This is a genomic window from Capillibacterium thermochitinicola (assembly GCF_013664685.1).
Classification (GTDB): domain Bacteria; phylum Bacillota; class UBA4882; order UBA10575; family UBA10575; genus Capillibacterium; species Capillibacterium thermochitinicola.
Genome location: NZ_JAAKDE010000025.1, coordinates 1 through 55,153 on the forward strand (window position 1 = coordinate 1; position 55,153 = coordinate 55,153).

A 55,153-nucleotide genomic window follows, 5' to 3' on the forward strand; every position below is an offset into this window, starting at 1 on the left:
CGCCAGGGAGACATGTGGATCATAACGGCCGCAATATTGTGAAAATGTATGGTTGCGACCGGCATACACATGCACTTCCTAATAATTGAATGTCTGTTTATATTACCCATAAGGACTCATTTCTAATAAATGAAATATTGTGAATAAGTGAGATTTTAAGAGAAAAATGAAGATCATAGAGGGAGGATGTCTTTAGGATGAAGAAAATTCGTTTAGTTTTGGGATTACTCGTCTTGTGTCTGATGGTCTCCATGGCGACCTTCTCGGCACCGACCACGCTCCGTGTGATTATGGGGTTGGCCGAAGAAGAATGGGCGGTTATGCGGGAGCATATCTTCCCTGCCTTTGAGAAGGAGTACAATGTAAAGATCGAAGCTTACCAGGCGGAAGCCCAGGATACCGAGAAGATTCTGGAAGCGCGGGTCCGGGCGAACAAGATGGATATCGATCTGATTACCCAGGATAATATGCGCCTGGCTACCCTGGTGGACCGGGGTTTGGTGGAAGATCTGAGTGAGTACCGGACACTGATTCCGACGACCGTTTATCCTTCCTTGATTGAAGTCGGTGAGTTCAACGGCAAACTGTACTTCTTACCTTATCGTCCCAATGTTGAGATCGCTTTCTACAACTCGGCCAAATTTAATCAGTATGGTTTGAAACCGCCGACCACCTGGGATGAACTGTTTGAAGTGGCCAAATTCTTCTATGAGAAAGAGGGCGTCGGCCGGGTGGCCATTAAGGCGGATCTTTCGCCCTGTACCGCGGTCCATCTCTTTGACTTCTGCCGCGCCGCCGGCGGTGACCCGGTTGTCCTGAATGACAAAGGTTGCTTCGAAGCTTATTCGTTCCTCCAGAAACTCTGGCCGTATCTCTCGCCCGATTCCAAGACGGCCAACTGGAACTTCATGAACACCCATATCGCCACCGAGTCGGTTTATCTCGGCCAGAACTGGCCCTTCGGGATGAATGTGATCGTCCGCGACGGCGGCAAGAAGGAAGTATTGGCTTATAACGGCTGGCGGGGCCCGGTGAAAGAGTCCCACGTGCTCGGCGGTGAAGTGATCGGGATTCCGAAGGGTGCACCGAATAAAGCGTTGGCCATTGAGTTCGCGAAATACTTGATGTCCCGTGAGGTACAGGAGAAACTCACCACCTACAACGGTTGGCCCGCCGTCCGGAGCGATGCTTACGGGCAAGTAGCGGCCTGGCAGAAGCCCTACTTCGACGCCATCAACCAGGTGTTGGCCCATGCCGAACCGCGGCCCAATCTGGTGTACTATGGTGCGGTGGAAAAGGCGATGAACGAAGCCTTCCGTGAGTGTGTCATCGAAGGTGCGCCCGTGAAACCGACTTTGGAAAAATGGGCGAAATACATCCAGGACAACAAGCGGTAAACCACCTCGCTCCCTGGACCCGGGTTTCGACCCGGGTCCCTTTGCCAAGGTAGTCGAACCCGATGGAGACGGTTCTAATCTCCTTCGGCAAACACCAACCTGTCCTTTGCCCGGTGCTTATAGCACCGGGCAAAGGGCTAGCTTCTGTATGCTTCCAGGGTTTATCACCACCTGGCTTTGCAATTCCCACCCTTCGTTGTGGGGGCAGCCAGCGGCGGTGACGACCTTGGTTTTTTTGGTTTTGCGCTACAGGTGGTCAACTGAGAAACTTTGTGCCATAATAAATGCAATAATAAATTGCGGGGGAAAGGAGAAGCAACGTGAAAAAGAAGGGAAACAACCAACAACCGATCTATCCCCCTCATGATTGGGAGATCGTTGAGGAGAAGTTTTGCCCTGCCTATAATCAACGGAACGAAACCGTATTTACACTGGGCAATGGTTATCTTGGGCTGCGCGGCAATTTTGAGGAAGGGTATCATGGCCCGGACGGAACCAGTGTCGAAGGGACTTATATTAACGGTTTTTATGAGACGGTAGATATTAAATACCCGGAAATTGCCTACGGTTACCCGGAAAAAGGCCAGACGATGCTGAATGTGACCAACGGAAAAGTGATCAAACTCTACCTGGAAGATGAAGAATTTCATATGTTCTCCGGTCAGTTGTTGGCCTACCAACGAAGGCTTGATTTAAGAAACGGGGTCCTCCACCGGAGTTTGGTCTGGCGGTCACCGGCGGGACGGGAAGTGAAACTGGAGATCACCCGTTTAGTCTCGTTTACCAACAAACATCTGGCGGCGATTGCTTATGAAGTGACGCCCCTGAATTTCGACGGGAAGATCCGCCTCTATTCAGCCCTTGATGGCGATGTCCAGAATCAGCAGGCCGGAACGGATCCGCGGGTGGGTTCTCATTTGGCCGGACGTGCTCTTGAGGTGTTGGCACAAAACGTTAATGACAAGGGTGGCGCCCTTTTGCAGCAGACCAAAAAGTCCGGTTTTTATTTGGCCTGCGCCATGCGGAACCAGGTGGAAGGCCCTCTTGCTCAGGTAAAAACGGAAAAGACGCCGTTGAGGGTCGGGGTTGCCTATGAATTTGCGGGCGAAGCGGGGCGGACGATCTGGTTGTATAAATATCTGGCTTATGTCACGGCGAAAGACGAGGCCCATGATCTTCTCCAACAGGCCGAAAACCTGGTCCGGCAGGCGGAAGAAGCCGGCTTTACCCGTTTACGCCTGGACCAGCAGGAGTATATGGCCGCCTTTTGGGCGCAAGCGGATATTGAAGTCAAAGGCGATCCGCTGGTGCAGCAGGGCCTCAGGTTTAACGCTTTTCATCTGTTGCAGGCGGTCGGGAAAGACGGGATTACCAATATCGGGGCGAAAGGACTGACGGGGGAGGGTTACGAAGGGCATTACTTCTGGGATACGGAGATTTACATTCTGCCGTTCTTTACCAACTGTAATCCGGCGATTGGCAGGGCGCTCCTGACTTACCGTTATCATACATTAGACCGGGCTCGCCGGCGGGCCTTGGAGATTGGCCTGACGCGGGGGGCCCTGTATCCTTGGCGGACGATCGGCGGAGACGAGTGTTCGACCTTCTTCCCGGCCGGTACGGCCCAGTACCACATCAATGCGGATATTGCTTATGCCATCAAAAAGTATGTGGAGCTGACGGGGGACCGCGACTTTTTGTTCACCTACGGCGCGGAGATCCTTTTTGAGACCGCCCGGCTGTGGATGGAGATCGGTGCTTTTAACCCCCGGAAGGAAAACCGGTTCTGTATTAACGTGGTCACCGGTCCGGATGAATATACGGCTCTGGTTGACAACAACTGTTACACCAACTTAATGGCGCGGGAGCACTTGAAGTATGCGGTGCAGACGGCCAAATGGATGGAAGCGGAAGCGCCCGCGCAGTACCAAAACCTCTGCGCGAAGATCGGTCTGGATGCCGAAGAGATTATGCTTTGGCAGAAAGCAGCGGAGCACATGTACATCCCCTACGATCAACGCCTGGGGATTTACGCCCAAGACGATACCTTTTTGGATAAACCGGTCTGGGATTTGGAAGCAACGCCACCGGAGAAGTTTCCTTTGCTCCTCCACTATCATCCGTTACTAATTTACCGGGCCCAGGTCTGTAAACAAGCCGATGTTGTTTTGGCGCTTTTCCTTTTGAGCACGCAGTTTACGACCGAGGAGAAAAGGCGGAATTACGATTATTACGAACGGATCACCACCCACGATTCTTCGCTCTCGCCGGCGATCTTCAGTATCGTGGCGTCGGAGATTGGTTACCACGACAAGGCGTATGATTACTTTACAGCGACCGTCCGTTTGGATCTGGACGATTACCACGGTAATACCAAGGATGGCTTGCATATGGCTTGCATGGCCGGGTCGTGGCTGGCGGTGGTCTACGGTTTTGCGGGAATGAGGGTTGCCGACGGGGTCTTGTGTTTTGCCCCCTATTTACCCGAGCAGTGGGAGGAATATCGCTTTAATGTAACCCACCAGGGAAGGATCATCCGGGTTGTCGTCAACAAAGAAGGGACCAGTTATCATTTGTTGAAAGGAGATCCTCTGGTCATTTTGGATCACCAAGAAAAAAGGGTTTTGACTACAAAGTGCGAATAAGAATTGACCGGAGGTGGACCATTCGTGACGAAAGCTGCAGTAATTTTTGATCTGGACGGGGTTATCGTTTCTACTGATGACTGTCATTACAAGGCATGGAAAAGGCTGGCGGATGAGGAAGGGATCTATTTTGACAAGGAGATCAACCACCGCTTGCGTGGGGTCAGCCGGATGGAATCTTTGGCCATTGTTTTGGAGAGGGCAAACCGCCCGTACACAATGGAAGAGCAACAAGCGTTGGCTGACCGGAAGAACGCTTATTACCGGGAGTTAATCCAGGAGTTGACGCCGGAGCATATTTTGCCGGGGGTCAGGCCGCTCCTGGAACGCCTTAAGCAGCACGGGATTAAGATTGCGATCGGTTCTTCCAGTAAAAATTCCCCGTTGATTCTGGAACGGCTTGGCCTTGCCGACGAATTTGATGCCGTTGTCGACGGGAATGCGATTAAGAACAGTAAACCGCACCCGGAAGTTTTTCTGCGCGCCGCCGAAAAACTGGGCGTTCCAGCGGCCCAATGTGTGGTGGTGGAGGATGCCGATGCCGGTGTGGAAGCGGCGCTGGCGGCCGGGATGCGTGTCATTGGGGTGGGAACGGCGGCCAGTAACGAGCGGGCAACCTGGACCGTCGCTTCCCTGGCCGATCTTTCCTGGGAAGATCTGGCCAAGTTTTTGGCTGCCGTTTAGTTGGTCCGGTGACGATCGGCACAGTAGAAAAGGTAGAGGCAGTGGTAGGTCAGGCAACCACTGCCTTTTCCTTTACCGGTGAAAACAGGCCGGCGCCAGGTCAAAGGAGGCCGGTTTGACATCACGTCAGCGCGTTACTTATAATTTATATTAACAAATTATAAACACTACAGACCCCATGTGCGGAGATTTGGGGGGAGGACGATGAGGGCGGTTGCCTTTTTTAAGCGGGAAATATTCAAAAGTTTACAGATGAGGCTGGTCTTTATTATCACTGTTTTTATGTTATTACCAGTCCTGTATTTCCTTAATTATAACTTTTCCACCGCCGAGCACTTATTACAGGAAAAAACCTCCAATTTGATTCTAGACAGTTTACAGCAGGTTGGCAACCAAATCGAGAATACCTGTCTTGATATCATTAAAATCTCGAATGTGCTCGCGAACGACCGGATCATCCTGGCCGAGTTAAGCACCGGTCTGCTTGCGGAGGGTGATCACCAACAGAAAAGAAACTACTATGAGCTTTCAAGTGCAGACAAAATAAGAATGATCAAAATTGAAGCCCAGTTGGATCAGATTAAAACGGGAATCTTTTATAACTACGATGCGGACGTCTTACTAATCGACGCCACGGGGGTCGTTTACAGCGCGATGGGGCGCGAAGAAGAGTTCAGATATAAAACCCAAATCATGGAAAACTACCATGAACAAGCATGGTACCGGAGTCTGATCCAAGAGAACCAGAATATTGTCTGGCTGGCCCCGTTTCGCTACAGTCTGTTCGGGATTGATGATGACAGCCGCTACATCTCGGCGGTCCGTGTCCTTCCGGGTGGATACCACCAGCGGAATCTGGGGTGCATCATGGTCAATGTTCACGAATCACAGTTTGCGCCAATCCTGGAAAACCACTTGAACGGCATCGTTGCCTTACTCAACGAGAAAAGGGAGATTATCTTCAGTACGGCGGATCGTGGTGTCATTGCCAAAGTGAATCTCCCGGCGCTTCTTCAGCATTCCGCCGGGAAAGAGAAGGGTTATCTCTTAACCGACGTGGACAATACGCGCTTTGTTGTGAACCACTATTCTCTGAACCGGTTTGGTTGGACGCTGGTTTCCATTATTCCCTACAGCGAAATGATAAAAGAGATTAGCAGCCTGAAGCAGCGGATCTTTTCGCTGAATCTCTTCTCCTCCTTCTTTTTATTTACCGTTGCGGTGGTTTTTATCCTCTACCTCACCAACCCGCTCAAAACCTTAGTGGAACGGATTAAAAGAATGAAGATTGGCGAGCATTATATAAAATGGCCCGAAGGGGACTTCCCCGATGATGTGAGTGGAATTGTCCGCAGTTTTGACTGTTTGTTTGAAAAGATCGAGGAGTTGGTGGAGGTTGTGATTGAAGAAAAAAGAAAGGAACAGGAGCTCAAATACGAGGCTTTACGAGCGCAGATTACTCCCCATTTTTTATTTAATACGCTTAATACCATCAAGTGGTCGGCCGTCATGAGTGGCGCTGATAATGTCGCGAGGATGATTGCGGCTTTGGGAAAACTGCTGGAGGTGAGTATGAGCAAGGGTGAGGAAGAGGTGCCCCTGAGGGAAGAGTTACAGCTCATTGAGTCCTACGTATTTATTCAAAATGTCCGGTATAACGATAAGTATGTCTTGAAGATAGAGGCGGAGGAAGGGATCGATCAACTGAAGGTTCCCAAATTGATCCTCCAACCGCTGGTGGAGAACGCGATCATTCACGGCCTGAAAAATATTGAAGGGAAAGGCGTGATCACGATCCAAGCCCGCAAAATGGATGGTTATTTAAAAGTATCCGTTGTTGATAACGGGGCGGGGATCCCCGAAGAGAAGATTTGGCAGATCCTCCATGACGCCCTTGGGGAAGGACGTAAGCAAAAGTTTTCCGGGATTGGTTTAAGCAATGTTCATGAACGGCTAAAGCTGCGGTATGGAGAGAGATTTGGGATTAATCTCTCCTCACAAGTCGGTTCCGGGACAACGGTCGACCTGATGCTGCCGATCATTACTTAGAGAAACGGTTGAAGTTAATCCTGACTGCAGTCGGTTTTGGGAGGGGGATTCTTTTATGCTTAAGGTCTTAATCGTCGATGATGAGATCCTGATCCGGGTGGGGGTTAAATCTTGTTTGAATTGGGAAGAACACGGTTTTGAAGTGGTCGGCCTCGCGGAGGACGGGGTTAAGGCCTTAAATTTAGTGGAAAAATTAGCCCCTGATATTATTTTGACCGATATCAAAATGCCGAACATGGACGGGTTAGAGTTAATTGAGGCCTTGCGGAAAGATTATCCCCACATTAAAGTGATTGTTTTAAGTTGCTACAATGAAATGGAATATGTGAAACGGGCGATGAAATTGGGGGCGGAGGATTATTTACTGAAGCTTTCGGTCCAACCCGAAACTTTGCTGGAGATTTTGAACCGGGTTAAAGCGACCATTGAACAGGAGAGGGAAGAGGAGCTCAAAACGAAGCAGGCGGAGAAGGCCATGCGCACCAACAAACAAATTCTCAAAGATAGTCTGTATAAAAAGTTTTTAAAGGGAGCGCTTCCCACTGAAGACTTTCTCCTGGGGTTGGCTGAATTCGATGTTAAGCTGGTCTTCGACCATTACTGGGTGGTTTGTTGCCGGATTAATGACAATCAGTCGAAACGCTCCTTTGCCAAGCAGCCGCTTCGCGACCATTCTTTCCGCAATATCGTCTTGGAGATGCTGGGCGACTTTTGCCAGTGTGACCTGGCCGAAGTGGAGAGCGGTTTATTCCTTTTGCTTCTTGCCAATAACCCCAATTTAGATGTGGTGGACGTTTGTGCCAAAGTAAACGGTTCGGTCCAGAAGTACTTAAACGCCGTTGTTTCCTTTGGCATCTCCCGGGGGGCGACTGGTGCCGGCGAGTTAAAAGAGCAGTATTGGCAGGCCCGGACAGCCCTGGACTATATGTTTTACGATGGAAGGGGCAGTATAACGCAGTATAAGGAAAAACTGGCGTTCAGTACGGAGCCGGTTTTCATCGAGCGGGATCTGGAAAATTTACTGCTCGGTGCGGTCGAAAGCCTTGAGCCGGATCAGGCTTGGCTTCATTTGGAAGGTTTACTGACGGAGTTTGCCCGTCATAAGAGATACTCGCCGGAGGCGGTAAAATACGCCATCATCGAGGTTATTTATGGTTTTAACTCGCTCGGCAAAAAATACGAGCTGCAGGAGCGCTTTTCTGACTTTGATGTGAAAGATAATATACCCACGATTTTAAGCATGGAAACGCTTGAGGATTTGAAAGCTTGGCTCAAAAAATATATTCAAAACCTGGTGGATGCCTTGTCCGACCTCAAACTGGAAAGGGAACGGCCGGAGATTGCAAAAATTAAAAGCTATATCCAGCAGAACATTGACAAAAACATCACGTTGGAGGATGCGGCGGAGCTTTGCAATTTAAGTAAAGCTTATTTTTCGACGGTTTTCAAGAAAGAAGTGGGCGAGAGTTTTACTGATTACACCAACCGTCTGAAGATGGAAAAGGCCAGGGAGTTAATCTGTCATCATGGTTTGCGGTGTTATGAAGCCGCCGAAAAGGTCGGCATCTTTGATCAATCTTACTTTACTAAGCTTTTTAAGAAGTATTTCGGGGAAAGCCCCAGTACAATCAGGCGTTAACCTCCCGATCGAAAAAAAATACCAACCATTCAAAAGGTTTTACCAACCAGAGGCGGGGCCACGAAAACCAGGAGGATCGGTTACCAATACGTTCTAAAGAGATTCCAAATTTAACGAAACAGCCTCCATTAATATCTTGTTAATAATCGCCTATACTTAAGGTGAGATTTTTAAAAGGAGGTAGGTTAATGAGAAAAGGGCGAAAAGTGTTGTTCTTGTTGTTGAGCGTGGCCCTGCTCAACGGTGTCCTGTTCGGTACGGTGTATGCGGCAAAACCGGTTAAACTGGTTTTCTGGGGGGCGTTGCCGCCCGAGGCCGGTCCGCAGCAAGTGATTGAGAATTACAAAAAAGTCGCACCCCACGTCACCATTGAATATGTACGTTATCTTAATGATGATCAAGGCAACATTAAACTGGATACGGCATTGTTGGCGGGTGAAGAGATTGACATCTTTACCAGTTACGGGGTGAACCGGAGAGAACAAAGGGTAAAAGCCGGCATGGCGGCGGATCTGACGGATTTATGTAAGAAGTATGGAGTGGATCTGATCCGCGATTTCGGACCCGGCGCGGCCGCCAATATTGTTGACGGCAAGGTTTATTCCATTCCGACGATGACCATTATCAACTTTATTGCGCTCAATAAAGATATGTTCGATGAAGCCGGGATTCCGATCCCCGAAGATTGGACTCTCGACGAATTCAGAGCGATTGCCAAAAAACTGACCAAAGGGGAAGGACCAAATAAGGTATATGGCATTATCGGGGATTACAATGTGAATATCATGTCTTTCCTCCCGACGAAACTTAATGGCACGCCGTATCTCAAGGAGGATATGAGCGGCACAACCTGGAAGAGCATCCCGGATTTCCGGCGCGGGTTCCAACTGCTCTATGACATGATGTATGTGGATAAAAGTATGATGTCCTGGGAGGATGTTTTGACCCAGAAGCTGACCAATACAGAGGCTTTGGCCGCGGCCTTTTTCAGCGGGCGCAGCGCGATGATGGTCACGGGGACCTATATGTTAAGAAACATAAAAGATACGGAGAAGTACCCAAGGAATTTTACCGTCGCCTTTGCCCCGAAGCCGAAGGTCGACAAGGACCAAAAGATCTATTATAAGGACCAGATGCCCCATGACGATATGATGATCCCGCCCCGGTCGACCAAGAAAGAAGAAGCCTTCAAATTTATTATCTGGTATGCCACCCAAGGGTACGATCCCATGATTGAAAACGGAAGGCCGCCGCTCTATACGAAATACGATCCGCAGAAAGCCGCTGCCCTTTTGCTGAAAGGGGCCGAGGGGATCATTGATGTCGATTCGTTCGCCAAAAGTGTGCTGGCCCCGGCCGACCACATCAAAGAAGACAAGGTTGTGCGCCAGATGGCCGAATTGGAGCGGATTTTACGCGAAGAACAAGAAGCTTACTATCTCAACGTCATTGATTTGGATACCCTCCTTGACAATTTGCAGCGCAGAATGGATCAGGTATTGCAGTCCGGTCGTTGAAGAAGACGTGGAAAGGACCTGGTCATCCGAAGGGAAGGAATCTTCCCTTCGGATGAAATTAATTTTTGGAGGGTAAAGAAAAATGAATTACAACATGATGATTTTACAGCCGGAAGCCGAGAGGGTCCGCAGGAGAAAGGCGCTTCTGAACAACCTGAAAGGATACGCATTTATCGCTCCGAATTTTCTGCTGATGCTGGTTTTTCACGCCTTTCCGGTTTTGTTCTCCCTCCTGCTTGCCTTTACGGATTGGGACCTGTTGTCAGGTTTTTCTAATCTTCAATTTAACGGGTTGGCCAACTTCGTCAATATGCCGAAAGACCCATGGTTTGTGCGTTCGTTGTTCAACAATTTCTATTATACTTTAGTGGTTGTTCCCGGGACCATCGTGCTGTCCCTCCTTTTGGCGGTGCTCATTCATGATTTTGCCTACTGTAAGGGGCTTTTTCGTTTAGTGAACTTCATTCCCTTTATCTCCAATATCGTTGCCGTTTCCCTCGTCTGGTCCCTGCTTTACAGTAAGTATGGACCAATCGTCGGCTTTTTAAAGTCGATCGGGGTGAGTGACCCGCCTGCTTTTTTGGCGAACCGCTACTGGGCTATGCCGGCCATCATCTTTATGTCCATCTGGATGCAACTTGGTTATTACGCGCTGATCTTTGGGGCCGGCTTGCAAAACATTCCCGGTGAAATCTATGAAGCTTCCATGATCGATGGGGCCAATTGGTGGCAGCGGTTTTTCTATATTATCCTCCCCATGCTGGCGCCAACCACCTTCTTTGTGCTGATCAGTTTGGTGATCGCTTCGTTTAAAGTGTTCAGTCAAATTCAAGTCATGACCGACGGCGGACCGTTCGGTTCAACTTCCGTTTTGGTCTATTATATCTACACCTCCGCTTTTAAATACTACAAATTTGGTTACGCTTCGGCCATGGCGATCGTCCTGTTCGTTATCATCTTCCTCTTTACTTTGGTACAATGGAGGGGGCAGAAGAAATGGCAGCTCTTTTAAAAGGCAAAAACAGAACAGTCGTGGTTCGATTGCTGGTTACGGCGGCGCTAATTGTCTTTTCCATCTCCATGCTTCTGCCTTTACTCTGGATGCTTTCCGCTTCTTTTAAAAAACCGGGCGACATCTGGAAGTTCCCGGTGGAATGGATACCGCCTTATTGGTATCCGGATAATTACCGGTATATTTTCCGGAAAGAAACTTCCGTTTTCCTGATGTATTTTAACTCAATCAAGGTGACGGTGATTAATGTTTTCGGGTCACTGTTGACCAGTTCATTGGCGGCCTACGCCTACGCGCGGATGAAATTCAAGGGTAAAGAAGTGCTCTTCCTCACGGTTCTGGCCACCTTGATGATCCCCAATCAAGTATTATACGTGCCGCGCTTTGTCATGTTTCGCTGGTTAGATCAGTTTATTCCGATGATGAACAGCCATAATGCCCTGATCTTGCCCGGCCTTTATGCGCCGCTGGGGATGTTTCTGCTGCGCCAGTTTTACATGCAGGTTCCGAATGAATTATCGGAATCGGCCATCATTGACGGGGCGGGCGATTTGACCATCTGGTGGCGGATCATCATGCCCATTTCCAAACCGGCGCTGGCCACCTTTGCCGTGATTGTTTTTTCCCACCACTGGAATGATTACGAAACGCCGCTCATTTTTATCCGGAGCCGTCATTTGTTTACGATCCCCTTGGGCCTGGCCAACTTTGCCGATGAAAACGGGCAGTTGTATCACTACATAATGGCTTTATCCACGATTGCCATTATCCCCTTAATCATCGTATTTCTGGCCGGGCAGAAACAGTTTATCAGGGGCATGATTGCCGGCGCTCTAAAGGGCTGAGTTTCCTCACTGCGCGCTTCACGCGCGTTGGTGGGCGCGTTTGTGGGCGCGCTCATTTGCACGTTTGCCGGCGTGTTGGTATACGCCGGTGTGCGCCGTTAACGGCCCGATTTCGATTATAGGGTGAGGGGGAGAAAGCAATGGCGAACAATTACGACATTATCGTCAGCGGCGGGGGCCCGGGGGGAATCGCGGCGGCGGTGAGTGCCGCCCGGCAAGGGAAGAAGGTTCTTTTGGTCGAACGGTACGGCTTTTTGGGGGGCGGCGCCACGGCGATGCTGGTCAATCCGTTCATGACCTATTTCGCCGGCCAGCGCCAGATTGTCAAGGGAATCTTTCAAGAGGTTGTGGAACGCTTAACGCGGCTGGGGGCCTTCGGCAACAGCCGGATGCCGGTGACGCCCTGGGCTTTTGATGCCGAAATGTTCAAGCTTGTCGCCGATCAATTGTGCCTGGAAAACCGGGTGGAAGTGCTTTTTCACGCTTCGGTGGTTGGGGCGAAGAAAAGAGGAAAAGAGATTAAAGCGCTTGTGGTCGCCACCAAAGAAGGATTGAAAAAGTTAACGGCTACGCTGTACATCGATGCGACCGGTGACGGGGATGTGGCTTATTTTGCCGGGGCGAAAGTGGAAAAAGGCCGTAGGCAGGACGGGTTGTGCCAGCCGATGACCCTAAATTTCCAAGTCGCCAATGTTGACCTGGATAAAATGCCTTCCCGGGAGGAAATGACGGCCAAATACCGGGCGGCGAAAGCAAATGGGCTTATTAACTGCCCACGGGAGGACGTCCTCTTCTTCTACACAACCAATCCCGGTGTGGTCCACTTTAACCAAACAAGAGTTTTACAGTGCGACGGGACCCGTGCGGCCGATTTAAGCATGGCCGAATTGGAGGGGCGCCGCCAGTGTTGGGAGTTTTTCCAGTGGTTAAAGGCGCATGTACCCGGATTTGAATTTGCCTATCTTCAAAAGATGGCCCCCCAGATTGGCGTCAGAGAAACACGCCGGGTGATCGGCGAGTATGTGCTCACGGAAGAAGATTTGATGTCGGCAAGGAAGTTTCCGGACGTGGTTGCCTGCGGAAGCTATCCGGTGGATATCCATAACCCGCAGGGCGAAGGGACGATCATGCGGTATTTGCCGGAAGGTGAGTGGTATGACATCCCTTACCGGGCGCTTCTTCCTTTGGGAATTGACAATCTGTTAATCGCCGGACGTTCCATCTCGTCCACCCATGAAGCCCATTCTTCCTTACGGGTCATGCCCATCGTTTTTGCCATTGGGCAGGCTGCCGGCACCGCGGCAGCCCTGAGCGTGGCGGCTGGGCGGCCGCCGCGCCAGCTCGATTACCGTTTGTTACAGAAGGAGCTCTTAACGCAAGGGGCTTTTTTGGGGGCGGAATAAACGCCCGGCCGGTGCGTTTTGCCGGCCCGTCCGGGGGAAAAGGAGGCAAAGCTTCGTAGGGTTAAGGGCGTTTGGTTGGGACGGCGGCGGCCGGGCCGGACGCGGCAGCAAGTACCGGACAAAAGGCAGTGGTTGGTTAGGCAACCACTGCCTTTTTCTTTAGGGTCGAAGTAATCAAGCATGATCTGGCTCGCTTTGAAACCAAAATCCGGTTTTCGTTCTGCTTATCTTTTCCCGCCACTTGCCATGAGGCTAAAGTTTGGTTCCCGCTTTGCTAATCCTGTTTTGCCGTCAATCGGCGGGAACCAAAGGAAGCGCAAGACCGTCCACTTCCAACTCCTCTTCGGTCAGGGTGAAAGTCCGGAGGGCCGGGCCGACCGGGCGCAGACCGGCGGGCAGACTTGCCGGGTCCAGGGCGAGGGTGTGGGTGCCCAAGGGGACGCCTTCGAAGTAGAACCGGCCATGCTCGTCGGTGAAGACTTTTTGCGCGCCGTCGTCCAGCACGACGCCCACCCAGGAGACGGGCTTTTCGTCTTCGTCCGGGCGGCCGTTGCCATTCCCGTCGATAAAGACTTTACCGCTGACCGAGCCGTTGGCGGTCACCGCAAAATCGATAAAGAAGTTTTCCTGTTCCCGCAGGCGGATTAACTGCGGGCCGGTGACCGGCGTGTAATTGGCGGGTAAAGAGGGGAGATGAAACTCCACCCGGTAAATTCCCGGCGCCAAGTTGGCGAAGAGATATTCCCCTTTTTCATTGCTGGTGGTGGCGGTGCCGTCGACCCGGATGCGGATTCCGGAGAGGGGTTTGTCGCCTTCGTCAAAGCGGCCGTTGGCGTTGGTGTCCAGATAAACCACCCCGCTGATGCTGGCCACGTTGTCTTCCTCCGTATAACGGAACGGTTTCCATGTGCCGTCCGCAAACCCCAGGGCGCGGCTGAGGGAGAGCCGGATCATATCTTCCGGGACTTCATCCCACAAAGCGTCATAGAGCCGTTGCAGTTCCAGTTTGAGCAGGTAATACGAGGGAAGGGTTCTTTGCAGACCTAAGCCGTAGAACCATTGGGGGTGCCGACGGGTGCTGACCGGCGAGCGGTACCCCAGATTTCCGTTGATCTGCCATTTGCCGTCGAAGGTGTAATAATTTAAGCCCAGGTTTACGGTGGTGTAACGGTAGTCTTCCGCCGCGGCGTAGAAGGGCAATTCCTTGGTCCGCTTCACCTCCGCAAACAGGGTCAGTTCGCGGGAGAGAAACTGGTAAAGGGAAAGCCCGGTGGTCAGCTCGCTGACCTGGAAAGCAGCGTCCGACGGGACCTCTTTTTTCCCCTCCAGGAGGAGATTGCCCATGAGGAGTGTATTGTCGGTCACGTTCCATTTGGTGTTGGCCTCACCGCTTAAATCCAGCCCGGTATAACTCTGGTCTGCCCAAGTGTTGGTCGTATCCAGCGCGACCCCAAAAAGGAGGTTGGGGGTGACCGCGAGGGTCAGATCGCTTAGGAAATGAAGTTTCTGTAAACGGAAGGGACCTTCCCGGTCCAGGAAGAAATCGGCGTTGACCAACTCCACTTTTGTATTGGTACCGACGGTTCTTTCCCGCAAGACGTGTTTAATGGTGAAACTGGTTTCTTCTGCTTCGAACAGACCTCGGTCGCTATCTTCGGTTTTCCACTCTTTCCCGATTCCGCCGGCGATACTGTTCTGGCCATAGCTGCCAAAGCGCTTGGTCAGTATCAGTCTGGCCCCGTCCAACGACCAGGGATGGGCGTTTGGCGTTGCTTCCAACAGATAACCTTCGGTGTTGAGGATTAAATCTTCTCTCAGCTCAAGCTCGGAAAGGATCTTACCTCCTTGCCCCGGTTGGGTGTCGACCCCAAGGGAAACGGCGGTTGGGACGTAGAGGATCACCCCTTCGAAATAACCGTTTTCCAGGCAGTAGAATAAGGAGGATTCAAAGCCCGAGCGGACCTCCGATTCGATTTCGCCGCCGACCATCCAGTCCAGGGTACAGATGAGGTTGTTGTTGATCCGGAAAGCGACGCCCGTATCCGAACCGATATAACTCAATTCGGGAAAGTTGACAAAGGGAGCGGAAACAGTAGTTTCCTGTTCAAAAGTGAGGTTATCGGTGACGGCTTTCCGTTGGCGGTAGCTGACCAGGACACCTTCCCACTCCGTAACCTCGGCCGGTTTGTAGAGGCCGACGGTGACCAGGAGATCATTGCCGTCTTTTTTCATGATCCGGGGTGACGCAGCAATCTTTTGGGTTGCTTCAATGGTTTCGCCGTTTTCTTTCTGGATCACGCTCCGGATTTTGTTAACCCGGTTAATCCGGAGCGGGACGTCACGGAAAAGGTAGTTCCCGTCGGCAGTGAGCTGTTGGGTTTGCCATAAACGGTCATTCACATAAAGCAATACCTGGTCGCCGGCAGCGGCGGGACCGGAGACGTCAGTATAAGCCACTAATTCACTGCGGATCTGTTCGTCGGGGATCATGTATAAAATTCCCCAAAGGTCCTGTTCCGCAATGGTGTTTTCTAAGTCAAGGGTGGTATTCCCGATGATGATCAATTCGCCATCCTGCTGGTATTTGCCGCGGAGCAGCGTCAGTTCGGGCTTAAAGGCATGGTTATAAAAATCGTAATCGCCGCTTGCGGCCGCGGAAAGCGTCCACTCTCCGGCGTAACCGTCGGTGCGGATCTTAAAGAAGCCCGTCAGAGCTTCGTGCTGGCCTGCTTCCGTGCGGTGTTCGACCCCCAATTGGTAACGGATGGAGCTGAGCGCAAAGGTCGGGCCTTCTTTGGGTGGTACCTCTCGGCCAGGCTCCGGAACTTGCTGTTCAGGCCGGATTGGGGCCGGGCTTTGCTTCAGCATGTCTGCGCCCACGTTAATGCTTAAGGCCTGGTAACTGAAGTCCCAGTTAATCTCGGCTTCGAGGAAGGAGGCCAAAAAGGGAATCCCGACATAGATGTCACCGTTGAAGAAGACCGGAGGCGGACAGTTTAAAAGGGATTGGCCGTCGATCCGGTAGATCTTTTCGTCCAGATAAATCTCGGCCCATTTGTCGCTGGCTTTGCTGGCCAGCACCACCTTCTCTTCCTTCCGGAAGTACGAAACTTCCAGGTTTAAATAGGCCGTCAGGCGGTTGACGGGGACCAAGAGCTCATCTTCCTGTTCGAGAAGTTCAAAGTAGGGATCCTGGATGATGGTGGTCTCTTCCGTTTTGATTAACAAGAGGACAACACTTGTCTCCAGAGTGCTCGGATCCTGGGCGAAAGCTGCTACCCCGGAAAAAAAAGGGAGCAGACAGCAGAGCACCATGGTTCGAAGCAAGTTAAGGCCGGCTCGATAATTGCTTCTTTTCCGCATTTTAGAAATTCCCCCTATTCTGCCAGTTCAAGGTGAAGACAACTTAGGGTATGGTAAAGGGAACCACGGAGGAGAGGGTTTCGGTTGTCCCCGCAAAACTCAGCTTTAACGATAATTGATAATTACCGGCGGCTAGCTCGGCTTCAATGGGCAGCGTCAGTAGGCACTGGCTGTCCGGGAGGATCAGTTGTTCTCCACTGGTCCAGGCGGCGTAGGGCGTACCGTCTTCGCCGGTTATTTCGTAGGCGACTTGATAGCGGATATGCCCTTGCCCATCATTGACCAGACCAAGCAGCGTCGTCGGCTGACCTTGCGGTGTCGGTTCGACTTTTACTCCCAACAAACGGCAGGAATAAACGGTTTCGGTGAAAGAGAGATAAACCGTGGTTCCAACCTGAAAAACCATGGCGGAACCAACCGTTTCGGGCGAAGGACGGCTTTCTTCGAAAAAGATGATCCCCCTTCTTTCCAACCAGCTGCCGCTTTTCGGTGCGGTTAAGGTGAAACGGACATACTGGCTCTCGCCGGGGGCCAGTTTAAACCGGCGGGGATTAAATTTTATCAAGCCGTCGAGGGTATCGGGCCGTTCACCGGCGCTGAAGGTGACGAGGCGGCCTTCGGGGTCGAGGGTCCAGTCGTAAACGACGGCGGTAAACTCCACCTCTGTATCCTGGGTATTGGTGACCTTGATGGCGTCGGTGATCCGGGCGCCCGGTTGTAAAGTAAAGATAAACTTACTGGGCTCAACCCGGACTACGCCCTGCGCGGTTGGTGCGCCGAGCAAAGTAAAGAAAAAAACAGCGGTCAGGAAGTGAAAAACCCGGCGTGGTGCTGGTTTGATCATTGTCTGTTTCCTCCCTGCAGGTATTAATAAAGAGAGCTGGTGGGGCGCGTCCACCAGCCCGCAAAGGTCCGAATGGTGGGTGTGTTTAGAGGGTATACGCGCGGAAGATGATCTTCCCGTCGTAACGACCCTGCGCGGTATTGCGCGTATACGGGACTCTAAACTGGTGGTAAACCGTTAGTTTCTCGCAAGCGTCTTTCTCGGCGACCTCAAAGATCTTGCCATCCTCGTCGAAGACGAAAGTGCCGCCAAAGTTGGACATACTATAACCACTGCGCATATGGAGCGGTAAAGAACCCCGTTCGGAAGTTAAGGGCCCGGCTTCCACTTCGTATTTGTAGTTATCGTTGGCGTATACTTCAACCTTAAAGATGTCACAGCCTTGGATAAAGATCTCATCATTGTCAAAATCAAATTCGGTATGGGGGTTATGGCCAAGCATGTACCAATGCTTGTCGACAAAGCCGCCGATTTCATTGTCGAAGACCAAGAGGTATCCGGAGGAGGAGGCTTTGGTGCTAATCCCCGGTCCGTAGCTTCTTAACCCGGTCTGGCCTTTGTTACCGGTCACTTTCATCTCAAGATAACAGGGGATGAAAGCCCGGGCGTCCAGGGTCATCTCCACCGATTGCCCGTTCACATTGTTGTCGTCAAAAACGTAATCGGTCCGGTTAAACCAGTCAATGTTTACATATTCATCGCCTGTTTTGTTCCAAGTTACTTTACCGTCGTCAAAGGCGTTTCCGAACAGATAGGTGAGCGCATCGGTAAAGTCGATGGCGTTGTTATATTGCCACCAAGGATATTCAGGCTCGAGACCACCCGGATAGCCACTGGCGATCGTGGCGGCAAAAAGGGAAAGAAGAGTTAGGGTAACAGCGATCGCAGTTATTTTTCTCATCTTCTCCAACCTCACTAGTTGCTTTTTATTACAAACCGGTATAACGCGCCTCTACCGGAGTGTAACCTAACCTGTTAAGGGGCGAGCGTTTTGGCGGTCAGAAACAACCGGAAGTTATAGTCTCCGGTCGGGTAATGGGGCCAATTGGCGACTGAGGCGGTGATGTACAGTTCGGTCCAGTAATTGGCGGCGGTTGCACCATCACCGGCCACCGTGGGGTTACCAAAAGCCACGGGGCGATAATCGCCGCCGGGGAACATTCTTTCTTTGAAATCCATTGTGTTAATGGTTTTACCGATTCCCACCAGGAGCGGGAACGGAAGTGTATCTAAGGGTGTTTCGTTTCCGATGCGCAGTGCGAGGCACCAGGGCGCATTGGAAGCCAGTAAAAGTTTGACCGGATGGCGGGTTGTAATGAGTTCTTCCGTCCAAAATGAGGATGTGTCGACGGTGAGCAGCGGTTGGGTGTTGGCCGGTTCGAGGCGGATCCAGGGTAAAATCCCGACTTTGACCAGCAGGGGAATGGACGGTGCCCCTTCGGCGCCCGGGCAAACTGCATAAACCAGGCCTTCGTATTCACCGGGGGGATCGGACGGCAGCAGTTGGATCGTCGCCTGAAAGGCGGCCGCCGCGTTGTCGCGCTTGGTGGTGGAATCAGCGGTGAAAGTGAGGCGTTCCGCCGGGATCCGGTTTCCGGTCCTGACGGCAAAAAGCCCGGTGGTTTCAAACCGGACTGCTTGCGTGGCGGCCACCGGTAAGGTAAAGGTTAAGGAACGCGTTATTTTACTGACGGGTGCGATTGACCCAAAATCCATAATGAACGGCTTGTTCGTGGGCGCGGCCTTGGTCGGAGTGGTCAGGAAAACAGCGAGGAGAAGAAGGATAAACCAGACGACCGGAGTACGCTTTTTCATCGGAATCCTCCGTTTTGCCGTAGTTTTTGCCGACAAGTAATTTTATTGTATGCCCCGGACAGAAAGTTGATGCGTGAAAAGTAATAATTTCCAGATTTCTTTTTCTGCCCAGCTTGTTGCCTGTTGCCGGACAAGTTGCGCCCGGCCTGTTACCGGACAAGGTTGGAAAAGCGGAGTGCGGCCGGAAGGAAGCTTGAAAGATATTAATGGGAGCAAAGCGGGCGTCAAGGAGGGAAACAAAAGCGGTGGAAGAACGCAGGACGGGGAAGAAAAAGGCCGGCCTCGCGGAAGAGGCCGGTCAAAGGAAAAAGGAGGAAAAAGGAAGGAGGTGGTGTCAACCGGGAAGAGGCTTTGGTCAGTATTTACCAGAGCCCGTGCTCTTCGGCACATCGGTTCAGCGCGGCGATCACTTCGTCTTCGTCTTTGCCGTCTACGGTGATGGTAATCCGGTCGCCTTGTTCGGCGCCCAGACTAAGGAGGTCCAGGAGGCTTTTTAGGTTGCCTTCTTTTCCGTTTTTGGCGATCGTTACTTCGCTTTCGAACTTGGAAACAGTATTGACCAAAACGGCGGCCGGTCGGGCGTGCAACCCGGTTTTCGTTTTGATGGTTGCCGTTATGACCCGCATGAGGAATCACTCCTTTCTTCTTTGTCCTCCAAAGCAGCCCTGATCTGTTCCGCGGTGGACAGGGCAAGCACTTTTTTGGCTAGTGCTTTGGCGGTGGAGTTTTTTAAGGCCCGGATCTGTTTTTTCACTGCCAACAGAGCGGACGGACTCATACTGAAGGATTCAAGGCCGAGGCCGATTAAAAGCGAGGTAAACCGGGGGTCGCCCGCCATTTCACCACACATGCTGACTTCGATCCGGCCTTTCCGGGCTTGGTCGATCACCAGTTTAATTAGGCGTAAAACTGCGGGGTGGAAGGGGGAATAGAGATGGGAGATCTGTTTATTCATCCGGTCAACGGCCAGGGTATACTGGATCAGATCGTTGGTGCCGATGCTGACGAAATCCACTTCTTTGGCGAAGAGGTCGGTGATGATGGCCGCCGAAGGAACTTCCACCATGATCCCGATGGGAACACGGCCGCTTACGGAATGCCCCTCCGCGATGAGTTCCGCTCTTACTTCTTCGGCGCATTTGACGGCCGCCCGGAACTCTTCGAGACTGGAGATCATCGGGAACATGATTTTGAGCTGGCCATGGACTGAAGCCCGGTAAAGGGCCCGTAATTGGGTGGTGAACAACGCCTTGTTCTTCAGGCAGAAGCGGATTCCCCGGCAACCCAGGAAGGGGTTCATCTCCGGTTCCAGGTTGAGGGCAGGCATGTTTTTATCGCCGCCGATGTCGATTGTCCGAATGACGACCGGTTTGCCTTCCATTTTGGCCAATACTTCTTTATAAGCCTGGAATTGTTCTTCCTCGGTGGGCAGCGTTTCCCGGTTTAGAAATAAATACTCCGTCCGGTAGAGACCGATACCGTCGGCCCCGTACTCCAGGGCTTTGGGCAGTTCCCAAGGCCCGCCGATGTTGGCTAAAAGTTTGATGGTTTGGCCGTTTTTAGTGCGCGCGGCAAGCCCCTTCAGGCTGAACAGCTCTTTCTTCTGACGGAGGAATGCTTCCTGTCTTTGCCGGTACCCTTCAACGGTGTCGGGATCCGGGTTGACCAAAACCAAACCTTGTTCCCCGTCGATGATAATGAGATCACCGCTTTGCACGGAAGGAGTGATCTTTTTCACCCCGACCACGGCGGGCAGTTCCAGGGAGCGGGCGATGATGGCCGTATGGGAAGTGGGCCCCCCTACTTCCGTGACGAACCCTTGGACTTTATCCAGGGGCAGGAGGGCGGTATCGGAAGGGGTAAGTTCGTCGGTGACGATGATACAATCCTCTTTGATTTGGGGTATTTGCGGTCCGTTCACCGCGAGAAACTGTAAAATGTGATTGGCCACGTCTCTAAGGTCGGTTGCTCTTTCGCGAAAATATGCATTGTTGGACTTGGCCAGGATATCGAGGTAAAAATTCACCGTGGTCTCCAGGGCGAATTCGGCATTTACTTTTTCTTGGGTGATCTGGTTTTCAACCCGGGAGATTAACTCCGGGTCTTCCAGGAACAGACGGTGGGCTTTAAAGATTTGCGCGCTTTCCGTTTGCTCTTGCGCCCGGGCCGCTTCGATGAAACCGTCGATCCGCGTTTTCGTTGCGGCTAAAGCCTGGTGAAAACGCTCCTTCTCCGCGGCGACATCTTGGATGGTCCTTTTTTCCAATTGAAACTGTTTTTTCGGGAGCACCAGTGCCGGACAAATCGCGATACCAGAAGAAGCAGGAATACCTTTGTACATTGCTTAATCACCTTCTTTATCAAGTGTAGAGTAAATAAAATAATAAAAGGCATTAACCCAGATTAGGTTAATGCCTGGCGATCCCAGTAACACACCCGTTCAGAACTCTTTTGTCTTTATTTTACCTGAGAACGGGGAGATTTGCAACAATAATTTAAAGAAAGCGAAGCGGTTGGCAGTTTTTTTTATCGACCATGGGCTTTGCTTTTTCCATTGTTATGTTATAATGTTGTTAAATAGAACCCGGTTAAATTAGGGTTTTGTCGTTGGCTAGGGCAGGAGGTGCGGTTATGCCGGCCGAATACGCGGTGATTAAACCTTTCAACAATAATGTGGTTTTGGCTAAGCACCAAGGCACCGAAAAGATTCTGATCAAGAAAGGCATCGGTTTCAGCGCCAAACCCGGCGACCGGATTCCGGCCGATACCGATTTTGAACGGGTTTTTGTGATCGAGAATCCCGAGACCAGTCAACGGTTCAAACAGATCGTGGCCGAGAACGACGCGCGGCTGGTGGGGGTCTGTGAGGAGATCTTGCACATGATCTCGTCGGCCACCGGGGAACCCCTTGACGAAGAGTTGCACGTGCGTTTGACCGACCATATTGCCTTCACCGTTTTTCGCCTGCAGAATAACGACCAGATCGAAAATCCGTTTATGATCGAGATTGAGACCCTCTACCCTCAGGAATTGGCGTTGGCCAAGGAAGCAATCAAAATGTTGGAGAAGGCCCTCAATCTCCAAATTCCCGAGGACGAAGCCGGGTTTATTGCCCTGCATATTCATTCTTTAAAAACCAGGGATAAACTCTCCAATTCAGTCAAATACGCTTATATCTGTAATTCGGCTTTGGAGATTATCGAGGATGAGTTGGGGATTGCGGTCGACCGTAAATCCCTTGACTACGCGCGGTTTGCTTCGCATATTCGCTATGCGGTCGAAAGAATTATCAAGGGTAATCCGATTAAAAACGAACTCCTGCCCGCCATCAAGAAGACCTATAAGGACTCCTATCGTTTGGCCAAGTTGGTCGGGAAGATGATGGAAGAAGAGCTCTATGCGGAGGTACCCCAGGAAGAACTGGGCTACCTGACACTCCATATCGAAAGATTAAAAAATGCTCTTGACAACTAACATTTTATTAACTATACTGTAAATGAATATCAATAAATGTTACCACCTGAAACAGCGTGCAACCTGTGGGCATGAGCTGGAGGGTATTCCCTTCGGCTCTTTTTCTTTTGTCAAAAAAAAAATAAAAATTAGGAGGTTAAAAAATGAACGGAAACTTTTTGGGTAAACTGCAACGTCTGGGGAAGGCCTTGATGACCCCGGTGGCAGTGATGCCGGCGGCGGCGCTGTTGCTGCGCTTGGGTTCCGGTGATGTCCTTGATCTGCCCTGGATGGCCAATGCCGGGGCCGCTGTCTTTAACAACCTGCCGCTGTTGTTTGCCATCGGAATTGCCATTGGCTTGGCCGACGAGAACAACGGGGTGGCCGGGCTGGCCGCGGCCGTTGGCTACTGGGTGCTGACTTTGGTGGCCACCACCTTTGATGCGGGCATCAACATGGGTGTCCTCGCCGGTATCATTGCTGGTCTTATCGCTGCGATGATGTACAACAAGTACAAAGCAGTTCGTCTTCCTGATTTCCTCGGGTTCTTTGGCGGGAGAAGGTTTGTGCCGATTATCACTTCATTTGTCGCTTTAATCCTGGGCGTAATTGCCGGTTTTGTCTGGCCGTTGATTCAGAATTACATCAGCACTTTCGGGAATGTGATTGCGACCTCGGGTGCGGTTGGCGGCTTTTTCTTCGGTTTCCTCAACCGCTTGCTGATCCCCTTCGGTTTGCACCACGTGATCAACTCCTTCGCCTGGTTCCAGTTTGGGGAGTATGTTAACGCCGCCGGGCAAACCATCACCGGCGACCTGTCCCGTTTCTTCGCCGGGGACCCCACGGCCGGTGTCTTTATGACCGGTTTCTTCCCGATTATGATGTTTGGTCTCCCCGCTGCTTGTCTGGCGATGATCGCCACGGCCAAACCGGAAAACCGGAAATCTGTCGCCGGTATGCTTCTTGGTGTGGCCTTCACCTCTTTCTTAACCGGGATCACCGAGCCGATCGAGTTCCTCTTCATGTTCTTGGCACCGGTCCTGTACGTCCTGCATGCGCTGTTGAGCGGTATTAGCTTGGCGCTGACCAACGCTTTGGGTATGCGCTGCGGCTTTGGTTTCTCGGCCGGTTTCATCGACTATTTCCTCAACTTCGGGATCTCCGCGAACCCGATTGGCCTTTTGGTGGTCGGTGTCGTCTTTGGTGTGATCTACTACCTTGTCTTCGTCTACTTCATTAAGAAACTGGATATTCCGACTCCAGGCCGGATTACGGAAGAGTCGGCGGTACTGTCCGGGTTAAGCAATACCGAACTGCGCGACCGGGCGGCGGAAGTCCTGGCGGCGCTGGGCGGGAAGGAAAACATCAAAGTGATTGATGCTTGCGTCACCAGAATCCGGATTACCGCGATCGACGGCGAAAAAGTGGATGAAGCCCGCTTGCGGGAACTGGGTGCCACCGCGGTCTTAAAACTGCCGGGGAACAACTTCCAGATTGTCGTAGGGACCGTGGCCGACCCGTTGGTGACCCACATGAAAGCAGTAATGACCGCCAAGAATATCAGCGGTTAAGGAACCCCGAACCCCAAAACTGCAGGAGCCGGACGGCTCCTGCAGTCCTTATAAAAAGACTGTGGTTTAGGAGGAGAAGATGGTAAAAAGACTGCTTGACTGCGATACCTCGGATTTGGCGAAGATGACGAAGGATGAGATCCTCACCGCCATTGCCGCCAGTGAAGGGCGGGTGCTGGTCAGTGAGGTGATTGGCGTCATTCCGCCGCTGCTCTTTGACATCAGCAATGCCGAACTGGTGGCGGCCTGTGGTGCGGATCTTATCCTCCTTAACATGCTTGATCTGGACCAGCCGGACTACTTTGGCCTGCCTCCCCACGAACCGGCTGAAGTCATTAACGTAATTAAAAGGTTGACGGGAAGGTTAATCGGGGTTAATCTGGAAGCAGTCGGTGAAAATACCACTTTACCCCCGGGGCGGCGGGCTTCGGCGGTAAACGCCCGGAAGGCCCGGGCGATGGGGGCGGACTTCATTGTCTTGACGGGGAATCCGGGGACGGCCGCTTCCAACCGGGTGATCAGCAAAGTCCTGGCCGAGATTGCCGGGGAAGTGGGGGATGAACTGATCATTGCCGCCGGGAAAATGCATGCGGCCGGCCTCCGCCACGAAAGTGGCGAACAATTGGTCACCGCCCAGGATGTGGAGGAGTTTATCACCGCCGGTTGTGATATTGTTTTACTGCCCGCGCCGGGGACCGTGCCCGGAATTACCATGGAGTATATCAAAGGCCTGGTGCAGCTGGCCCATTCCCGCGGGGTGCTCACGATGACTACGGTCGGCACTTCCCAGGAAGGGGCTGACGAGCAGACCGTGCGGCAGATAGCCCTGCTGGCCAAGATGACCGGGACCGACTTGCACCACATTGGGGATGCAGGCTACCCCGGAATTGCGGTTCCGGAAAACATAATCGCTTACAGCATAGCGATTCGGGGGCGTCGGCATACCTACCGGCGGATGGCGCGCTCCATCAACCGGTGAGTTAATAGAGGAAAAATGAAAATCCATTGAGGAGTCGGGGTTCGATGAAAGCGATCAAAAACATCAGATTAATTACGACGGAAGGAATCAAAGAAGGCCAAGCGGTGGTCTACGACCAAACTATCCGGGAGGTTCTTCCGGAAAAAGAGCTTCCCGCCGGCTGTACGGTCATGGACGGGGGCGGGGCCTACCTGTCGGCCGGGTTTATTGATCTTCATATCCACGGGTGTGCCGGATACGACACCATGGATGAGGACGACCGGGCTTTAAAGGTCATTGCCGACCGTTTGGTCGCCACCGGGGTGACCGCTTTTCTCCCCACCACGATGACGATGGACCGCGCCCGGATCGAACGGGCCTTGGACCGGATCGCCGCGGCGATGTCCGGCGCGCCGGGCCAAGGGGCGCAAGTATTAGGCTGTAATCTGGAAGGACCTTTTCTCAGCCCGGAAAATAAGGGAGCCCATGATGAACGCTACATGATTGGGCCCGATTTTGCGTGGATCCGGCCCTACCTCGGTGTGATCCGGGTGTTGACCGTTGCCCCGGAACTGGAGGGGGCCTTGGACTTTATCCGGCAACTGGTCGCCGCCGGGGTCGTTGTCTCCATTGGTCATACGAAAGCCACCTATGAAGAAGCGGCCAAGGGGATCGCGGCCGGTGCCTCCCTGATTACTCACCTGTTTAACGCCATGACTCCCCTGCACCATCGCCAACCGGGTGTGGTCGGGGCGGCTCTATCCCATCCGGTGGCCTGTGAAGTGATTGCCGATAACATTCACAGCGTTCCGGAGATCCATAAACTGCTGGTGAAGATTAAACCTGTGACCGAACTGGTCTTGGTGACCGATGCGATGCGGGCCTGCCTCTTGGCGGACGGCACGTATGATTTAGGCGGGATGACCGTCCATGTCAAAGAAGGCCAAGCCCGTCTCGAAAGCGGTACTTTGGCGGGGAGTACGTTGGTGATGAATGTTGCGTTGCGTAATTTCTACCGTAACACCGGGCTTCCCCTGGCGGAGATTGTCAAGATGGCAACTTTAAACCCGGCGCGGATTCTGCGGCTGGCGGACCGGAAAGGGAGTATCGCTCCAGGGAAGGATGCCGACCTGGTCTTGTGGGATGAAGATTTTAATGTTTTAATGACGATTGTGGCGGGCGAAACGGTCTTCACGGGCCGGATCTGAGGTTAAGCGTATTTCTTGTTGCGCGGCAAGGGACGAAAAGGCTTGTTTACGGTAAGAATGCAGTAAATTTGCTGGCGTGTCATGGCAGAAATAATCCCGGAGTTTTTCAGGCAAAGAAGGAGGACGGAAGATGCTAAACTTCTTCAAAAAAGATAAAATTATAGAAATTAAAGCACCGGTCAGGGGAGAGGCCGTTGACCTCAGTGTTGTCCCGGATCCGGTCTTTGCGGATAAGATGGTTGGTGACGGTTTGGCCTTTAAACCGGAGGAGGGAGTGCTTTACGCCCCGGTCGACGGTGAAGTGGTGCAGGTTTTCCCAACCAAGCACGCTCTTGGGCTACGGACGAAAGAAGGGTTGGAGGTTTTAATCCATATCGGGATCGATACGGTGGAGATGCGGGGTGAGGGCTTTACCAGCTTTGTCGAGCCCAAGCAGTGGGTTAAAGCCGGCGACAAGCTGTTGGAGTTTGATCTGGAATTGATCGCCGCCAAAGGGAAATCCACGCTCAGCCCGCTCGTGATCGCCAATATGCCGGTGGTCAAAGAGCTTAAAAGTTGCTTGGGGCCGGTCACCCCGCGGACAACGGTGATAAAAGTGAAGCTCTAGCGTTCAACGGGCACCAGTTTGCGTTTGGTCAGGCCTTCAAATTGACACGGGAAATAGCGGTCGCTAGATAATCATATCTTATACTGAATATAACCGCCTGTACGCCGGGCGGTTTTTTGCGTTTGCTGGTCGGTGATTGATTCTGGCCGGAGATTAAATATAATAGAGGTAGTTCGCGGCGTAGAGCAACAACGAACGGGAAGGAGAGGTGATCAAAATGAAATCATACCGAAAGGAACTGGTCTTCAACACAAAAGAGCGGTTCGCGTTGATTAACATCACCGGCCAGGTGGAGGAAGCCCTGCGGGAGAGCGGGATTAGGGAAGGGCTCTGTCTGGTCAATGCGATGCACATTACGGCCAGTGTCTTTATTAACGACCACGAAAGTGGTCTGTGGCAAGATTACCGGGATTGGTTGGAGAAATTGGCGCCCCACGAACCGATCAGCCGGTACCGCCATAACCTTACCGGAGAAGATAACGGCGATGCCCATCTAAAAAGACAGATTATGGGCCGGGAAGTGGTGGTGGCCGTGACCGACGGGAAACTGGATTTTGGCCCGTGGGAACAGATCTTTTACGGCGAGTTTGACGGCGGGCGGCGGAAACGGGTGCTCATTAAGATTATTGGTGAATAAAAAACGAAGGGAGCTGGCGATCAGGCCGGCTCCTTTTTTGATCGGTCCTCCTTTCCGTTGTTGCCACGGTCTAAAAAACAAGCGGAGCGGGTTACGGCATAATGGGCACCCTGCCTGTATAGCAGGTGTTTTTTGCAAGAAACGCGACATTCGAACAAAATCAAGCAAATAATCTGCAAATTTATGAAGGATTTTGCGCGAATGTGTCGTATTGTTAAAAATAAGTTTTAGGGATAACGGGAGGAGTTGTTGTTGTTTCCGGAAGAAAGACGGCAGAAATTAATCTCCGCCTTAGAAGAACACTACAGTATGTCCGTGAGCGGGCTGGCGGAACGATTGGGGGTCAGTGAAGCCACGATCCGCCGGGATCTCAACGAGCTTCAGAAGCTGGGTGTGATCAGACGTACCCACGGGGGTGCTTTGCTTGCTTCCCCGCGCAAGTTTGAACCAACGTACACCGATAAAAAAGACCGTTTTTTGGTGCAGAAACAGAAGATTGGACGGGTGGCCGCCGGACTGGTGGAGGATGGCGAAACGGTGATCCTGGACGCGGGGACCACCACCTTACAGATGGTCAGGCATTTGAAGGAGAAGAAGAATATCACGGTAATCACCAACGCGCTGTCCATCATTGAAGAAATGGAGGCCAATGAGGAACTGGATTTGGTGGTCATCGGTGGCCGTCTCCGGTTTAGTACCCGGGCGTTGGTGGGGCCTATGGCGGAGGAAAATCTACGGAATTTCCATGCGGACAAGGTATTTATCGCTGCCAACGGCTGTACGATTAAGGAAGGGCTGACCACGCCGAACTTGACGGAAGCCTATACGAAGCGGGCGATGGTTAAGGCCGGTTCGAAAGTGATTGCGGTTCTGGACCACAGTAAATTCGGGGAGGTCAGTTTAACAACGATTGCCCCTCTCACCGAGATCGATGTGATCGTTACCGATGACGGCATCGACAAAAAACTCCAGAAAGAAATGGAACAGATGGGAATTGAGGTTATCATCGCAGAATAAAGCCGGAATAGATGTGGAGGAGGGTCGAAATTGAAGAAACGGCAGGTGACCACGATCACCCCCAACCCCGCCATTGACAAGACTTACTGGTTGGAAGGATTGCAACCCGGGCGCCAAAACCGGGTCAGCCGGGTCCGGGTTGATCCGGGTGGAAAAGGTTTAAATATTGCCCGCCTCTTAAAGGGTTACGACCTGGAGGTGGCGGCCATCGGGTTTTTTGGCGGCATTATTGGCCGGGAATTAATTCACATGTTACGCACAGAGGGAGTGGAGATCACTCCGGTCTTTGTGGACGGCAACACGCGGACCAACACGAAAATCATGGATCCGACCAGTGGCGAAGAGACCGAGATTAATGAGCCGGGACCCTATGTCGGTGCCGGGGAGCAAAAGCAACTCCTTCAGCTTTTGTCGGATTATGCGGTGCAAAGTGGCTACACGGTTTTCTCGGGGAGCTTGCCCCAGGGGTGTCCCGCCGATTATTACCGCGACCTGATTGCCACCGCCCAAACCTTTGGTTGCAAAACGCTCTTGGATACCTCCGGGGCGGCTTTACGGGAAGGGATAAAAGCTGCTCCCGATCTGATCAAACCGAACCAGCAGGAACTTTCGGAGCTCTTGGGCCGGGAGATTACCACCCCGGCCATGGCCGCCGAAGCCGCGATGGAATTGCGTCGCGCCTATGGCATTGCCGTTGTCGTCGTCTCCCTGGGGGCGCTTGGTGCGGTTATGGCCAGCGAAGAGGGGACTTACCACGCCATCCCGCCGAAGGTCAAGCCGGAAAATACGATTGGTGCCGGTGACAGTTTAATGGCCGGTTTCATCTACGGAATGGTCTCGGACCGGCCACTGGCCGAGTGTTTGCGCCTGGGCGTAGCCTCTGGGACCTTGGCGGTTACCGACCAAGCAACATCCGTTGCTAAACCGCAGTTCGAAGCGGTGCTGGCGATGGAGAAAAGGGTGGAACTGAAGCGGTTAGATTGAGCTCGGGGACAACGACAAATTTCAGGGGAGGTAACGGGACTGGATGAAAGTCGGTGATCTTCTTAATTCGCAACTAATAAATTTGGAACTAAAGGCTACTTCAAAAGAGGAAGCTATTAACGAATTGGCGGCCTTAATGGCGGCCGGCGGGTATCTCCACGATGTAGACGAGTATATCGCCGCAGTTATGGAACGGGAGGCCATCGGCAGCACCGGGGTGGGTATGGGTGTGGCCATTCCCCACGGTAAATCCAAGGCTGTCCGCGAAGCCTGCGTCGCCTTTGGCAAGTCGGAGCCCGGCGTTGACTTTAGCGGTCCGGATGGACCCGCCCATCTGATCTTTTTGATCGCGGTGCCGGAAAATGCCGATAACCAACATTTAAAGATTCTGGCGAATCTATCCCGGATGTTAATCCATGAGGAAGTACGGTCCAAACTGAAACAAGCGACTTCGCACGAAGAAGTTTTAAACGCTTTAAATAAGCGCGATTAAACGGTTGGAAAGGAGGTGACTCCATGAAATTTGTTGCTGTAACCGCCTGCCCGACGGGGGTGGCCCATACGTATATGGCGGCCGAAGCACTGGAGATGGCCGCAGAAGAACTCGGCCATGAAATAAAAGTAGAGACCCAGGGCTCAATGGGGGTCGAAAATGAATTGACCCCGGAAGAGATTGCCGCCGCTGATGCGGTCATCTTTGCGGTGGATATGTCGGTAACCCGTTCCGAACGGTTTGCCGGGAAACTGATCTTGAAAAAAGGTGTCTCGGAAGCGATTAAACATTCGCGGGAAATAATTCTTGCTGCTGTCGAGTTGGTGGAGAAAGGAGGAGATCTGTCGCCGCAGGTAGATTCCGGAGAACCCAGGTCTGGGAAACCAAGTTCGGCCTCTAGCGAAAGAGGAAAAGAGGAAAATGAAAAAAGGAAGGTGTTGTTTGGATGGCTCAAACGAAAATAAGTGTGCGGAATAGTCTCATGACCGGTGTGTCGTACATGATTCCTTTTGTTACCGCCGGTGGTATTCTGATTGCCATATCCTTTTTGCTCGGCGGGTACCAGGTGGAAAGCGGCACCTTTGCCGGTTATCTGAACCAGGTGGGTGGTACGGCTTTTGGCCTGATGGTTCCGGCATTAGCTGGTTTTATCGCTTTCGCTATTGCTGACCGCCCCGGGATTGCGCCGGGGATGATCGCGGGGATGTTGGCTTCCAACATTGGGGCGGGCTTCTTAGGAGGTCTAATCGGTGGTTTGCTCGCCGGTTATGTGGCCCTCTGGATCAAAAACTGGCCGGTGCCCAAATCATTGTATAAACTGATGCCCGTCTTAGTTATCCCGTTATTATCTTCTGCGATTGTCGGCTTGTTAATGGTCATTGTGATCGGTTTACCGATCAAAGGAATGATGGATGCTTTAACCGAATGGCTTCGTGGGTTGTCCACCGGTAGTTCGGTGTTACTGGGGATTGTTTTAGGATTAATGATGGCCTTTGACATGGGCGGACCAGTGAATAAAGTGGCATACACCTTTGGGCTTGCGATGATCTCCCAAAACATTCTCGAGCCCCACGCGGCAATTATGGCAGCGGGCATGACCCCGCCGCTCGGTCTGGCCTTAGCAACGGTGTTGGCCCCGCATAAATATTCGAAACGGGAGATTGATGCGGGTAAAGCGGCGTGGATCATGGGTGCTTCTTTCATTACCGAAGGGGCGATCCCCTTTGCCGCGGCCGATCCGTTCCGGGTGATTCCCTCCATCATGGCGGGGTCGGCTGTGGCGGGGGCGCTGTCCATGCTGTTCGGATGCACGCTGGCGGCGCCGCACGGCGGGATTTTCGTCATCCCCATGATTGGTAACTTTGGCTTATATTTAGTGGCCTTAGCGGCGGGAACGATCGTTACTGCCCTAGTGGTTAATGCGTTGAAACCTTCGCTCGACCAGGAGGTTGCCGAAGGCACGAGCGTTAGCGGGTAAGGATTCGCAAGACAAGAGGCTGGACTGGTGAGCAGTTCTAAACTGCTCACCGGTCCAGCAAACCGAGGTGGAGTAAATGGTCAAAAAAATGGTCACGATTAAAAACAAGTCTGGTTTGCACGCCCGACCTGCAGCAATATTCATGGAAAAGGCACAACAGTTTGCGAGCCAAGTCTATCTGGCGCGTCCAGGGGAGGAGCCGGTAAACGCCAAAAGTATCATGGGCATCCTCACCCTGGGGTTGGAAAAAGGGAGCACAATTGAGATCTCCGCCGAAGGGCCCGATGCGGAAGCAGCCGTGGCGGAACTGGTTAAACTGGTTGAAACCTTCGATCCGGAGCTTTAAAGCGAAAAACCGGCATAGTTTCCTTTGGTTAATGGTTAAACTTATATCGAAAAAAACCGGCCAAAGGTGAACCGATGCGAGAGAAGACAGACGCCAAAACGGTCTGCGCCAAAATTAAACAAATAGCTGAAGGGATGGGAAGTCCATCCGACCTTCGGGTGATGCCTGTGGGGAAGGATGGGTTATCCCATCTTCTTTATTTGAACAGTCTGGTCGCGGATGAAACGATTGCGTGGGTAACGGACCAATTTACGACTCTCGGGGCGTTGCCCACGGCGGCTCCGGACATTCCCGTTAAAGGACGTGTCTACCCGTTGGATGACCCCAGTGCGGCGGCGCTTTTTGGTTTGCATGGTCTGACCATCGCCGGGATCGTGGTGCTGGTCCATGCCGCCGACCTGAAATCCTTTGGCGTTTCCTATTTGGCGCCGTGGGCACCGCTCCAATGGGAAGAACTGGGGGATGCCCCGGTACGCAAACCATTTTGGGCCCGTTGGCACCGGCCGGAGACCTACCGGCCGCGTAATATCCTACGGACCGGCGGAACAAAAAGAGAGGATGACGAGGAAGATGCATGAGGAAAAAACCAGCCTCGGACCGTGGCTTTACTGGAGTTTACTGATCATTGTCACCCTCAGCTTTGGTTTGATTAACGTCCCTTATCATGCCACGGAAGTGATGGGGGCCAATGGTTATCTGGCGATACCGGTCGCGCTGGTCTTGGCGATCCCGCCGCTCGCGGCCATCTATCAAGTGATGAAAAGGTTTCCCGCCTTAAATCTGCTCCAAGCCGGGTTGAAGATTACCGGTCCATTTTGTGGACGCCTTTGCGGGCTGGGTTACCTGACCGTTCTCCTTCTGCTTCTCGTTTTATTCACTCGCGACCGGGTCAATCTCATCAAAGATTATCTTCTGCCCAATACGCCCTTGTCGGCTCTAACGATCACCTATCTCTTAAGTGCAGGTTATCTTGCTTCCCGCGGGATCGAAACTATCTCGCGGTTGGCCTCCTTCGTTGTTCTCCCGATCTTAATCGTCCTTCTCTTGATGGCGGTTGGGGTCTTGCCGGAGATTAATGTCAACCGCCTCCGACCGGTCTTCCATCCCGATCTCAAGCTTTATTTGCCGGGGGGGTTATCGGTGCTTTATTCCTTTGCCCCGCTGGCGATTTTTGCTTTGGTCACACCTTACCTCCGGGGGATACAAAGGAAAATCCCCCGTTATACCGGAGGTGCCCTTCTGGTTCTGGTCTTTTATTACATGCTTTTCACGGTGGGGGTGATCGGGACTTTCGGTAGCGAACACGGGCGGAACCATGCTTTTCCCGCTTTGGAAATGGTAAGGGCGATGGAGTATCCCTATCTTCTTCTCGAACAAGCCGGATTGTTTATGATCATCGTCTGGAATACCCTTGCTCTGGTGGGATCGGGCTTTATCTACTACGTGGTGGCGTTGGGTTTCTCGCAAATCCTGGGGCTTTTGGACTATAAACGGCTGGTCTGGGTTTTGTTACCGGTTAAATATTTCCTGGTTTTGTACCCGCAAAATATGGGCGAGACGAGGGAATTGCTGGAATATGCGGCAAATTACGGTTGGATCCCCTTCTTTGGCCTCCCCGTCTTCTATTATCTTTGCGCGTTGGTTTTGCGGAAGGGTGAGGATGGACGATGAAAAGGAAGGCGCTTCTCTTCTGTCTATTCCCCTTAATCCTGATGGGTTGCTGGAATGCGGAAGACATCAACGACCGGGTGCTTGTTTTGGCCGCCGGGTTGGACCAAGGGGAGAACGGACGGCTCCGCCTGTCGGTGCAGGTTCCGATTGTGGAGGAACTATTGCCGATCTTTGGGAGTCCGCAGGTGAACAAAGGGTCGTTTGCGGTCTTGACCGCCGAAGGGGAGAGTATCATTGGCGCGGTACCGACACTCCAGAGCAAAACCCAACGGACGCTTTTTTTCGGACATATGAAGACGGTACTCATCGCCGAGGAATTGGCCGCGGCCGGTCTAAAAAGCATCATTGACGCCCTTCGGCGGCACCCGGGAGTTCCACCCCAGGCCCATGTTCTCCTGGTCAAGGATGAGGCGGCGGCCATGTTGAGCCATGCTCTATGGCATAAGGGGATTCCGGGAATCAGTTTGGTTACCTTCTTTCATGCGCAGGGGAAGCGGGACCAGGCGTTTGATCAGCCTGTATGGCGATTGGTCCGTAATATCAGCCTGCCAACGCAAGATGCTTTTCTACCGATTCTGGAGTATGATACGGACGAGGAGACTTTTATTATCGAAGGTTTAGGAGTGTTACATGACGACCGTCTGGTCGGGGAGTTGTCGGGGGAGGAAGCCCGGATGTTTGGGCTCCTCAGCGGGAATACCCGGAGTGCCTACCTCAATTTGCCCATCTCCGAGTACGGCTGGGTTGCCATGCGCCAAGTCCGGGCAAAAACCAAAATAGGCTACAAAAAAACCCGGACGGGGCCGGTGATCACCATTGATGTTAAAGCCCATGGTTGTCTCATCGAATCGACAAAAATGGCGGTTAGACTGAACCGGGAAGACCGGCAGCGGATTGACCATGCGGTCAGTACCCACCTGGAACGGGAGATGCGCAAGACCCTCCAAAAACTGCAAGGGCTTGGTGCAGACCTTCTAGCCCTCGGGGAAATGTACCGTGTTCATAATGCCTCGACTTGGGAACCCTCTGCTTGGGAACGGATTTACCCGGAGATTCCCATCGAAGTGAAGGTCGAGTTCACCGTGGACAACTACGGTATCTTGCGGTAATCCGCGGCGGTTGGGGAAGAATGAGCTTCTTTTATGACTGACTTCTGCATATTATAACCATGATGTTGGCAATGATTTCCGTGTTCATTCTACACTTTGGCGACAATTCATACAGATAGTCAACGGGATACTCCTTTCTTTAAATTTGTGCTCGCTTACTGTAATTTTACTAACGTTATTCGTTGTAAAAGAAAAAACTTCCTGCACTTTAAGGGCTTAGGGATATTTTGATGAAATGGTAAAGCGCTTTCCAGGAAATACTTGCAGGAAAGCGTTGTTTAATCGGTAATTCTTCTACGGGAAAACGGAGCTTGCCTCCGTTGCTCCTAGAAAGGGGGGATGACAGTGAATTCCAGTCTTAAAGTGGGTTTGATTCTTGGGGTATCATTGATTATTTCTGCAGTTATTTTTGGTTCCTATTTTTATCAGGCCCAGAGTCCCGGCCAGACCATCAGTGTGGTGGGGGCGGCTTCCAAGGACTTTGAGGCGGATCAGGTGAAGTGGACGCTCAATATCGAAGAGGAAGTTTTGGGTAATGATCTGACGGCCGGTTACGTGAAACTCCAGGCGATCCGGGAAAAGATCTTTGCACTGCTTGCCACAAAAGGTATCGACCGTGAAAGTATTACCATGAAGCCGGCCTACGTCTATAAGGAGTATGATTACAACGGAAACTCCCGGGTTTTTCGGGGTTACCAATTCCAACAGACAATCTACGTGATCACCGACCAGGTGGACGCGGTTGAAGCGCTGGCCTTTGATCCGGTGGAACTGCTGGATGGGGGGACGATCAACTCGACTTTGGAATATTTCTATACCGGCATTGATGAACTCAAAAAGGAACTGGTGGGGGAAGCAACCAGAAATGCCCGGGAACGGGCGGAGAAAATGGTGGAGCAGACCGATGTGAAAGTTGGCAAGATCGTGTCTGTCCGTTCCGGCGTGTTTCAGATCACCGAACCCAATTCGACCAGGGTTGAAGCGGCCGGCATCCATGATACTTCGACCCGTCGGCAACAGATCCGGGTTACGGCCCATGTGACGTTTAATTTGAAATGAAATAATACGCCCGATCGTCTTACAATAATCTTAAACGACTAGACCCGGGGGTTCATAGACCTCCGGGTTTTTTGCCGGCTTTATGTGGATGGAATTTTGAAGCAGGAATCAAATGGTTGACCAAGAAATAATCCCGATCGAGCGGTCGAATTGGCAATACTATAAAAAATCTGCTCAAAATACTAGATTATCTGCCGAAACCGGTCTGGTTTGGGCAGTGGTTTACTACAAGGAGGTACGAGCATGGCGGAACGAGTGATCCATCCTCTTGCGGGGCAGCAGGCCCGGCCGGAGGACCTTTATACCAGGGAACAGATTACCACTTGGTACGAGAACCCCGGCGGCCCATTACAGCCCATCAAAAACGGAACGTCCGGACACCGGGGCCATACCGGGGTGGGGTTCTCCCAGTTTCATGTGGCGGCCATGACCCAGGCGTTGGTTGATATCCGGCGCGAGCGGGGTACGTTTGGGCCGGTGCTCCCGGAAGAACTTAAGGACAAACCCCTCGGCCCGTTGGTGATGGGCAAGGATGTCCGTTTCGCTTCGGATCTGGCCCAACAAACCGCGGTGGAGGTTTTTGCCGGGAACGGGATGAAGGTTCTGCTCCACCGGGGCGGGCGGAGTACACCGACCCCGGTTGTTTCCCACGCGATCCTGAGCCGGGTTGCCCGGGGCGAGAAGGTGGAAGGGGTAATTATCACTGCTTCCCATAACCCCCCGGAGGATGCGGGGTATAAGAGTAACGGGTTGGACGGCGGGCCCAATACCCGCACCGCCCCCATTGATGAAAAAGGCAACTACTATCTTGAGCATCGCGACCAGATTAAACGCCTGCCCTACCAGGCCGCCGTGGAGAAGGGACTGGTTGAAGAGATCGACCTGATCACCCCCTACGTGCGGGAACTCGGCGGGGTGGTCGATATGGACCGGATTAAAAAGGAGCGCTTTGCCGTTACCCCCCTGGGCGGGTCGGCCCATGGCTACTATGAGGCGGTTAATGCGATGTACGGTACCCAAATCGAGGTAGTCCTTGCGGAGCCGGATCCCACCTCTTCCAACCGGACCTATGACTGGGACGGCAAGTTACGTGGGGACCCCTCCTCCCACTATGTGATGATGGCGGTGCAGGGGATCCGGGAAAAACTGCGGGTCCCCTTCATCGGGGCCAATGATAATGATGCGGACCGGTTTGGCGGTGAGGACGGGACCGGGATTTTAAACCCCAACCATGTTCTGTGTGTGCTCTTCGACTATCTGGCGGCCCACCGGGACTTTCCGGCGGCGATGGGGGTCGGGCGTACTATTGGCACGACCCACCTGTTGGACCGGATTGCGGCCCACTACGGCCGTCCGGCCTATGAGGTCAATGTCGGCTTTAAGCACTACGTGGCGGGGTTACAGGCCGGGAAATACGTCTTGGCCGGGGAAGAGAGCGCCGGGGTTTCCTTCCCGCGCCGGGACGGCAGCCTCTGGGTGACGGAAAAGGACGGGATCGCCGCGGTGCTCTTGATGATGGAAGTCATCGCCACCACCGGTAAAGATATTGGCACCCTCTACCGGGAGTTGGAGAAGCAGTACGGTCCTTATCAGTATGAGCGGGAGGACCAGCCCGCCCGGCCGGAGCAGAAGGCGCGCTTAATGCAACTGGCGGCCGACCCGAACCAGGTCAAGGCGCTTCTGTTCGGGAAGAAGGTGGCGGGACGGACGATTGAGCGGCTGGTGATCGGGGATGGCATTAAAGTGGTTTTATCCGGCGGTGTTTGGGTCCTGAAACGGGCTTCCGGAACCGAAAACATCATCAAGGATTACCGCGAAGAACTGGGCGAGTCCCTGGCAACGGCGCGCAAAGCCTCGGAGGAGATCGGTGCTTATTTGGGGCTGAATTAAATATAAATATAAAAATATACAATTAAAGGGTAAACCGGTACTGCTTTTACCTCCCCAGTTGTTTGAAGCCTGATGGTGCGCTTGCCAGACTAACGCAAGAGCAAGGAGGGAAGAGGAATGCCAAAGCTACATATTGACGAACGGGTGGAGGTCATCCATGGCGACATTACCAAGGTCGAAGTCGATGCCATTGTCAACGCCGCCAACAGCAGTCTCTTGGGGGGCGGCGGCGTGGACGGGGCGATCCACCGGGCGGGCGGACCGGCGATCCTGGCCGAATGCATAAAGATCCGGGAGAAGCAAGGGGGTTGTCCCACCGGGGAAGCGGTGATCACCACGGCGGGGCGGTTGCCGGCGAAATATGTGTTCCACACCGTGGGGCCGGTTTGGCGCGGCGGGGAAAAAGATGAACCGCGGCTGCTGGCCAATTGCTACCGGAACAGCTTGGCGCTGGCGGTGAAAAACGCGGTGAAGACCATTGCCTTTCCCAACATCAGTACCGGGGTTTACCGCTTCCCCAAGGAACTGGCTGCGGAGATTGCCCTTAAGACCGTGGCTGCTTTCTTGCAAGAGAATCAACAGATTAAAAAGGTTTACTTTGTCTGTTTCGACGGGGAGAATTATGAGCTTTATCTAAGAAAAATTGACGAATTGAAGGCGCGCGCCGGTTAAGTAGAGGCCAGGAGGACAAGGAATACGCTCTCATCAGGAAGGGCTTACTATGAAAGAGGATTAGGAAGAAACGAACCAAAGGAGGACCACCCATGATTCGGCGAAGTCAAGAAAGAGTAGTAACGTTTAAAGAAAACGTCTTTCAAGGCGAAGGAGGAGTCACGATCCGGAACCTGCTCAACGGTCCGGAAGAAATGTACGGGAAAGGGCGGGCTTTTGCCCACAATACACTGGAGCCCGGATGCTCCATTGGGTACCATGTTCACCAGAACGAGGGAGAAGCCTATTATATTCTCAGCGGCACCGGTGAGTTCAACGATAACGGGAACATTACTACCGTGACGGCCGGTGATGTGACCTTTACCGGGGCCGGGGAAGGACATGGCCTGAAGAACATCGGTTCCGAACCTTTGGAGTTTATTGCGTTGATTATCTATCAATAACGAAACCGGCCGGGAAATTGCCGGGGTTTTGCGGATTACTTATTTGCGAAAGGCAATTCAACATTAGGCGTGGCCATGGCGGCTTTTGCGGAAAAACCCGGGGTCTAAGCACCCGGGTTTATATTTTATTGGGATATCTCCTGTGTTCTACGGTTCTGATGCATGCAAACTCAATCTTGTAAATAAAGCGCGCCTTTGACAAACTTCATCAGTTGTTCCACCAAAAGCTCATCATCGGCAAAAACCTCGTCGCCCACAAACATTTTCAGCCGTTCTTTGTAGTAATCACAGGTGTAGGAGAATTGCAGCAGGATAAAAAGGTTGTCGAGGAAGAAGGCAAAATATTTGGGGTTGATGTTTTTCCGGGCGGCCTCATTTTTCTGGGCCTCTTCGATAAAAGCCGCATACAGGTGAGCGGTAACTCCTTCGATCTGTTCAACGATCGTCCGGACAAATTCGCCATTGTTCTCGGTGGTCATCCGGTTATACAGTTTGGTCAGATAAACGTTTTCCCGGGAATGGAACTGAATGGCCCGGATGATCTTTTCCACCGTACTCAAAAAATCCATCTTCTGACTGATGATCTCGTTTAGGGCCGTTGTCAGCTTGTCCACGGAAATGCTGACCGTCATCATGTAAAGATCGTGCTTGTTCTTGAAGTACTTATACATCGACCCCACACTGATGCCGGCTTTTTTCGCAATGATATTGATGTTTGCGCCTTCAAAGCCATGCTCGGCAAATTCGATGATGGCGGTTTGGAGTATTTTCTCCTGTTTGTCGGCCGGGAGTTTGCCGAAAGAGGCTGTCTTTAAAAGAAGCATTAGCTCGTCACCTCAAGACAGAGAATAAATCCCCGCTTTTGCCACGCCTCTGCGAATCGGCGCGAGCGCGGAGCGATAGTTCACGAAAGACCGGATAGCTTAAGGAAAAGTTCCAACGGTGCAGTTTATCTAGATTATAACACGCCGGCCCCCGGAGCGACAATTGCGCCTGTTTAAGGTGGTTTTTGAAGATAAAACCGGTGATGACGGGTTTCCCTTCGTTTCAGTGGTTTCCGAAGAGAAGCCGGGCTCGGCATGAGAAAAAGTTAATAAAAGGTTATAATTGACTGAAGCAGAATATAATGGTAATATGTAGGTAAATGAGTGAGCGTTCACTCACCAAGAGAATTTGGCGAAGAGGGGGAAGGAAAATGGGCGAAACCTTTGCCATCTCCAAATACCATGATGCCGACCAGATCATCAAACAACTGGACAATTTAATCAAACAACCAATCCACACCATCCGGCCGGATAAACTCCAAGATTACGTGGAGAACTATTTTAATAAAAAATGCGCCAAATCAAAGGCGATGATTGAAGAAGCCCAAAAGGTGATCCCGGGCGGCGTCCAACACAACTTGGCCTTTAACTATCCGTTTCCTTTGGTGATCACCAAAGCGGAAGGGCCATACCTCTATGACCTGGACGGCAACCGCTATTATGATTTTTTACAAGCGGGGGGCCCGACGGTGCTGGGAAGTAACCCCGTCTCGGTAAGGTCGAAGGTGATTGAACTTTTAAATGAATGCGGCCCTTCAACCGGACTTTTCCACGAGTATGAGTATAAACTGGCCAAAAAGATCGCCGACCATTTCAAAACGGTCGAGATGTTCCGGATGCTCGGTTCCGGGACGGAAGCCTGTATGGCCGCGATCCGGGTGGCCCGGCTGGCGACGAAAAAGAAGTATATTCTGAAGATGGGCGGGGCTTACCATGGTTGGAGTGACCAGTTGGCCTACGGGATCCGGGTACCCGGATCCAAGTGGACCCAGGCGGGGGGTGTCCCGCGGAATTGTTTCAGGTATACGCAGGAATTCTTCCCCAATGACCTTGATGATCTGGAGCGGAAACTCCGCCGTAATCAACTGCGCGGCGGGACGGCGGCGGTGATGATGGAACCGGTCGGGCCGGAAAGCGGCACCAGGCCGCTCCGCTATGACTTCAACAAAGGGGTGGAGGCTTTGTGCCGCAAGTACGGGGCCCTCTTGATCTTTGATGAAGTGGTGACCGCCTTCCGGATCGGCATGTCGGGGGCCCAAGGTTATTTTGGGGTCTCCCCGGACTTGACCGTCTTTGGCAAAGCGGTGGCCGGGGGCTATCCGGGCGCCGGCGGCCTCGGCGGGAAAAAAGAATACATGAAACACCTCAGCGCCGGTATCGCCGGGGGCGGAAAACACAAGAAAGCTTTGGTCGGCGGGACGATGGCGGCCACCCCCTTAAGCTGTTTGGCCGGCTATTATACCCTCTGCGAGATTGAGCGGACCAACGCCATCCCCAAAGCCGGGCAGTTTGGGGACAAATTGACGGCGGGTTTGCAAAAATTGATTGAAAAGTATCATCTGCCGTTCGTCGCCTTTAACCAGGGTTCCATCTGCCACCTGGAGACGGTCGGCACCATGCACTTTGTCATCAACTGGCGCAAACCGTGGCAGATTCCGGCCGTGATCAAAGCCACCTCCGAACGGAAGAAAGAGATGGAACATATGGGTGCCGCCTATATGGCGGAAGGGATCATAACCTTGGCCGGGAGCCGGCTTTATACGAGTGCGGCTTATGAAGACGAGATGCTCCCGGATATCCTGGCCCGGTTCGAAAATGTCTTCCAAAACGTGGCGGTTAAGGTGTAAGGGGAGGTTGTGATGGAGATTAACCAAGCCCGAAATTTGGTTTTGCAAGCCGGCTTAAGACTGGTGGAAGCGGGTTTGATCGCGCGGACCTGGGGTAATGTCAGCTGCCGGGTGGATGCGGACAGTTTCATCATCACCCCCAGCGGCCGGAGTTACCAATCCTTGACCGCGGACGATCTGGTTCAGGTTAGGATTGACGACCTCAGTTACCAAGGGTCGATCAAACCTTCCTCCGAAAAGGGGATTCATGCCGAAGTTTACAAGCGGCATCCGGAGATCAACTTTGTCATCCATACCCACCAGGAGAACGCTTCCGTCATTGCGGCGACCACGGTAAAAGCGATTCCGGTCGGCGGGGCCGATCCGCGACTGGGCGAGGCGGTGCTCTGTGCCGATTACGCCCTGCCGGGGACGAAGGCTTTACGGAAAAAGGTCCGCCGGGCGTTGGCGGAGTCCACCGGCCAGGCCGTAATCATGAAACACCACGGTGCGCTCTGTTTTGGCCGGGATGCGGAGGAGGCCTTCGCCGTGGCGGCGGCGTTGGAGAAGGTCTGCGCCGACTATGTGATCAACCGGTATTTAAAGCTGAGCGGAGCGACGGAGTATGATCCCTACGCCCTGGCGGCTTTTGCGCTCCGGCAAAACAAAGCGGCCGTCCCGGCTGTACCGGTTCGACCGGGAGCAGCAGGAAGGCTTGACGCCGATAGCGACCGTGAGGAGGCGGGGCCAGGCGGTGCGGACGGGGAGAGCGCACGGCAGGTTTTCGAAGAAAGGATCGCCGGCCAGTTGGCGGAGACCGGGCTTTACCGCACCATTTACCAGCGTAATCCAGGGATAAATGCGATTATCTTCAAGGCCACCCCGGAACTGCAAGTGCTGGCGGCGGCGGGGGTAAGGTTAAAACCGCTCCTGGACGATTTTGCGCAGATCATTGGTTTGGAGGTCAGGACCTTTGAGCGGCAAGACCAGGACGGGGTCGCCGAGGCCTTAAGGAAATCCGCTGCCGTCCTGCTTAAGAATACCGGTGCTCTTTGCTGTGGAGCCAACGAGGATGATGCCACGGCGGTGGCGATGATCCTGCAAAAGAACGCTAAAGCCCTGATTGGCGCGGCCTTATTCGGTAAAGTGCGACCGATTAACCGGTTTGAGAGTATGCTCATGCGCTATGTTTACCTGAAAAAGTACGCCAAGCAGGCGTATGTACCCGGTACGGAAAGCCGCCGGCCCTGAATGCCGGGAAAGGAGGTTTTACGGTGAGTACTTATGTCCTGGCCTATGACGTGGGTACAACCTCCATGAAAACCTGCCTTTTTGCGCTGACGGACCGGATTACCTTGCTTGCTGATGCGGTTGAAGGTTATGAGTTGTACATGATGGAGAACGGCGGGGTGGAACAAGACCCGGAAGATTGGTGGCGGGCCATGTGCCGTGCCACCAGGCAAGTATTGGCGGTGAGCGGAATTTCGCCCCACCAGATCGCCGGCCTCTCTTTCTGCGGCCAGATGCAGGGGCTGGTACTGGTCGATGCCAATGGCGCACCGGTCCGGCGGAGTATGAGCTACATGGATAACCGGGCCAAAGCAGAGCTGAAAGAGGGAATGGGGCGTGGAATCAAAATTGCGGGGCTGAATGCTTACAAGGTATTCCACTCGATCCGGATCAGCAAAGCGGTGGCGGCCAGTGTGAAGGATCCGGTCTGGAAGTATAAATGGGTGGCGCGGAACGAACCGGCTAGCTTCGAAAAGGTCTATAAATGGCTGGATGTGAAGGAGTATTTGGTCCTGAAAACCACCGGCGAGTTTGTAATGACCGAAGACAGCGCCTTTGCCACCTTGCTGTATGACACCCGCCCCGGACGGCGGGGGTTTAGCAAAAAGCTCTGCGCGATGCTGGGGGTCAACCCCAAGCATCTACCCCGGGTTGTTGCTTCGACCGACCTGGTCGGCCGGGTTACACCGCAGGCCGCGGCGGAGCTGGGATTGGCCGCCGGAATTCCCGTCTTTGGGGGCGGTGGTGACGCCGCGCTGATCGGGGTGGGGGCCGGGGCGGTCGGCGAGGGGAGCACCCATATTTATTTGGGCACTTCCGGGTGGGTCTCCACGGTTGTCCGCCGCCAGCGGCTGGACACGAAGAACATGATCGCCGCGATCATCGGGGCCCATCCCGGCTATTTCCACTACTTCGCCGAACTGGAGACCGCCGGGAAGTGCCTGGAGTGGGTCCGGGACCATTTGGCTTTGGATGAGATCAACATCTACCTGCGGGATAAAGACGGGAGGTCGCTGGAGACCGTCAATGTGAACCTATACGACTATATGATGCAGGCGATCAAAGATGTCCCGCCGGGCAGCAACGGAGTGATCTTCACCCCCTGGCTTCACGGGAACCGCTGTCCCTTTGAGGACCCGAACGCCCGGGGGATGTTCTTCAACATCAGCCTCGAAACGGGCAAGACCGAGTTGATCCACGCGGTGCTGGAGGGCGTCTGTTACCACCTGCGGTGGCAGTTGGAAGCGGCGGAGCGCAAAGTGAAGGCGGCCCGCCGGATCCGGTTGGTGGGGGGCGGCGCTTTGGCCCCGCTCACCTGTCAGATCCTGGCCGATGTTTTGGGACGGGAGATCGAGACCGTTGAACACCCGCAGAACTGCGGGGCCGTGGGGGCGGCGCTCGTGGTGGCGGTGGGGCTGGGCCTCCTTCCCGACTTGACCGCGGCCGGGCAGTTGGTTCCGGTCAAAGAACGGTATCTGCCCAACCCGGAGCATAAAGCCGTCTACGACCGGTACTTCCCAATCTTCAAGTCTTTATACTATAATAACAGGAAAGCCTTCAGCCTGTTGAACGGGTAATGATGTTGAGCATGTTGAGCATGGCGGCGAGCCGGGATTAGGGCGTCCAAACCCAAGGAGAGAGGGGGAGCGGAAAGGTGACAAGGGGAGAGGAAATGAACAACACCGTAGCGGCGCAGCGGGAGTTCTTTCAATCGGGGGCAACCTTACCGTATGCTTTCCGGGTGAAACAACTGAAGACTTTGTACGGGGCCATCAAGGAAAATGAGGACCGGATTCTGGCCGCTTTGGAACAGGATCTGGGGAAGTGTCCCTTTGAAAGTTACGCCACCGAGCTTTCCCTGGTCTATACGGAGATTAAACACACCCTGAAGCACCTTAAGGGCTGGATGAAAGACCAACGGGTACCGACGCCGGTCACCAGTTTCGGCGGCCGGTCCTATATCCACCGGCAACCGTTGGGGGTCGTTTTGGTCATGTCCCCCTGGAATTATCCTTTCCAGTTGACCGTGGCGCCGCTGGTGGCGGCGATGGCCGCCGGGAACTGTGTCGTCCTCAAGCCTTCCCGTTATGCCCGGCAGACCTCGGCGCTCCTGGCCAGGCTCATTGCCGCGCATTTTCCGCCGGAATACATTGCCCTTTTCGAAGGGGGCAAAGAGGTCAACACCGCCCTCCTGGAGAACCGGTTTGACCATATCTTCTTCACCGGCAGTGTCCGGGTGGGGAAGATTGTGATGGCCGCGGCGGCCAAGCACCTGACCCCGGTCACGCTGGAGCTGGGGGGGGAAAAGTCCCTGTCTGGTAGACCAAACCGCAGACATCGAAAAAACAGCACAGCGCATCATTTGGGGCAAAGCCATCAACGCCGGGCAGACCTGTGTCGCCCCCGATTATGTTCTGGTCCACCGGGCGGTAAAACAGGACTTAATCGCAGCGATGCAAGCGGCGGTCCGGAGGTTTTTTGGGGAAAAGCCGCTGTTGTCGCCGGAATTCGGCCGGATCATCCGCCCCGAAGCCTTTGACCGCCTGCAAGGGATGCTTACGGCGGAAAAGGATAAGATCATTTTTGGCGGCGCGGCCGACCGGGCGCAATTGAAGATCGAACTCACCCTGGTGGATCAGCCGGCTCTCGATTCGCCGTTAATGACGGAGGAGATCTTCGGCCCGATCCTGCCACTTATCTCCTATGAGCGTCTCGAGGAGGCTGTTGCGATCATCCGGGCGCGGGAGAAACCACTGGCTCTCTACGTATTTACCAAGGATAAAAACCTGGAGGCCTGGGTGGTGAATAACCTGCTCTACGGCGGGGGTTGTATCAATGATACCATTATGCATGTGGCCAATCACCATCTGCCTTTCGGCGGGGTGGGGGCCAGCGGCCTCGGGGCCTATCATGGCGAAAAAGGCTTTGCCACCTTTTCCCACGCGAAAAGCATTCTCAAACAGCCCTTTACCTTCGAGCTCCCGCTCCGTTATCCGCCGTATAAAGACCGGTTAAATCTGCTGAGGAAAATATTGGGCTAAAACGGCTAACCTCTTTTCCTTAACTTACAATAAATACTCTCTTGAGCAGGCTTGGCGTAGCCTGCTCTCTTTTTTATTTTGGATCGTGATGGGCTAAATGTCAGGGGAGACGTGTTGGCAACGATTGGGCTTGGCGAAGTTTGCAACTGAAAAAATTTTTATTCCTTCTTAGCGCAGGGATTGGCCGGCGATGGCGGCCGGCTTGAAAATATTTAATGATAATAAGAGGATATTTATACTATATAACGAAAAGGTTTTAGTATTATTGATCGTTTTGTTAATCAAATATTAAAAAAGGAGGATTTAGCTTGCGAGGAAAGAACATAGTTTTTCTACTGCTTATTTTACTATTTGCAACGGCGTTGACCGGTTGTATCAAAAAAGAGAGCAATGTGATTAAAATCGGGGTGTTTGAGCCGATTACCGGGGCAAACGCCGCCGGCGGACAGCTGGAAGTGGAAGGGATTAAACTCGCCAATAAGCTGTACCCGGAAGTGTTAGGGAAAAAGGTGGAGCTGGTAATTGCGGATAACAAATCGGATAAGGTGGAGGCGGCTACCGCCGCGGCCCGCTTGGTCGAGAAAGAAAAAGTAACAGCGATCATCGGGAGTTGGGGCAGCTCCCTCTCCATGGCGGCCGGGGATATTGTCCGGCAGGGGAAGGTTCCCACGGTGGGCGCTTCCTGTACCAACCCGCTGGTGACGGCCGGAAACGATTATTATTTCCGCGTTTGCTTTATCGATCCGTTCCAGGGTACCGTGATGGCCAACTACGCCTATAGCAAGCTGGGGGCCAGAAAAGCGGCGGTTATCCAGGAAGTCAACAACGACTACGCCGTCGGTCTTGCCAAATTCTTTATGGACAGTTTCAAACAGCTGACCGGTGACGAAAACTGCATTGTGGCGTTGGCCAACTACAACACCGGTGACCAAGATTTTTCCGCCCAGTTGACAAACGTGAAAGCCCAAAATCCGGATGTCATTTTTGCCCCCGGAAACTTCACCGAATCGGCTTTAATCATTAGCCAGGCGCGGAAACTGGGGATTACCTGCCCCTTCATCGGCGGGGACACCTGGGAGACCCAGGAATTCCTGGATATCGGGCAAGAAGCGGTAGAGGGTGCGGTCTTTTCGACCTTCTTTGCCACCGAGACCCCGATCACTGAGGAATCGGCGAAGTTCATCGAGGCTTACCGGGCCGAGTACAATAAAGAACCGGCCGCGGTGGCCGCCCTTGGTTACGACGCCTATATTCTGATTCTGGATGCGATTAAGCGGGCGGGCACGACCGACCGGGTCAAGCTGCGCGACGAGATCGCCCGGACCAAGAACTTCCCCGGTGCCGCCGGGATCATCACCCTTGATGCCAACGGCGATGCGATTAAGAATGCCGTGATCAAAGTGGTTAAGAACGGGAAGTTTACCTACCTGGATACGATTGCGCCGCAACAATAAGCTGAACCCAAGACCTGCTTCCTCCGGGGCGCCGGGGGAGGCAGGTCTTTATAGAAAAGACAAATCGGGGTGTTTACATGACTCTAGATCTCTTCCTCCAACACCTTAGCAACGGGATCTCGCTGGGCAGTTTATATGCCTTGATTGCCATCGGCTACACCATGGTCTACGGGATTCTCCGCCTGATTAACTTTGCCCACGGCGACATCTTTATGATGGCCACCTACTTCGCGTTTTTCGGGATTGCCACTTTTGGGATTCCGTGGTTCATCACCTTCCCCCTGGTACTGGTGCTCACCGCCGCTCTCGGCATGGGGGTGGAGGCCGTTGCTTACCGGCCCCTCCGTGGTGCGCCGAAAATTTCGCTCCTGATCTCGGCGATCGGGGCCTCCTTTTTCCTGGAGAACCTGACCATCGTCCTCTTCGGCGGGGTGCCAAAGCCTTTTCCCGCGCCCAAGCTCTTTACCGACGTGGTGCGGGTGGGCACGGTTGCCATCCAAAAGCTGACTTTCTACATTCCCATCGTAACCTTTATTGCCCTGCTCGGCCTGATGTATTTGATTAATAAAACCAAAACCGGCATGGCGATGCGGGCCGTCTCCATGGACCAAGAAACTGCCCAGGTGATGGGGATCAATATCAACCGGACCATCGCCTTTACCTTTGGTTTGGGTTCTCTCCTGGCCGCGGTGGGCGGGATTATGTGGGGAATGAAGTTTCCCCAGATCCAACCGCTGATGGGGGTTGTTCCCGGGCTGAAGTGCTTTATTGCGGCGGTTATTGGCGGGATCGGCAACATCGGCGGAGCGGTGATTGGCGGGTTTATCCTCGGCATTGGCGAGATTATGCTGGTTGCCTTCCTGCCCAACCTCACCGGCTACCGGGATGCTTTTGCCTTTGTGCTCTTGATTCTGATTCTCATGTCAAAGCCAACGGGAATTTTAGGCGAGAAAACAGCAGAGAAGGTGTGAGCATGGAGATAAAAACCAGAAACCGAGTTTTGACGACAGTCTCTGTCCTCTTGTTGCTGGGGTTCATTGCTTTCGCCGAGCACTTTCTGGATTTATACATTGTGCGGATTCTAAATGTCTGCGCCATCTACGCGATCTTGGGCATGAGTATGAACCTGATCAACGGGTTTACCGGTCTGTTTTCGCTGGGCCACGCGGGCTTTATGGCCGTCGGCGCTTATACCACCGCCCTTTTGACCATGCCGCCCGCGGTCAAAAATCAGATTTTTTACTTGGCACCTTTAATCAAGCCGCTCGACCAGATTAATTTGGCGTTCCCGTTGGCGCTTTTGGCCGGTGGCCTTCTGGCGGCGGTGGTCGGCGGTTTAATCGCCGCGCCGGTTCTCCGGCTCAAAGGCGATTACCTGGCCATCGCGACTTTGGGGTTTGCCGAGATTATCCGGGTGGTCTTTACCAACACCCAGCGTATTACCAACGGCGCTTTGGGCCTGAAGGGGATCCCGGCGCTGACCAACTTATGGTGGAGTTTCGGCACGGCCGCCTTTACCCTGGTCTTTTTGGTCTCCTTGATCAATAGCAGTTACGGACGGGCTTTGAAGGCGATCCGGGAGGATGAGATCGCCGCCGAGAGTATGGGGATTAATCTGGCGCGCCACAAAACCCTTTCTTTTGTGATCGGCGCTTTCTTTGCCGGGATTGGCGGAGGCCTCCTGGGGAACCTGCTGGGAACCATTGATCCCAAGATGTTCAGTTCAATGTTTACTTTCAACATCCTGTTAATTGTGGTCCTGGGCGGGATGGGAAGCCTCACCGGCTCGATCATCTCCGCATTTATCGTTACCATCGCCAACGAAGTGCTGCGCTTCTTGGACGAATCCATCAATCTGGGCTTTGTTGTGATCCAAGGGAAAGTGGGGATGCGCTCGGTTGTTTTCTCCGCTTTGCTCATGTTTGTGGTCCTTTTTTACCGGCATGGTCTGATGGGCACCAATGAGTTCAGCTGGGACCGGCTCCTGGCGAGCAAGGCCTACCGGCGATTACGCGGCCTCTTTAAAAAAGAGCGTACTGAAGGGGTGGTTGACCGATGAGTCTCTTGAAGCTAGAAGATGTCACCATGAACTTTGGCGGACTCACCGCCCTCAAGAGTTTTAACCTGGAACTGGCCGCCGGGGAGATTGTCGGTCTGATTGGCCCGAATGGTGCCGGGAAAACCACCGTCTTTAATATCATTACCGGCGTCTATGAGCCGACCCAGGGACGGGTCTTCTTTATGGATCGGGAGATTACGGGGCTGCGCCCGGACCTGATTACCAAGGCCGGGATCGCCAGAACCTTTCAGAATATACGGCTGTTTAAGGGTTTAAGCGTCTTGGAAAATGTTTTGATCGCCAACCATCTCCATCTCAAGGCAAATTACCTGGAAGCCGTCTTTAAACTCCCCAGCTACCGGCGGGAAGAACGGAAGATGTGGGAAAAATCCCTGGCCTTGCTGGAAAGGGTGGGCCTGATCGATCTCCGGGACGAGCGGGCCAGTGCCTTGCCGTACGGGCTGCAAAGGCGGTTGGAGATCGCCCGTGCTTTGGCCACCGACCCCAAACTTCTGCTCCTTGATGAACCGGCAGCGGGGATGAACCCGAAGGAAGCGGAGGATTTGACCGGATTTATCCAGGAGATCCGGGACGAGTTTGATCTGACTGTCCTCCTCATCGAACACCACATGGATGTGGTGATGAACATCTCCGAACGCATCTATGTGCTCGACTACGGGATGTTGATTGCCAGCGGGAAGCCGGCGGAGGTTCAAAATAACCAACGAGTGCTCGAAGCCTATTTGGGGGTTAATGAAGATGCTGAAGATTGAAGACTTGGTAGTTGCCTACGGGGGCATTGAGGCCTTAAAAGGAATTAGCCTGGAGGTGGAAGAGGGTCAGATCGTCACCTTGGTCGGGGCGAACGGAGCCGGGAAAAGCACCACTCTGCGGACGGTGATCGGCCTGGTGAAGCCGGTCAGTGGCCGGGTGTTGTTTAAAGGCCGGAATTTGCTTGAGGAAAAGACCTACAATATGGCAAAGCAGCAAATAACCCTAGTTCCCGAGGGGCGGCGGATCTTCCCCAAGCTGACCGTCCTGGAGAATTTAAGGATCGGGGCTTTCTCCCGGCGGGACGAAAAGGGGATTAAAGCTGACCTCGAGTGGGTATTCAGCCTTTTTCCCATTCTCAAGGAGCGCACCTGGCAACTGGCGGGGACCCTTTCCGGGGGCGAGCAACAGATGCTGGCGGTGGGGCGTGCTTTAATGTCCCGGCCGCGGCTCTTAATGATGGACGAACCATCCTTGGGGCTCGCTCCGTTGCTGGTGAAGGAGATCTTCCGGATCATCAAAGAGATCAACCAGCAGGGCGTGACGATTCTCCTGATCGAACAGAATGCCAATGCCGCCCTACGGATCGCCGATCAAGGGTACGTGCTGGAAACCGGCCGTATTGTCCTGCAGGGCCCCGGCCGGGAACTGCTGGCCAATCAACAAGTAAAAGCGGCTTACCTTGGGAGAAGCAAGTAGGCGTCTACATTTAAAAGTATGTCACCGCCTGTTCTGCTGCCCGCGCAACAAAAGAATAAAGAACAAGGAACGATTCCCGTTGCCATCTCTGCCGGGGCGAACACCAACCGGCCCCGGCCGGGGAGAAGCGGGCCAAGGTAATTCTTTGCGGACAATATTAATGACAAATGACAATAGACAGAGGTTTTCTTCCAGGAGTTTTGTTTTGCTGCGTTTTATGCGTAATGCGACCGCAAAATTTGTCTGATGCGGCAAGTGCCCGGTGCGGGCCTGGGTGATTGCTGGTAAATGGTGATTGACATTGTAAATATCGGATGATAAAATTAGATCAAGTTATTTTCATACCACAAATTGTAAGAAGTGAGCGGTAATGAGCAAACAAAGGAACGCGTCTGAATTATACAAAAAATACACTAAGGCTCGGCGGTCCGTTAGTCCTGAAGGGTCACTGACAAGCACAGGTTATTTAAGGACGGTCAATGTCATCTCGGTTTTACGGGTTCTTTATAAGGAGGGCAGTTGTTCCCGCGCGGAGTTGTCCAAGTTAACCGGCATTAGTTTGCCGACGATCACCAGAATTCTTAGCGAGTTATTAAAGAAGAACTTTGTTGTTCTGGTTGGACATGAGGAATCAAGCGGTGGACGGCGGCCTGAACTTTTTCGGCTTAATTCCAATCAGTTATTTATCGTCGGGATTTATCTGCGGAGTAGTGAAGCGATTTTATCGGTTACGAATTTGGAGGGAAAGGTCATTGCAAAACGCAGCTTTGTTCCCCTTTCCCTGGTCCCCGATGATTTAATCGATGAGATCGTCAAAGAATTGTGGTTATTAGTGAAAGGAAGCCGGATTGATAAAGAACAGATCGTCGGCATTGGCCTGGCCGTAGCCGGGGTGGTCGACAACAAGTCGGGGCGGATTATTCATTCGAACAATCTCAGTTGGAATAACGTAGCGCTCGGGAAGCTTTTGGAGGAAAGGACGGGGGCGGCGGTCGTTATTGAAAACGATGCCAATTCGGCGGCTTTGGCCGAGTTATGGTTTGGTTGCGCCAAAGATGTTTCCAGTCTTGTTTACTTAAAAACCGATACCGGCGTCGGGGCGGGTTTGATTAGTGAGCGGCGCCTGATTTCCGGCCCTTTTGGCATGGCGGGCGAGATTGGGAACCTGCCGGTGCTGGAGGGTACGGTCGATGATTACCTGCATTTACCCTTGGTTTTTCGCCGTTTTGAGGAACTGACCGGCGAGCGAATCGCCGATGAAAAGGAATTTTACCAGTTAATCAAGGAAAAACACCCGGTTGCCCTTAAATTGTACAATGAGGCGATTACGGTTTTGGCCTGGATTGTTATCCTGGCGGAATCATTTTTCGGTATGCAAATGGTGGTGATCGGCGGCTTTTGGGGGGTGGCTGATCCCCAGTTTGTGCAGGATGTTGTTGAAAAATGCCGTCCGTTTTTCCAAAAAAACAAATGGAAAACCCCGCCGGCGATTGTCGGCTCCGAGCTTGGCAAGGAGAGCGATCTTCGTGGGGCCGTTGGGCTTGTCATTCACCAATGGTTTGAATATCCGGTGTAGGAGGGTGAGCAGAACTTTTTAATTGCCAACATTTATGCGGACAACAAAGAAGTTAGCCATTTGCAGAAACAATTTGTCAGTGGCATTGTTCTCGGTTCGACTAATGAATAGAGCAAATAAAAATAAAATGATTTAAGGAGTAAAGCAAATGGAGTTAAAAGGGATTGGGCAGAAAAAAGTCGTGCGGATTCATCTCAAAACCAACAACGAAACCACCGCCTTTGCCGCTGCGGAATTGGGGAAGTATCTCCGTTTAATGCTGGGGCAAGAAACAGAGGTGGTATTTGCTGAAGAACCACCCTCCGGTTTAACCCCCGGTGTACCCACTTTGCAGCTGGGTTTGTTCGCCGATTTTCCGGGTCTGGAAACGCCGGAAGTTACGGATCCGGTTTGGGATGACGCCGTCTATATCCGGGTGGAAAACGGCAAGGGCGTTATCGCCGGAAACAACCCCCGCAGTCTGCTGCTGGCGGTTTATCGTTTCCTGACCGCAGCCGGCTGCCGGTGGGTTCGGCCCGGGGATGATGGCGAGCTGATTCCCAGGAAAGCTTTGGCGGATTTGAACGCAACTGTTTGTGAGCGGGCGGCTTACCGGCACCGGGGAATTTGCATCGAAGGGGCGGTCAGCGAAGAAAATGTCAGGGCGGTGATTGATTGGTTGCCGAAAGTAGGGATGAACGCCTACTTCATTCAGTTTCGCGAAGCCTTTACCTTCTTCCAGCGCTGGTATGACCATAAACATAACCCGCAACAACGACCCGCCGGTTTTACCAGGGAAGAGGCGCGGGAGATCGTGCGCCGCCTTGAACAGGAGATCAAACGCCGCGGTTTACTCTATCACGCCGTCGGCCACGGCTGGACGTGCGAACCTTTGGGCCTCCCCGGCCTTGGCTGGGACCAAAAGGTGGACGAGGAGGCACCGGCGGAAATTGCCCCGTTTTTGGCGGAGATCAAGGGGAAACGCCAAATTTGGCAGGGCATTCCGCTCAATACCAACCTTTGTTACAGCAACCCGGAGGTTCGAGAGATGATCGTCGGGGAGATCGTGCGGTACCTTCAGGAGCACCCCGGGATTGACCTCCTCCATTTTTGGCTGGCCGACGGTTCGAATAACCAGTGCGAGTGTGCGGAGTGTGGGAAGGCCCGTCCGGCGGATTTTTATGTCCAAATGCTGAACGATTTGGACGAACAGTTGACCGCCGCGGGACTGAAGACGCGGATTGTCTTTTTGGTCTACGTCGATCTGTTGTGGGCTCCGGAAAAAGAACGAATCAAGAATCCCGAACGCTTTGTCTTGATGTTTGCCCCGATTACCCGGTCTTATACGCAGTCGATTCCCGACCGGCTGGCGGAGCAGACCATCCCGCCCTATGTCAGGAACCAATTACAGTTTCCCTCCAGTGTCCGGGAGAACCTGGCTCACCTCCGGACTTGGCAGCAAATGTTTTCCGGCGATGCTTTTGACTTTGACTATCATCTGATGTGGGCCCATTATTTTGACCCCGGCTATACCACGATTGCGCGCACCGCCCATCAGGATATCAAAAATCTAAAAACAATCGGCTTGAACGGTTTAATCAGTTGCCAAGTCCAACGGGCTTTCATGCCCACGGGACTGCCGATGACCGTCATCGGCCGGGCGCTTTGGGACCCGACTCGTTCTTTTTCGGAGATCGCGGCGGACTATTACGCCAGCGCTTTTGGGCCGGACGGGGAGAAATGCCGGGAGTTGATGGACCAATTACCTGATTTCCTGGATGAACTGGATCCGTGGGCGGGGCGGTCTTCGCAGTTCGATGAAGTCCGTTTTCTTGAGAAGCTTCACCAAACAAAGCGGGTAATTGGGGAATTGAAGGCGTTGGTCGCCGCCAACCGGGACCTTACCAACAAATGCCACCGTATGTCTTGGCGGTACCTCGGTATTTTCCTCGAGGTTTATGACAGGTTCGTAACGGCCCTCCTTAATCTCTTGGCGGGGCGAAAGGAAGAAGCCGATCAAGTTTGGGAAGAAACAAAGGACTTGCTCTGTTCGCACGAAGACCAAATCCAAATGGTGTTTGATGTCTGTTTATTTATTGAAACCGCGGGAAGGGTCCTGGCGAAGCTGAAGCAAGAGGTCTGACTTACGTTATATGCTATTTAAAAAGAATAATTTTAGCGGTAGGTCAAGATGACTTACCGCTTTTTTAGATTCGGGGGATCAACACGCCTGTTATAAGCCGTAATTCCTAATAATATGGTGAAAATAGTGCCATTTGTAGGAAAAAGACTATTTTCGCTATTTATTTGCCAAAATAGGGGTTTTTAATATTTGCGCAATTGTGATATATTATCCCTGGGTTTACCATAAATGGACATTCTAATAAATCTTGCTTTATTTGGCTAGATGTACAAATTCATTAGAGTAAAAAACTGGTAAAGGAATATCTACAAAAGATGCGAAGTTGGCTAGATTTCATCAGCATGTATTTATTTTCACTCAGTCTATTATTTTTAGGGGAAGAAATGGGGTTGTATTTTTCCCCAATAAACCGTGTGTGTGGTGCTTTCTTCCTTTTGGCTTACGAAATATGTATATACCAAAAAAGGAAGATTGAGCATAAAAATGTACCTCTGTTGGTTTTCATTGGAACAGTAATCTTAAACGTTTAGTTTTCTTATTTGTCTACTGTTCATCGTTTCTTGTGTCCATAAAGAAATTAATTTAATGCAATATGATTATGTGTTTGTGGTAGTATAAGAATACCGAGAATGGCAGTCTAAAATTCCATAGTTCGGTAAAAAAGGAGGAGTCACTGCATAGCA

At 52.7% G+C, this 55,153-nt stretch carries 46 protein-coding genes and 1 pseudogene; 40 read left to right on the plus strand and 7 right to left on the minus strand.

Annotated features, from left to right (window positions below):
• Positions 1 to 197: 197 nt before the first annotated feature.
• From G5B42_RS10000 to G5B42_RS10040, 9 genes are all read left to right on the plus strand, one after another.
• Positions 198 to 1,397: an ABC transporter substrate-binding protein gene (locus tag G5B42_RS10000; RefSeq protein ID WP_181340335.1), complete on the plus strand. Its 1,200-nt coding sequence runs from the start codon at positions 198 to 200 to the stop codon at positions 1,395 to 1,397.
• A gap of 320 nt (positions 1,398 to 1,717) precedes the next feature.
• Positions 1,718 to 4,042 (plus strand): glycoside hydrolase family 65 protein, encoded by a 2,325-nt coding sequence (locus G5B42_RS10005; protein ID WP_181340336.1) that lies wholly within the window; start codon positions 1,718 to 1,720, stop codon positions 4,040 to 4,042.
• A 24-nt stretch (positions 4,043 to 4,066) separates the two neighbouring features.
• Positions 4,067 to 4,726: a beta-phosphoglucomutase gene (gene pgmB / locus G5B42_RS10010; protein WP_181340337.1), complete on the plus strand. Its 660-nt coding sequence runs from the start codon at positions 4,067 to 4,069 to the stop codon at positions 4,724 to 4,726.
• Positions 4,727 to 4,978: 252 nt separating this feature from the next.
• The gene (locus tag G5B42_RS10015) at positions 4,979 to 6,775 is read left to right on the plus strand and encodes a cache domain-containing sensor histidine kinase (RefSeq protein WP_231133470.1); all 1,797 of its coding nucleotides are present in this window, start codon (positions 4,979 to 4,981) and stop codon (positions 6,773 to 6,775) included.
• A gap of 55 nt (positions 6,776 to 6,830) precedes the next feature.
• Positions 6,831 to 8,414 carry a response regulator gene (locus tag G5B42_RS10020; protein ID WP_181340339.1) on the plus strand — a complete coding sequence of 528 codons (1,584 nt, stop codon included), beginning with the start codon at positions 6,831 to 6,833 and terminating at the stop codon, positions 8,412 to 8,414.
• A 188-nt stretch (positions 8,415 to 8,602) separates the two neighbouring features.
• Positions 8,603 to 9,931, plus strand: coding sequence for an ABC transporter substrate-binding protein (locus G5B42_RS10025; RefSeq protein ID WP_181340340.1), 1,329 nt, complete (start codon positions 8,603 to 8,605; stop codon positions 9,929 to 9,931).
• 82 nt (positions 9,932 to 10,013) lie between these two features.
• Positions 10,014 to 10,943, plus strand: a complete 930-nt coding sequence (locus G5B42_RS10030) for a carbohydrate ABC transporter permease (RefSeq protein WP_231133472.1) — start codon at positions 10,014 to 10,016, stop codon at positions 10,941 to 10,943.
• Positions 10,928 to 11,788, plus strand: a complete 861-nt coding sequence (locus G5B42_RS10035; RefSeq protein WP_181340341.1) for a carbohydrate ABC transporter permease — start codon at positions 10,928 to 10,930, stop codon at positions 11,786 to 11,788. Before G5B42_RS10030 ends, G5B42_RS10035 begins: the two co-directional genes overlap by 16 nt.
• A gap of 140 nt (positions 11,789 to 11,928) precedes the next feature.
• Positions 11,929 to 13,191: an FAD-dependent oxidoreductase gene (locus G5B42_RS10040; protein WP_181340342.1), complete on the plus strand. Its 1,263-nt coding sequence runs from the start codon at positions 11,929 to 11,931 to the stop codon at positions 13,189 to 13,191.
• 291 nt (positions 13,192 to 13,482) lie between these two features.
• Here the strand turns inward: G5B42_RS10040 and G5B42_RS10045 are convergent, their stop codons facing one another.
• The 6 genes from G5B42_RS10045 to ptsP all read right to left on the minus strand — a co-directional run bounded on the left by G5B42_RS10045 (position 13,483) and on the right by ptsP (position 21,554).
• On the minus strand, positions 13,483 to 16,554 hold the full coding sequence (locus G5B42_RS10045) for an SdrD B-like domain-containing protein (RefSeq protein WP_181340343.1): 3,072 nt from the start codon (positions 16,552 to 16,554) through the stop codon (positions 13,483 to 13,485).
• Between the two features lie 43 nt (positions 16,555 to 16,597).
• The gene (locus G5B42_RS10050) at positions 16,598 to 17,398 is read right to left on the minus strand and encodes a fimbrial biogenesis chaperone (RefSeq protein ID WP_181340344.1); all 801 of its coding nucleotides are present in this window, start codon (positions 17,396 to 17,398) and stop codon (positions 16,598 to 16,600) included.
• A gap of 85 nt (positions 17,399 to 17,483) precedes the next feature.
• Positions 17,484 to 18,299, minus strand: a complete 816-nt coding sequence (locus tag G5B42_RS10055) for a hypothetical protein (protein ID WP_181340345.1) — start codon at positions 18,297 to 18,299, stop codon at positions 17,484 to 17,486.
• A gap of 74 nt (positions 18,300 to 18,373) precedes the next feature.
• Positions 18,374 to 19,213, minus strand: a complete 840-nt coding sequence (locus tag G5B42_RS10060) for a hypothetical protein (RefSeq protein ID WP_181340346.1) — start codon at positions 19,211 to 19,213, stop codon at positions 18,374 to 18,376.
• A gap of 362 nt (positions 19,214 to 19,575) precedes the next feature.
• Positions 19,576 to 19,839 (minus strand): HPr family phosphocarrier protein, encoded by a 264-nt coding sequence (locus G5B42_RS10065; RefSeq protein ID WP_181340347.1) that lies wholly within the window; start codon positions 19,837 to 19,839, stop codon positions 19,576 to 19,578.
• Entirely contained in the window at positions 19,827 to 21,554 is a 1,728-nt protein-coding gene (gene ptsP / locus G5B42_RS10070; RefSeq protein WP_181340348.1) for a phosphoenolpyruvate--protein phosphotransferase, read from the minus strand. Before ptsP ends, G5B42_RS10065 begins: the two co-directional genes overlap by 13 nt.
• Positions 21,555 to 21,844: 290 nt before the next feature.
• Between ptsP and G5B42_RS10075 the strand changes: the two genes are divergently transcribed.
• The 19 genes from G5B42_RS10075 (at position 21,845) to G5B42_RS10165 (ending at position 38,808) form a co-directional block, all read left to right on the plus strand.
• Complete coding sequence (locus G5B42_RS10075) at positions 21,845 to 22,687, plus strand: BglG family transcription antiterminator (RefSeq protein ID WP_181340349.1); 843 nt, start codon at positions 21,845 to 21,847, stop codon at positions 22,685 to 22,687.
• 143 nt (positions 22,688 to 22,830) lie between these two features.
• Positions 22,831 to 24,237 carry an N-acetylglucosamine-specific PTS transporter subunit IIBC gene (gene nagE / locus G5B42_RS10080; protein ID WP_181340350.1) on the plus strand — a complete coding sequence of 469 codons (1,407 nt, stop codon included), beginning with the start codon at positions 22,831 to 22,833 and terminating at the stop codon, positions 24,235 to 24,237.
• Positions 24,238 to 24,316: 79 nt separating this feature from the next.
• Positions 24,317 to 25,216 carry a DUF7916 family protein gene (locus G5B42_RS10085; RefSeq protein WP_181340351.1) on the plus strand — a complete coding sequence of 300 codons (900 nt, stop codon included), beginning with the start codon at positions 24,317 to 24,319 and terminating at the stop codon, positions 25,214 to 25,216.
• Between the two features lie 44 nt (positions 25,217 to 25,260).
• Complete coding sequence (gene nagA, locus G5B42_RS10090; protein ID WP_181340352.1) at positions 25,261 to 26,403, plus strand: N-acetylglucosamine-6-phosphate deacetylase; 1,143 nt, start codon at positions 25,261 to 25,263, stop codon at positions 26,401 to 26,403.
• Positions 26,404 to 26,533: 130 nt separating this feature from the next.
• The gene (locus tag G5B42_RS10095) at positions 26,534 to 27,010 is read left to right on the plus strand and encodes a PTS sugar transporter subunit IIA (RefSeq protein ID WP_181340353.1); all 477 of its coding nucleotides are present in this window, start codon (positions 26,534 to 26,536) and stop codon (positions 27,008 to 27,010) included.
• Between the two features lie 217 nt (positions 27,011 to 27,227).
• Positions 27,228 to 27,647: a secondary thiamine-phosphate synthase enzyme YjbQ gene (locus G5B42_RS10100; RefSeq protein ID WP_181340354.1), complete on the plus strand. Its 420-nt coding sequence runs from the start codon at positions 27,228 to 27,230 to the stop codon at positions 27,645 to 27,647.
• 252 nt (positions 27,648 to 27,899) lie between these two features.
• Entirely contained in the window at positions 27,900 to 28,664 is a 765-nt protein-coding gene (locus G5B42_RS10105; RefSeq protein WP_181340355.1) for a DeoR/GlpR family DNA-binding transcription regulator, read from the plus strand.
• Positions 28,665 to 28,694: 30 nt separating this feature from the next.
• A complete protein-coding gene (pfkB, locus tag G5B42_RS10110) occupies positions 28,695 to 29,648 on the plus strand; it encodes a 1-phosphofructokinase (protein ID WP_181340356.1) in 954 nt (317 codons plus the stop codon).
• Between the two features lie 43 nt (positions 29,649 to 29,691).
• Positions 29,692 to 30,141 carry a PTS sugar transporter subunit IIA gene (locus G5B42_RS10115; protein ID WP_181340357.1) on the plus strand — a complete coding sequence of 150 codons (450 nt, stop codon included), beginning with the start codon at positions 29,692 to 29,694 and terminating at the stop codon, positions 30,139 to 30,141.
• 23 nt (positions 30,142 to 30,164) lie between these two features.
• Entirely contained in the window at positions 30,165 to 30,605 is a 441-nt protein-coding gene (locus G5B42_RS12365) for a PTS fructose transporter subunit IIB (RefSeq protein WP_181340358.1), read from the plus strand.
• Between the two features lie 17 nt (positions 30,606 to 30,622).
• On the plus strand, positions 30,623 to 31,618 hold the full coding sequence (locus G5B42_RS10125) for a PTS fructose transporter subunit IIC (RefSeq protein ID WP_407926912.1): 996 nt from the start codon (positions 30,623 to 30,625) through the stop codon (positions 31,616 to 31,618).
• Between the two features lie 88 nt (positions 31,619 to 31,706).
• Entirely contained in the window at positions 31,707 to 31,964 is a 258-nt protein-coding gene (locus G5B42_RS10130; protein WP_331274107.1) for an HPr family phosphocarrier protein, read from the plus strand.
• A 74-nt stretch (positions 31,965 to 32,038) separates the two neighbouring features.
• A complete protein-coding gene (locus G5B42_RS10135) occupies positions 32,039 to 32,542 on the plus strand; it encodes a spore germination protein (RefSeq protein ID WP_181340362.1) in 504 nt (167 codons plus the stop codon).
• Positions 32,523 to 33,635 (plus strand): GerAB/ArcD/ProY family transporter, encoded by a 1,113-nt coding sequence (locus tag G5B42_RS10140; RefSeq protein WP_231133474.1) that lies wholly within the window; start codon positions 32,523 to 32,525, stop codon positions 33,633 to 33,635. Before G5B42_RS10135 ends, G5B42_RS10140 begins: the two co-directional genes overlap by 20 nt.
• On the plus strand, positions 33,632 to 34,744 hold the full coding sequence (locus tag G5B42_RS10145; RefSeq protein ID WP_181340364.1) for a Ger(x)C family spore germination protein: 1,113 nt from the start codon (positions 33,632 to 33,634) through the stop codon (positions 34,742 to 34,744). Before G5B42_RS10140 ends, G5B42_RS10145 begins: the two co-directional genes overlap by 4 nt.
• Positions 34,745 to 35,089: 345 nt before the next feature.
• Positions 35,090 to 35,803: an SIMPL domain-containing protein gene (locus G5B42_RS10150; RefSeq protein WP_181340365.1), complete on the plus strand. Its 714-nt coding sequence runs from the start codon at positions 35,090 to 35,092 to the stop codon at positions 35,801 to 35,803.
• A gap of 243 nt (positions 35,804 to 36,046) precedes the next feature.
• Positions 36,047 to 37,693 (plus strand): phosphoglucomutase, encoded by a 1,647-nt coding sequence (locus tag G5B42_RS10155; protein WP_181340366.1) that lies wholly within the window; start codon positions 36,047 to 36,049, stop codon positions 37,691 to 37,693.
• Between the two features lie 132 nt (positions 37,694 to 37,825).
• Complete coding sequence (locus G5B42_RS10160; RefSeq protein ID WP_181340380.1) at positions 37,826 to 38,365, plus strand: O-acetyl-ADP-ribose deacetylase; 540 nt, start codon at positions 37,826 to 37,828, stop codon at positions 38,363 to 38,365.
• A 92-nt stretch (positions 38,366 to 38,457) separates the two neighbouring features.
• Positions 38,458 to 38,808: a cupin domain-containing protein gene (locus G5B42_RS10165; protein WP_181340367.1), complete on the plus strand. Its 351-nt coding sequence runs from the start codon at positions 38,458 to 38,460 to the stop codon at positions 38,806 to 38,808.
• A gap of 170 nt (positions 38,809 to 38,978) precedes the next feature.
• On the opposite strand, the gene G5B42_RS10170 is transcribed toward G5B42_RS10165, so the two are convergent.
• A complete protein-coding gene (locus G5B42_RS10170; RefSeq protein WP_181340368.1) occupies positions 38,979 to 39,632 on the minus strand; it encodes a TetR/AcrR family transcriptional regulator in 654 nt (217 codons plus the stop codon).
• Between the two features lie 371 nt (positions 39,633 to 40,003).
• On the opposite strand from G5B42_RS10170, the gene G5B42_RS10175 reads away from it, so the two are divergent.
• From G5B42_RS10175 to G5B42_RS10225, 12 genes and pseudogenes are all read left to right on the plus strand, one after another.
• On the plus strand, positions 40,004 to 41,479 hold the full coding sequence (locus G5B42_RS10175) for an aspartate aminotransferase family protein (protein WP_181340369.1): 1,476 nt from the start codon (positions 40,004 to 40,006) through the stop codon (positions 41,477 to 41,479).
• Between the two features lie 12 nt (positions 41,480 to 41,491).
• On the plus strand, positions 41,492 to 42,709 hold the full coding sequence (locus G5B42_RS10180; RefSeq protein WP_181340370.1) for a class II aldolase/adducin family protein: 1,218 nt from the start codon (positions 41,492 to 41,494) through the stop codon (positions 42,707 to 42,709).
• A gap of 23 nt (positions 42,710 to 42,732) precedes the next feature.
• On the plus strand, positions 42,733 to 44,325 hold the full coding sequence (locus tag G5B42_RS10185; RefSeq protein ID WP_181340371.1) for a xylulokinase: 1,593 nt from the start codon (positions 42,733 to 42,735) through the stop codon (positions 44,323 to 44,325).
• Positions 44,326 to 44,420: 95 nt separating this feature from the next.
• Positions 44,421 to 45,789 (plus strand): annotated as a pseudogene (locus G5B42_RS10190) (aldehyde dehydrogenase).
• A 308-nt stretch (positions 45,790 to 46,097) separates the two neighbouring features.
• Positions 46,098 to 47,243: an ABC transporter substrate-binding protein gene (locus tag G5B42_RS10195; protein WP_181340372.1), complete on the plus strand. Its 1,146-nt coding sequence runs from the start codon at positions 46,098 to 46,100 to the stop codon at positions 47,241 to 47,243.
• A gap of 77 nt (positions 47,244 to 47,320) precedes the next feature.
• On the plus strand, positions 47,321 to 48,214 hold the full coding sequence (locus G5B42_RS10200) for a branched-chain amino acid ABC transporter permease (RefSeq protein ID WP_181340373.1): 894 nt from the start codon (positions 47,321 to 47,323) through the stop codon (positions 48,212 to 48,214).
• 8 nt (positions 48,215 to 48,222) lie between these two features.
• Positions 48,223 to 49,302, plus strand: coding sequence for a branched-chain amino acid ABC transporter permease (locus G5B42_RS10205; RefSeq protein ID WP_407926913.1), 1,080 nt, complete (start codon positions 48,223 to 48,225; stop codon positions 49,300 to 49,302).
• The gene (locus G5B42_RS10210; protein WP_181340375.1) at positions 49,299 to 50,075 is read left to right on the plus strand and encodes an ABC transporter ATP-binding protein; all 777 of its coding nucleotides are present in this window, start codon (positions 49,299 to 49,301) and stop codon (positions 50,073 to 50,075) included. The genes G5B42_RS10205 and G5B42_RS10210 overlap by 4 nt, the downstream gene beginning before the upstream one ends.
• A complete protein-coding gene (locus tag G5B42_RS10215) occupies positions 50,062 to 50,772 on the plus strand; it encodes an ABC transporter ATP-binding protein (RefSeq protein WP_181340376.1) in 711 nt (236 codons plus the stop codon). The genes G5B42_RS10210 and G5B42_RS10215 overlap by 14 nt, the downstream gene beginning before the upstream one ends.
• 18 nt (positions 50,773 to 50,790) lie before the next feature.
• Positions 50,791 to 50,913, plus strand: a complete 123-nt coding sequence (locus G5B42_RS12185) for a hypothetical protein (RefSeq protein WP_269206208.1) — start codon at positions 50,791 to 50,793, stop codon at positions 50,911 to 50,913.
• 229 nt (positions 50,914 to 51,142) lie between these two features.
• Positions 51,143 to 52,348 carry an ROK family transcriptional regulator gene (locus G5B42_RS10220; RefSeq protein ID WP_181340377.1) on the plus strand — a complete coding sequence of 402 codons (1,206 nt, stop codon included), beginning with the start codon at positions 51,143 to 51,145 and terminating at the stop codon, positions 52,346 to 52,348.
• Between the two features lie 148 nt (positions 52,349 to 52,496).
• Complete coding sequence (locus tag G5B42_RS10225; RefSeq protein WP_181340378.1) at positions 52,497 to 54,470, plus strand: DUF4838 domain-containing protein; 1,974 nt, start codon at positions 52,497 to 52,499, stop codon at positions 54,468 to 54,470.
• The last annotated feature ends 683 nt before the right edge of the window (positions 54,471 to 55,153 follow it).

Excerpts from the sequence above, each read along its gene's own strand:
- G5B42_RS10000 (WP_181340335.1), top strand. The coding sequence starts at position 198 with ATGAAGAAAATTCGTTTAGTTTTGGGATTACTCGTCTTGTGTCTGATG.
- G5B42_RS10015 (WP_231133470.1), top strand. The coding sequence starts at position 4,979 with ATGAGGCTGGTCTTTATTATCACTGTTTTTATGTTATTACCAGTCCTG.
- G5B42_RS10020 (WP_181340339.1), top strand. The coding sequence starts at position 6,831 with ATGCTTAAGGTCTTAATCGTCGATGATGAGATCCTGATCCGGGTGGGG.
- G5B42_RS10025 (WP_181340340.1), top strand. The coding sequence starts at position 8,603 with ATGAGAAAAGGGCGAAAAGTGTTGTTCTTGTTGTTGAGCGTGGCCCTG.
- G5B42_RS10030 (WP_231133472.1), top strand. The coding sequence starts at position 10,014 with ATGAATTACAACATGATGATTTTACAGCCGGAAGCCGAGAGGGTCCGC.
- G5B42_RS10035 (WP_181340341.1), top strand. The coding sequence starts at position 10,928 with ATGGCAGCTCTTTTAAAAGGCAAAAACAGAACAGTCGTGGTTCGATTG.
- G5B42_RS10040 (WP_181340342.1), top strand. The coding sequence starts at position 11,929 with ATGGCGAACAATTACGACATTATCGTCAGCGGCGGGGGCCCGGGGGGA.
- G5B42_RS10045 (WP_181340343.1), bottom strand. The coding sequence starts at position 16,554 with ATGCGGAAAAGAAGCAATTATCGAGCCGGCCTTAACTTGCTTCGAACC.
- G5B42_RS10050 (WP_181340344.1), bottom strand. The coding sequence starts at position 17,398 with ATGATCAAACCAGCACCACGCCGGGTTTTTCACTTCCTGACCGCTGTT.
- G5B42_RS10055 (WP_181340345.1), bottom strand. The coding sequence starts at position 18,299 with ATGAGAAAAATAACTGCGATCGCTGTTACCCTAACTCTTCTTTCCCTT.
- G5B42_RS10060 (WP_181340346.1), bottom strand. The coding sequence starts at position 19,213 with ATGAAAAAGCGTACTCCGGTCGTCTGGTTTATCCTTCTTCTCCTCGCT.
- G5B42_RS10065 (WP_181340347.1), bottom strand. The coding sequence starts at position 19,839 with ATGCGGGTCATAACGGCAACCATCAAAACGAAAACCGGGTTGCACGCC.
- ptsP (WP_181340348.1), bottom strand. The coding sequence starts at position 21,554 with ATGTACAAAGGTATTCCTGCTTCTTCTGGTATCGCGATTTGTCCGGCA.
- G5B42_RS10075 (WP_181340349.1), top strand. The coding sequence starts at position 21,845 with ATGCCGGCCGAATACGCGGTGATTAAACCTTTCAACAATAATGTGGTT.
- nagE (WP_181340350.1), top strand. The coding sequence starts at position 22,831 with ATGAACGGAAACTTTTTGGGTAAACTGCAACGTCTGGGGAAGGCCTTG.
- G5B42_RS10085 (WP_181340351.1), top strand. The coding sequence starts at position 24,317 with ATGGTAAAAAGACTGCTTGACTGCGATACCTCGGATTTGGCGAAGATG.
- nagA (WP_181340352.1), top strand. The coding sequence starts at position 25,261 with ATGAAAGCGATCAAAAACATCAGATTAATTACGACGGAAGGAATCAAA.
- G5B42_RS10095 (WP_181340353.1), top strand. The coding sequence starts at position 26,534 with ATGCTAAACTTCTTCAAAAAAGATAAAATTATAGAAATTAAAGCACCG.
- G5B42_RS10100 (WP_181340354.1), top strand. The coding sequence starts at position 27,228 with ATGAAATCATACCGAAAGGAACTGGTCTTCAACACAAAAGAGCGGTTC.
- G5B42_RS10115 (WP_181340357.1), top strand. The coding sequence starts at position 29,692 with ATGAAAGTCGGTGATCTTCTTAATTCGCAACTAATAAATTTGGAACTA.
- G5B42_RS12365 (WP_181340358.1), top strand. The coding sequence starts at position 30,165 with ATGAAATTTGTTGCTGTAACCGCCTGCCCGACGGGGGTGGCCCATACG.
- G5B42_RS10125 (WP_407926912.1), top strand. The coding sequence starts at position 30,623 with ATGACCGGTGTGTCGTACATGATTCCTTTTGTTACCGCCGGTGGTATT.
- G5B42_RS10130 (WP_331274107.1), top strand. The coding sequence starts at position 31,707 with ATGGTCACGATTAAAAACAAGTCTGGTTTGCACGCCCGACCTGCAGCA.
- G5B42_RS10135 (WP_181340362.1), top strand. The coding sequence starts at position 32,039 with ATGCGAGAGAAGACAGACGCCAAAACGGTCTGCGCCAAAATTAAACAA.
- G5B42_RS10140 (WP_231133474.1), top strand. The coding sequence starts at position 32,523 with ATGACGAGGAAGATGCATGAGGAAAAAACCAGCCTCGGACCGTGGCTT.
- G5B42_RS10145 (WP_181340364.1), top strand. The coding sequence starts at position 33,632 with ATGAAAAGGAAGGCGCTTCTCTTCTGTCTATTCCCCTTAATCCTGATG.
- G5B42_RS10155 (WP_181340366.1), top strand. The coding sequence starts at position 36,047 with ATGGCGGAACGAGTGATCCATCCTCTTGCGGGGCAGCAGGCCCGGCCG.
- G5B42_RS10165 (WP_181340367.1), top strand. The coding sequence starts at position 38,458 with ATGATTCGGCGAAGTCAAGAAAGAGTAGTAACGTTTAAAGAAAACGTC.
- G5B42_RS10170 (WP_181340368.1), bottom strand. The coding sequence starts at position 39,632 with ATGCTTCTTTTAAAGACAGCCTCTTTCGGCAAACTCCCGGCCGACAAA.
- G5B42_RS10175 (WP_181340369.1), top strand. The coding sequence starts at position 40,004 with ATGGGCGAAACCTTTGCCATCTCCAAATACCATGATGCCGACCAGATC.
- G5B42_RS10180 (WP_181340370.1), top strand. The coding sequence starts at position 41,492 with ATGGAGATTAACCAAGCCCGAAATTTGGTTTTGCAAGCCGGCTTAAGA.
- G5B42_RS10200 (WP_181340373.1), top strand. The coding sequence starts at position 47,321 with ATGACTCTAGATCTCTTCCTCCAACACCTTAGCAACGGGATCTCGCTG.
- G5B42_RS10210 (WP_181340375.1), top strand. The coding sequence starts at position 49,299 with ATGAGTCTCTTGAAGCTAGAAGATGTCACCATGAACTTTGGCGGACTC.
- G5B42_RS10215 (WP_181340376.1), top strand. The coding sequence starts at position 50,062 with ATGCTGAAGATTGAAGACTTGGTAGTTGCCTACGGGGGCATTGAGGCC.
- G5B42_RS12185 (WP_269206208.1), top strand. The coding sequence starts at position 50,791 with ATGTCACCGCCTGTTCTGCTGCCCGCGCAACAAAAGAATAAAGAACAA.
- G5B42_RS10220 (WP_181340377.1), top strand. The coding sequence starts at position 51,143 with ATGAGCAAACAAAGGAACGCGTCTGAATTATACAAAAAATACACTAAG.
- G5B42_RS10225 (WP_181340378.1), top strand. The coding sequence starts at position 52,497 with ATGGAGTTAAAAGGGATTGGGCAGAAAAAAGTCGTGCGGATTCATCTC.